This window comes from Fusobacterium perfoetens (genome assembly GCF_021531475.1).
GTDB lineage: Bacteria > Fusobacteriota > Fusobacteriia > Fusobacteriales > Fusobacteriaceae > Fusobacterium_B.
In genome coordinates, this window is the sequence record NZ_JADYTX010000006.1 from 1 (window position 1) to 57,671 (window position 57,671).

The 57,671-nt window shown below is 28.5% G+C and carries 53 protein-coding genes (1 of these 53 running past the window's edge); 22 read left to right on the top strand and 31 right to left on the bottom strand.

Annotated features, from left to right (window positions below; translation table 11 throughout):
* Positions 1-119 precede the first annotated feature (119 nt).
* On the bottom strand, positions 120-890 hold the full coding sequence (locus I6E15_RS02350; RefSeq protein WP_235243927.1) for a YlmH/Sll1252 family protein: 771 nt from the start codon (positions 888-890) through the stop codon (positions 120-122).
* 162 nt (positions 891-1,052) lie between these two features.
* Between I6E15_RS02350 and I6E15_RS02355 the strand changes: the two genes are divergently transcribed.
* The 6 genes from I6E15_RS02355 (at position 1,053) to I6E15_RS02380 (ending at position 5,910) form a co-directional block, all read left to right on the top strand.
* A complete protein-coding gene (locus I6E15_RS02355) occupies positions 1,053-2,306 on the top strand; it encodes a serine/threonine protein kinase (RefSeq protein WP_235243929.1) in 1,254 nt (417 codons plus the stop codon).
* Positions 2,307-2,308: 2 nt separating this feature from the next.
* Positions 2,309-3,079 carry a VacJ family lipoprotein gene (locus I6E15_RS02360; RefSeq protein WP_235243930.1) on the top strand — a complete coding sequence of 257 codons (771 nt, stop codon included), beginning with the start codon at positions 2,309-2,311 and terminating at the stop codon, positions 3,077-3,079.
* Between the two features lie 18 nt (positions 3,080-3,097).
* Positions 3,098-3,880, top strand: a complete 783-nt coding sequence (locus I6E15_RS02365) for an MBL fold metallo-hydrolase (protein ID WP_235243932.1) — start codon at positions 3,098-3,100, stop codon at positions 3,878-3,880.
* A 13-nt stretch (positions 3,881-3,893) separates the two neighbouring features.
* Positions 3,894-4,511 (top strand): uracil-DNA glycosylase, encoded by a 618-nt coding sequence (locus tag I6E15_RS02370; protein ID WP_235243935.1) that lies wholly within the window; start codon positions 3,894-3,896, stop codon positions 4,509-4,511.
* Positions 4,504-5,061: a 5-formyltetrahydrofolate cyclo-ligase gene (locus I6E15_RS02375; protein WP_235243937.1), complete on the top strand. Its 558-nt coding sequence runs from the start codon at positions 4,504-4,506 to the stop codon at positions 5,059-5,061. The genes I6E15_RS02370 and I6E15_RS02375 overlap by 8 nt, the downstream gene beginning before the upstream one ends.
* Before the next feature lie 96 nt (positions 5,062-5,157).
* Positions 5,158-5,910 carry a YebC/PmpR family DNA-binding transcriptional regulator gene (locus I6E15_RS02380; protein WP_235243939.1) on the top strand — a complete coding sequence of 251 codons (753 nt, stop codon included), beginning with the start codon at positions 5,158-5,160 and terminating at the stop codon, positions 5,908-5,910.
* Between the two features lie 126 nt (positions 5,911-6,036).
* Here I6E15_RS02380 and I6E15_RS02385 read toward each other — a convergent pair whose 3' ends face one another.
* The 17 genes from I6E15_RS02385 to dusB form a co-directional block, all read right to left on the bottom strand.
* Positions 6,037-6,762, bottom strand: a complete 726-nt coding sequence (locus tag I6E15_RS02385; protein WP_235243941.1) for a DUF368 domain-containing protein — start codon at positions 6,760-6,762, stop codon at positions 6,037-6,039.
* Between the two features lie 20 nt (positions 6,763-6,782).
* Positions 6,783-7,664: an RluA family pseudouridine synthase gene (locus I6E15_RS02390; protein ID WP_235244044.1), complete on the bottom strand. Its 882-nt coding sequence runs from the start codon at positions 7,662-7,664 to the stop codon at positions 6,783-6,785.
* Entirely contained in the window at positions 7,664-8,101 is a 438-nt protein-coding gene (gene dut, locus I6E15_RS02395; RefSeq protein ID WP_177160048.1) for a dUTP diphosphatase, read from the bottom strand. The genes I6E15_RS02390 and dut overlap by 1 nt, the downstream gene beginning before the upstream one ends.
* A complete protein-coding gene (locus tag I6E15_RS02400) occupies positions 8,101-9,348 on the bottom strand; it encodes a M16 family metallopeptidase (RefSeq protein WP_235243943.1) in 1,248 nt (415 codons plus the stop codon). Before I6E15_RS02400 ends, dut begins: the two co-directional genes overlap by 1 nt.
* An 8-nt stretch (positions 9,349-9,356) precedes the next feature.
* Positions 9,357-10,436 carry an LptF/LptG family permease gene (locus tag I6E15_RS02405; protein WP_235243945.1) on the bottom strand — a complete coding sequence of 360 codons (1,080 nt, stop codon included), beginning with the start codon at positions 10,434-10,436 and terminating at the stop codon, positions 9,357-9,359.
* Positions 10,436-11,512: an LptF/LptG family permease gene (locus tag I6E15_RS02410; protein WP_235243947.1), complete on the bottom strand. Its 1,077-nt coding sequence runs from the start codon at positions 11,510-11,512 to the stop codon at positions 10,436-10,438. Before I6E15_RS02410 ends, I6E15_RS02405 begins: the two co-directional genes overlap by 1 nt.
* On the bottom strand, positions 11,513-12,064 hold the full coding sequence (locus tag I6E15_RS02415; protein WP_177160052.1) for a CvpA family protein: 552 nt from the start codon (positions 12,062-12,064) through the stop codon (positions 11,513-11,515).
* A gap of 12 nt (positions 12,065-12,076) precedes the next feature.
* A complete protein-coding gene (locus tag I6E15_RS02420) occupies positions 12,077-13,252 on the bottom strand; it encodes a class I SAM-dependent rRNA methyltransferase (protein ID WP_235243949.1) in 1,176 nt (391 codons plus the stop codon).
* A 2-nt stretch (positions 13,253-13,254) separates the two neighbouring features.
* A complete protein-coding gene (alr, locus tag I6E15_RS02425) occupies positions 13,255-14,328 on the bottom strand; it encodes an alanine racemase (protein ID WP_235243951.1) in 1,074 nt (357 codons plus the stop codon).
* Between the two features lie 145 nt (positions 14,329-14,473).
* A complete protein-coding gene (gene secF / locus I6E15_RS02430) occupies positions 14,474-15,418 on the bottom strand; it encodes a protein translocase subunit SecF (RefSeq protein WP_419180946.1) in 945 nt (314 codons plus the stop codon).
* Positions 15,415-16,638, bottom strand: coding sequence for a protein translocase subunit SecD (gene secD, locus I6E15_RS02435; RefSeq protein ID WP_177160055.1), 1,224 nt, complete (start codon positions 16,636-16,638; stop codon positions 15,415-15,417). Before secD ends, secF begins: the two co-directional genes overlap by 4 nt.
* Before the next feature lie 15 nt (positions 16,639-16,653).
* Positions 16,654-17,076 (bottom strand): Holliday junction resolvase RuvX, encoded by a 423-nt coding sequence (gene ruvX, locus I6E15_RS02440; RefSeq protein WP_177160056.1) that lies wholly within the window; start codon positions 17,074-17,076, stop codon positions 16,654-16,656.
* Between the two features lie 9 nt (positions 17,077-17,085).
* A complete protein-coding gene (gene alaS / locus I6E15_RS02445) occupies positions 17,086-19,695 on the bottom strand; it encodes an alanine--tRNA ligase (RefSeq protein WP_235243954.1) in 2,610 nt (869 codons plus the stop codon).
* A 32-nt stretch (positions 19,696-19,727) separates the two neighbouring features.
* A complete protein-coding gene (lptB, locus tag I6E15_RS02450) occupies positions 19,728-20,453 on the bottom strand; it encodes an LPS export ABC transporter ATP-binding protein (RefSeq protein WP_177160058.1) in 726 nt (241 codons plus the stop codon).
* 13 nt (positions 20,454-20,466) lie between these two features.
* Positions 20,467-23,169, bottom strand: coding sequence for an LPS export ABC transporter periplasmic protein LptC (lptC, locus tag I6E15_RS02455; protein ID WP_235243955.1), 2,703 nt, complete (start codon positions 23,167-23,169; stop codon positions 20,467-20,469).
* Positions 23,170-23,202: 33 nt separating this feature from the next.
* Positions 23,203-25,821, bottom strand: a complete 2,619-nt coding sequence (gene mutS / locus I6E15_RS02460) for a DNA mismatch repair protein MutS (protein ID WP_235243956.1) — start codon at positions 25,819-25,821, stop codon at positions 23,203-23,205.
* A 5-nt stretch (positions 25,822-25,826) separates the two neighbouring features.
* Positions 25,827-26,765, bottom strand: a complete 939-nt coding sequence (gene dusB / locus I6E15_RS02465; RefSeq protein ID WP_235243957.1) for a tRNA dihydrouridine synthase DusB — start codon at positions 26,763-26,765, stop codon at positions 25,827-25,829.
* A gap of 243 nt (positions 26,766-27,008) precedes the next feature.
* Between dusB and ruvA the strand changes: the two genes are divergently transcribed.
* Both ruvA and I6E15_RS02475 read left to right on the top strand, forming a co-directional pair.
* Complete coding sequence (gene ruvA / locus I6E15_RS02470) at positions 27,009-27,605, top strand: Holliday junction branch migration protein RuvA (RefSeq protein WP_235243958.1); 597 nt, start codon at positions 27,009-27,011, stop codon at positions 27,603-27,605.
* Positions 27,606-27,692: 87 nt separating this feature from the next.
* Positions 27,693-28,997 (top strand): PhoH family protein, encoded by a 1,305-nt coding sequence (locus I6E15_RS02475; RefSeq protein WP_235243959.1) that lies wholly within the window; start codon positions 27,693-27,695, stop codon positions 28,995-28,997.
* 142 nt (positions 28,998-29,139) lie between these two features.
* Here the strand turns inward: I6E15_RS02475 and I6E15_RS02480 are convergent, their stop codons facing one another.
* The 5 genes from I6E15_RS02480 to I6E15_RS02500 form a co-directional block, all read right to left on the bottom strand.
* The gene (locus I6E15_RS02480; protein WP_235243960.1) at positions 29,140-29,829 is read right to left on the bottom strand and encodes a hypothetical protein; all 690 of its coding nucleotides are present in this window, start codon (positions 29,827-29,829) and stop codon (positions 29,140-29,142) included.
* A gap of 85 nt (positions 29,830-29,914) precedes the next feature.
* Positions 29,915-32,134, bottom strand: a complete 2,220-nt coding sequence (locus I6E15_RS02485) for an AAA family ATPase (RefSeq protein WP_235243968.1) — start codon at positions 32,132-32,134, stop codon at positions 29,915-29,917.
* Positions 32,135-32,159: 25 nt separating this feature from the next.
* Positions 32,160-32,552, bottom strand: coding sequence for a hypothetical protein (locus I6E15_RS02490; RefSeq protein WP_235243976.1), 393 nt, complete (start codon positions 32,550-32,552; stop codon positions 32,160-32,162).
* A 16-nt stretch (positions 32,553-32,568) separates the two neighbouring features.
* A complete protein-coding gene (locus I6E15_RS02495) occupies positions 32,569-33,960 on the bottom strand; it encodes a hypothetical protein (protein WP_235243978.1) in 1,392 nt (463 codons plus the stop codon).
* 10 nt (positions 33,961-33,970) lie between these two features.
* Positions 33,971-34,888 carry a helix-turn-helix transcriptional regulator gene (locus I6E15_RS02500; protein WP_235243980.1) on the bottom strand — a complete coding sequence of 306 codons (918 nt, stop codon included), beginning with the start codon at positions 34,886-34,888 and terminating at the stop codon, positions 33,971-33,973.
* A 309-nt stretch (positions 34,889-35,197) separates the two neighbouring features.
* Here I6E15_RS02500 and I6E15_RS02505 point away from each other — a divergent pair, with 309 nt between their 5' ends.
* The 6 genes from I6E15_RS02505 (at position 35,198) to argS (ending at position 43,235) form a co-directional block, all read left to right on the top strand.
* A complete protein-coding gene (locus tag I6E15_RS02505) occupies positions 35,198-36,403 on the top strand; it encodes an ATP-binding protein (RefSeq protein ID WP_235243982.1) in 1,206 nt (401 codons plus the stop codon).
* 166 nt (positions 36,404-36,569) lie between these two features.
* Complete coding sequence (gene secG, locus I6E15_RS02510) at positions 36,570-36,800, top strand: preprotein translocase subunit SecG (protein WP_235243984.1); 231 nt, start codon at positions 36,570-36,572, stop codon at positions 36,798-36,800.
* A gap of 56 nt (positions 36,801-36,856) precedes the next feature.
* Positions 36,857-38,089, top strand: a complete 1,233-nt coding sequence (locus I6E15_RS02515; RefSeq protein ID WP_235243986.1) for a replication-associated recombination protein A — start codon at positions 36,857-36,859, stop codon at positions 38,087-38,089.
* Positions 38,090-38,121: 32 nt separating this feature from the next.
* Entirely contained in the window at positions 38,122-39,360 is a 1,239-nt protein-coding gene (gene hisS / locus I6E15_RS02520) for a histidine--tRNA ligase (protein WP_235243988.1), read from the top strand.
* Between the two features lie 24 nt (positions 39,361-39,384).
* Positions 39,385-41,160 (top strand): aspartate--tRNA ligase, encoded by a 1,776-nt coding sequence (aspS, locus tag I6E15_RS02525; protein ID WP_235243990.1) that lies wholly within the window; start codon positions 39,385-39,387, stop codon positions 41,158-41,160.
* A gap of 362 nt (positions 41,161-41,522) precedes the next feature.
* Entirely contained in the window at positions 41,523-43,235 is a 1,713-nt protein-coding gene (gene argS / locus I6E15_RS02530) for an arginine--tRNA ligase (RefSeq protein ID WP_235243992.1), read from the top strand.
* 63 nt (positions 43,236-43,298) lie between these two features.
* Here the strand turns inward: argS and I6E15_RS02535 are convergent, their stop codons facing one another.
* Entirely contained in the window at positions 43,299-44,642 is a 1,344-nt protein-coding gene (locus I6E15_RS02535) for an MATE family efflux transporter (RefSeq protein ID WP_235243994.1), read from the bottom strand.
* A 332-nt stretch (positions 44,643-44,974) separates the two neighbouring features.
* Between I6E15_RS02535 and pepF the strand changes: the two genes are divergently transcribed.
* The 3 genes from pepF (at position 44,975) to I6E15_RS02550 (ending at position 49,891) form a co-directional block, all read left to right on the top strand.
* A complete protein-coding gene (gene pepF, locus I6E15_RS02540) occupies positions 44,975-46,786 on the top strand; it encodes an oligoendopeptidase F (protein WP_235244045.1) in 1,812 nt (603 codons plus the stop codon).
* 77 nt (positions 46,787-46,863) lie between these two features.
* Positions 46,864-48,249 carry an MATE family efflux transporter gene (locus I6E15_RS02545; protein ID WP_235243996.1) on the top strand — a complete coding sequence of 462 codons (1,386 nt, stop codon included), beginning with the start codon at positions 46,864-46,866 and terminating at the stop codon, positions 48,247-48,249.
* A 130-nt stretch (positions 48,250-48,379) separates the two neighbouring features.
* A complete protein-coding gene (locus I6E15_RS02550) occupies positions 48,380-49,891 on the top strand; it encodes an ArnT family glycosyltransferase (RefSeq protein WP_235243998.1) in 1,512 nt (503 codons plus the stop codon).
* Here I6E15_RS02550 and I6E15_RS02555 read toward each other — a convergent pair.
* The 3 genes from I6E15_RS02555 to nfo form a co-directional block, all read right to left on the bottom strand.
* Complete coding sequence (locus tag I6E15_RS02555) at positions 49,843-50,055, bottom strand: DUF6485 family protein (RefSeq protein ID WP_235244000.1); 213 nt, start codon at positions 50,053-50,055, stop codon at positions 49,843-49,845. The genes I6E15_RS02550 and I6E15_RS02555 overlap by 49 nt on opposite strands.
* 256 nt (positions 50,056-50,311) lie before the next feature.
* Complete coding sequence (locus I6E15_RS02560; RefSeq protein ID WP_177161196.1) at positions 50,312-51,550, bottom strand: dicarboxylate/amino acid:cation symporter; 1,239 nt, start codon at positions 51,548-51,550, stop codon at positions 50,312-50,314.
* Between the two features lie 105 nt (positions 51,551-51,655).
* Positions 51,656-52,510, bottom strand: coding sequence for a deoxyribonuclease IV (gene nfo / locus I6E15_RS02565; protein WP_235244002.1), 855 nt, complete (start codon positions 52,508-52,510; stop codon positions 51,656-51,658).
* A 159-nt stretch (positions 52,511-52,669) separates the two neighbouring features.
* Here nfo and I6E15_RS02570 point away from each other — a divergent pair, with 159 nt between their 5' ends.
* The 5 genes from I6E15_RS02570 to I6E15_RS02590 all read left to right on the top strand — a co-directional run bounded on the left by I6E15_RS02570 (position 52,670) and on the right by I6E15_RS02590 (position 54,175).
* Positions 52,670-52,912 carry a hypothetical protein gene (locus I6E15_RS02570; RefSeq protein WP_235244004.1) on the top strand — a complete coding sequence of 81 codons (243 nt, stop codon included), beginning with the start codon at positions 52,670-52,672 and terminating at the stop codon, positions 52,910-52,912.
* A 36-nt stretch (positions 52,913-52,948) separates the two neighbouring features.
* Complete coding sequence (gene rd, locus I6E15_RS02575) at positions 52,949-53,116, top strand: rubredoxin (RefSeq protein ID WP_235244006.1); 168 nt, start codon at positions 52,949-52,951, stop codon at positions 53,114-53,116.
* Between the two features lie 166 nt (positions 53,117-53,282).
* Positions 53,283-53,522 carry a hypothetical protein gene (locus tag I6E15_RS02580; RefSeq protein WP_177160748.1) on the top strand — a complete coding sequence of 80 codons (240 nt, stop codon included), beginning with the start codon at positions 53,283-53,285 and terminating at the stop codon, positions 53,520-53,522.
* 1 nt (position 53,523) lies between these two features.
* Positions 53,524-53,709: a hypothetical protein gene (locus tag I6E15_RS02585; protein WP_177160749.1), complete on the top strand. Its 186-nt coding sequence runs from the start codon at positions 53,524-53,526 to the stop codon at positions 53,707-53,709.
* Between the two features lie 127 nt (positions 53,710-53,836).
* Positions 53,837-54,175 carry a YchJ family protein gene (locus I6E15_RS02590; protein ID WP_177160750.1) on the top strand — a complete coding sequence of 113 codons (339 nt, stop codon included), beginning with the start codon at positions 53,837-53,839 and terminating at the stop codon, positions 54,173-54,175.
* Between the two features lie 66 nt (positions 54,176-54,241).
* Here I6E15_RS02590 and kduD read toward each other — a convergent pair whose 3' ends face one another.
* The 4 genes from kduD to I6E15_RS02610 form a co-directional block, all read right to left on the bottom strand.
* Positions 54,242-55,015: a 2-dehydro-3-deoxy-D-gluconate 5-dehydrogenase KduD gene (gene kduD, locus I6E15_RS02595; protein WP_235244008.1), complete on the bottom strand. Its 774-nt coding sequence runs from the start codon at positions 55,013-55,015 to the stop codon at positions 54,242-54,244.
* Between the two features lie 29 nt (positions 55,016-55,044).
* Positions 55,045-55,875, bottom strand: a complete 831-nt coding sequence (gene kduI / locus I6E15_RS02600) for a 5-dehydro-4-deoxy-D-glucuronate isomerase (RefSeq protein WP_235244010.1) — start codon at positions 55,873-55,875, stop codon at positions 55,045-55,047.
* A 70-nt stretch (positions 55,876-55,945) separates the two neighbouring features.
* On the bottom strand, positions 55,946-57,253 hold the full coding sequence (locus I6E15_RS02605; RefSeq protein WP_235244012.1) for a TRAP transporter large permease: 1,308 nt from the start codon (positions 57,251-57,253) through the stop codon (positions 55,946-55,948).
* An 11-nt stretch (positions 57,254-57,264) separates the two neighbouring features.
* Positions 57,265-57,671, bottom strand: the 3' portion of a protein-coding gene (locus I6E15_RS02610; RefSeq protein ID WP_235244014.1) for a TRAP transporter small permease. It continues 70 nt past the right edge of the window; 407 of the gene's 477 nt are visible here — the last part of the coding sequence; its start codon lies beyond the right edge, outside the window — the gene reads right to left on this strand; its stop codon occupies positions 57,265-57,267.

Here is a 57,671-nt window from a genome sequence, read left to right on the forward strand (position 1 = left end):
CTCCTATGATATTAATTTTATCATAGAAAGCTATTAAAAGTTAGTATTATTTAATTTACAGAATCTTTTTCACAGGCTCAAATATATGATTAAAAATTGAAATTACAAGAGCCTCTTTTTTATTTAAACATCTTTATCAAAATTTTTATCTTACCTTTTTTATTTTCTCCGACTATATTTTCAAAAATAAATTTCCCAACTTTTCTTATTGTTATTATATCTTTTTCCTTTAATTCTAAAGACTTGGATTTTTGGATATTATAATTTACCATTACAAATCCCTCATCTATAAGAGAAACTGATTTTTGACGTGAATTATTTGTGATTTCTCCAACAACACTATCAAGTCTTATTGAGGGAACTGTTATCAAAAGCTCTTTAAATTCACTTTGAGGCACTTCATCTTTTGAGATTTCAGAGATTTTTACTGGAATATTTGAAACTTTTTCTAAGTTTTCGATAATTTCAAATTTTTCTTTTAATATTACACCGTAGGCGATATTTTCTTTTACAATCAAGTCCCCTAAAATCTCTCTTTTTATTCCAAGGCTCATTATTGTTCCTAAAAAATCTTTATGCTCTAACTCTTTAAAACGATTGGTTCCATCTATCTTAAAAAATGTAAGTTGAAATTCTGGCATCTCTCCTTGAAAATCTTTTGGAAAAATTATTATATTTTTTTTCTCGCTGTTTTCTGTCAATCCACACATTAAAAACTTCATTCCATTAATATTTATTTTTTCCAATATATTCCAGATATTTGGTGGATAAAACATATCAGTTTCAATAAAATAATCTATATTTTGAGCTAACTCAATATCTTCCCATAATTTTACTATAATTTGTTCATCATCATTTTTAAAAAGATTTAAAAAACCTTTTTTATCCATTTTACTCTCCTTTAATTATATTTTTCATTCTCTATTATACCATAATTTTGTTTAAATTTATCTTTTCTAAAACTCTTAATTATGGTATTATATATTATACATTTAAAATAATTTTTGTTATATGATTGGTGTATTTTCAATCAAATATTTCGAGGTGAGAGAATGAAAAAATTATTCTTATTTCTTTTTTTAACTATGGGATTAAATCTACTTGCTTATGATTTTCCTTTAAAAGACCCATATATTGCAACTGTTTTTGGTTCATCTACTCTTATGGCAAAAGGTATTCAAGAAAAAATTCCTCTTAAATATTATACAACAGATTTTGTTGATACAAGAGAAATTCCAGCTAATCTTGAATATCAAGATGATTATAAATTTACTATGGCTCTACAGGATAAAAAAGCACCACTTGTATTTATTCTTTCTGGTACTGGTTCAAGTGCATCTTCTTTAAAAACTCAGTACTTCCAAAGAATATTTTATTCAGCTGGTTATCACGTTGTAGGAATTTCTTCAATAATGAATGCAAACTCTTTAGTTTCTCTTTCATTTGAAAAAATCCCTGGAAATCTTATAAACGACGGAATGGATTTGTATAGAGCTTTAGAAAAAATAAAACCATTTGTAGAAAGCAAAGTGGCTGTTGAAAATTATAATATTATGGGATACAGTCTTGGAGGAACTCACTCAGCTGTAGTTTCTTTCTTAGACAGCAAAGAAAAAGTTTTTGATTTTAAAAATGTATTTATGGTAAATCCTGCTGTTAATCTTTTTGACTCAGCAAGTCTTTTAGATAATATGTTTGATAAATCTGTTAATTACAATGTGGATAATTTCTTTATAAAAATAAATGAGATTTTAACTGCTCTATCATATTCACAAGGAACTTCTGTTGATAATTTTACAAAAAATCCTGCTAAAATTTTAAAGGATCTGAAAATATCTGAAAATGAATTAAAAATGGGAATTGGTCTTGTATTTAGATTAAATGCCATTGATGTAAACTTCTTAACAGATTACTCAAATCAAATGAAAAATTATTCTGACTATAAAATAGATAAATATGAAAATATGGGAAAATATTTTGAACGTGTTAATTTCGCAACTTTTGGTGATTATATTGAGAAAATCGCTCTTCCATATTATCAAGAAAGATACAATAAAAATATGACTGTTAAAGATGTGGCAAAATTCTCTGATTTAAAAATTATAGACAACTACCTAAAAAATGCTAAAAATATAAAAGTTGTTACAAATAAAGATGAAATTATTTTAACAAAAGCTCATCTTAATTATTTAAAGAAAACTTTTGGAGATAGATTATACATCTATCCATATGGTGGACATTGTGGAAATATGTTCTATCAAGAAAATATCGATTATATGCTAAATGCTATGAAGGAGGGAAGATAATTATGAAAAAATTTAAAATGCTTTCTTTGATTTTTATCTCCTCTCTTTTGATTGGTTGTAGCAACACTTCAGAAAAATCTGCTGAAATAGATAAAAATTTTGTAGAAACAACTGTGCAAGAGGATAAAGATATACTTTTTGGAAAATCTGATTATTTTAGTCCAATAAACAGAAGAGTTTATGCTTTTAACTCCTTTGCAGATAGAGTTGTACTAGCTCCAACTTTAAGAACATATGATTATTATACTCCTGATTTTGTTCAAGATAGAATTAAAAATTTCTTTTCAAACTTTGGAGATATAAAAACAGCTGGAAATTTATTACTTCAATTTAGAATCCCAGAAACTTTAGAAACTATTTTTAGATTTGGAATAAACTCATCAATCGGACTTCTTGGAACTTTTGATGTGGCATCTAAAATGGGATTTCCAAAATATAGAGAGTCTTTAGGAAATACTTTTGCTTATTATGGTGTTCCTTCTGGTCCTTATATTGTAGCTCCTCTTTTAGGTCCTAGCAATTTTAGAGATTTAGTTGGACTTGGTGTGGAAAGCTATGGATTATCAGAACTTGATCCATATGACGATATTCATATTGATGTTGGTTCTATCTGGTTTACATCACTTTTTGGACTTCAAACTAAAAAAAATGCAGGAATATATTTTGGAGAGACAGATTTTATATTTGAGTATGAATATATGCAATATTTATCAAAAAAATTAACAGAATATAACTTAAATAAAGCTAAAAATACAAGAAAAAATATTCTATAAAATTTAGAAAGGAAAAAAATGGAAATATCAATACTTGGTAGTGGTAGTGGAGGAAACTCTACTTTTATAAATATCGATGGTATAAAAATTTTAGTTGATGCTGGTTTTAGCGGAAAAAAACTAGAAGAAAAACTTAATAATATTGGAGAATCTTTAGAAAATATAAAAGGGATTCTTATAACTCACGAACATACAGACCATATTCAAGGGGCTGGGATTGTATCTAGAAAATATAATATCCCTCTTTATATTACAAAAGAAAGTTTTTTTGCTGGTCAAAAAAAACTTGGAAAGATCTCTGAAGAAAATTTAAAATTTATTGATACTTTTGAATTTTTTATAAACGATAAAATAAAAGTTCAACCTTTTGATGTTATGCACGACGCTGAAAGAACTGTGGGATTTAGAATTGAGGAGATCTCTTCTAAAAAAGTTTTGGGAATATCAACTGACATAGGATATGTTGACAATAGAGTAAGAGAATTTTTTAGAGGGGTCAACATTATGATAATCGAATCAAACTATGATTATCAAATGCTTATGGAGTGTAACTACCCTTGGGATTTGAAAGACCGTGTAAAAAGTAGAAATGGACATCTTTCTAATAATGATGCTGCAAAATTTGTTTGTGAAAATTATTCGTCTAATCTAAAAAAAGTATACTTGGCACATATTAGCAAAGATAGTAATAATTTTAATATCGTTTCAAATACTATTATCAGTGAAATGAATAGAAGAAATATCTCTATACCTATTGAAATCACAACTCAAGATACTGTTACTAAGTTGTACAAACTATAAATGAGGTGATATTATGGAAAAGAAAGAACTATGGGAAGAACTTTCCTTTGAGATAAATAATATTCCAAAAATAAAAGAGAGCTTTGAAGATGATGATGAAAAGGCTATTCTTGGAAGTGGAAATAAATCTGCAAATCTTTTATTCATTGGAGATGAAAGCGACCTTTACGAAACAGAAGATTTAAAAGTTATGGTAGGTTCTAGTGGAGAATTCCTAATAAAACTTTGTGATATGGCTGGATTTATCCCAGAGGATTATTATATAACTACTCTTACAAAATGCCAATTAAAATATAAAGACCTTTTTGAAGAGGAACAAAATTATTTAAGAGAGCTTTTAGATATGCAAATAGCTATTACAGAACCAAAAATCATCGTTACTTTTGGACAATATTCTGCTGAAGCTTTACTTGGCAGAGAGATTAATTTTGGAAAAGAGAGAGGAAAATTTATCGATTGGAAAGGTGGAATAAAAGTCCTTATTACTTACGATGTTAGATTTGTAAAAGAGGCTCGTGAAAATACAGGAAGAAATTCTACTGTTGCTATTGATTTTTGGAAAGATCTACTTTTAGCTAAAAAAGAACTCGAAAAATTAAACTCTCCTCAAGAGGAAAACGGAAATGAATAACCAAGAGATCAAAAAAAATCTAAGAAAAAAAATTAGAAAAATTCGCGAATCTCTTTCTTTTGAAGAAAAAGAAAATCTAAGTGATATGATTATAAAAAAATTTTTAGAAGATGATGTTTTAAAAAATTCTAAAACTATTATGAGTTATATGTCTTTTAAAAACGAGGTTGAAACCACTAAACTTCACGAATATCTTTTAAGCCTTGGAAAAACTATTCTTTTACCTAAAATGGTAGGAGATAATATAATCCCTATAAAAATTTCTAAAGAGTTTTCCTGTGGAAATTTTGGAGTAGTAGAGCCAATAGGAGATGAGTTTTTAAGAGATATTGATCTGGTTATCGTTCCTGGAGTTGTTTTTAATAAAAAAGGGGATAGGATTGGTTTTGGAAAAGGATTTTATGATAGGTTTTTATCTTGTGAAAAATATAAAAACTCTTATAAAATATCTCTTGCTTATGATTTTCAATTAGATGATAGTTTTTCAGGTGAAGAGTTTGATATAAAAATTGATAAACTTATTACAGAAAAAGAGATTTTAACTTTTTAAATTTTTATAAATAATAAAGTATTCTACGAAATATTGAAAATTTTTAATTAATGTGATAAAATATTTAAGATAATTTTATATACTTAGGAGGATGTAATGTCAGGACATAGTAAATGGAATAACATTCAACACAGAAAAGGAGCTCAAGATAAAAAAAGAGCTAGCTTATTTACAAAATTAGGAAAAGAGTTAACAATCGCAGCTAAAGAAGGTGGAGGAGATCCTAACTTCAACCCAAGACTTAGACTTGCTATTGATAAAGCTAAAGCAGGAAATATGCCTAAAGACATATTAGAAAGAGCTATAAAAAAAGGAACTGGAGAATTAGAAGGTGTAGACTACATCGAAATGAGATATGAAGGATATGGACCAGCTGGAACTGCTTTCATCGTTGAAGTTGTTACTGATAATAAAAACAGATCTGCTTCTGAAGTAAGAACTGCTTTCTCTAGAAAAGGTGGAAACCTTGGAGCTGACGGAGCTGTTTCTTGGATGTTCAACAAAAAAGGAGAAATAATCATCTCTGCTGAAAATGTTGCTGATTCTGAAGAATTTATGATGGTAGCATTAGAAGCTGGAGCTGAAGATATAGTTGAAGAAGATGGAGAATTCCAAGTTTTAACTGACCCTGCTGATTTCCAAACTGTTCTTCAAACTTTAACTGATGCTGGATATAAATACGAAGAAGCTGAAATCACAATGTTACCAGAAAACAAAGTTGCTATCACTGATCTTGATACAGCTAAAAAAGTTATGGTACTTTATGATGCTCTTGATGACTTAGATGATGTTCAAGAAGTTTTCTCTAACTTTGATATTCCAGATGAAATAATGGAACAATTAAACTAATTTAGTTTTTATACACCTATGGGTTTTTTAAGCTCTAGGTGTATTTTTTTATTCTTTTTTTAACCATTTAATTCTTTATTAAAATAAAAAAGACTGTTGCACTTAATCCTACAACAGTCGATTTTTTTATATATTTATTAAAAGCTCAACTAAAGATGCTACTACTATACCAAGTATTACAAATAGTGTCTTACTTCTATAATTTACCAAGAAATAATTTATTATTTTAGTGAATATCAATATTCCAAGTCCTACTCCCACAGTAAAATAAGCAAGAGGTATTATATCAACTCTACCTATATAATTTATAACATTTTCGTGTTCTCCTAGTGCCAAAAGAAGTAACGATCCAGAAATTCCTGGTATTATCATCGCTCCGCCAGCTAAAGCACCACATAGACAAAGTTTTAATCCATAAGCAGTAGTAAAAATCTCTTGTCTTTCAAAAGAGTTTCCAGAAAATTTATGAGTAATCATAAAGAAACCTATTACAAACATCAATCCAAATGCAAAAGCAAGAATATTTTTAACATTTGCAAAACTTTCCCCTTTTATAATAACAGGTATTGAAGGAAGTACTAAGATGATAAAAGCTCCTTTTGTATATATTGGATAATTTTCATATAAGTAACCTATTATATTAGCAAAAAATAAAATTCCAACTCCACAACCTATCACTAGAGGTAATAAAAATTTAATATACTCTATCTTTTTTTCTTTTGGGGCTTGCAAAAAATTTGCTATACACTCAACTAATTTATCATATATTCCAAATAGAACAGCCATTGTTCCACCTGAAACACCAGGAATAACATTGGCAATTCCAATTCCAATTCCCTTTAAAAAATTCATTAAAAACATTTTTTCTCCTTTTAGTCACCAAGTTTTTTTACAAAAAAATCTGGCAGACTATTTTCTATTTTTATATTATATTTTGGTATCTCGCAATAAAAAGAGTTTAGATACAGTGTATTTTCTCCATCTTTTTTCCCATAACGAGTGTCTCCAACTATTGGATTTCCTATATTTGAAAGTTGAACTCTCAGTTGATGTGTTCTTCCTGTTAAAAGTTCCCCTTCTAAAAGAGTATATTTTTCATATCTTTTTATAACTTTAAAATGAGTTATTGCAATTTTTCCCTCTTCATCATTAGCATTAGTTACAATTACTTTATCTTCTATTTTTTTTAGATAATTTTCAATAATAAATATATTTTTTTGAATATTGCCATGAACTAAAATATAATATTTTTTTCTTATATTATTTTCTCTTAACTCTTCAGCTAAAACTCTTGTGGAAATTTTATTCTTAGCACCGATTACTAAACCAGAAGTTTTTTTATCTATTCTATTGATAAAGTTAAAATCATCTGTTTCGTAGTAAGATTTAAACATTTCTGAAATTCCATATTCAAATCCACTACCTTTGTGCATAACAATATCTTTATCTTTATTAAAAATTATCAAATCATCATTTTCAAAAACTATATTTTTAGATAAAAACTCTCTATCCTCTTGAGATAACTTTATAAAATCTTTTTTCTCTTCCATCTCTTCTAGATTTCCAATTCCTATAAAGATTTTATCTCCCTCTACAAGACGATAATTTTCTTTCTTTTTTTTATTATTTACTTTTATTTTTCCGATTCTCAAAGCTTTAAATATCTCTGTAAGTGGTGTATCTTTTAGTTTTTTTCTAAGATATCTATCAAGCCTTACACCCTCATTATCTTTTTCTATTATATATTTCATAATTATCTTCCAGTGTGACCGAATCCACCTTCTCCTCTTTCTGTAGCTGATAACTCTCCCTCTACTAAATCCATTTGATATACTTTTCCAAGTACAAGTTGAGCTATTCTTTCACCAGGGTTTATAACAAAATCTTCTTTGCTTAGATTTATCATTATAACTCCGATTTCTCCTCTATAATCGCTGTCTATTGTTCCAGGAGTATTTGCCATAGAAATTCCGTGTTTTAAAGCTAGTCCACTTCTTGGTCTAACTTGCACTTCATATCCCATTGGTATTTCCATTTTTATTCCTGTTGGAACTAAAACTCTTTCTAAACTTCCTAAAGTGATTGGCTCTTTTATATTTGCTCTTACGTCCATTCCAGCTGACCCTTCTGTCATATACATTGGTTTTTGTACTCCATCAGCTAATGTTATTTTTACTGTTACTTTTTCCATTAGTTTAAATCTCCTTCTTCTATATTTCCAAGAACTGTTAAAGAATAATATTTTTCATCGAATACTTCTTTTGCAACTTCTTTTATATCCTCTACAGTTATTTTTTCAATCTCTTTTAATACATCATCTAAATCTTTAACTTCTTTGTAGAATAGATAAGAATTTGCCATTCTAGTCATTCTACCTTTACTGCTTTCAAGACCAAAAGTTACAGCACTTAAAAATTGATTTTTAGTTTTTTGTAACTCTTTTTCACTTATTCCATTATTTTTTATATCTTGAAACTCTTCTCTTATTAATCTTACAACCTCTTTATAGTCTTTAAGAGTAGTTCCAGCATATATAGTTATTATTCCTCCCTCTTCAAAAGATGAAGTATAACTATATACTGAATAAGCAAGACCTCTGTCCTCTCTTATTTTTTGGAAAAGTCTTGAACTCATATTTCCACCAAGAGTATTGGCTAAGATTGCCACTTCATATCTTTTTGGGTCAGTAGCAGATTTTCCAATAGTATTAAAGCAAAGATGTACTTGATTACTATCTTTTTTAATAATAGTTTTTGGAGTTTTTATCTCCATCTTTCCATTATATTCTCTTTTTCTTTCTATTTTTTCTATAGTTCCAAATCCACTATTTAACTTTTCAAATACATCTTCTTCATCAAAGTTTCCAGCTATAGAGATTACCATATTTTCTGGGCTATATTGTTCTTTTACATAGTTAATTATCTTTTCTCTTGTAAGTTCTCCTACACTTTTTACACTTCCAAGAATAATATTACTTTGTGGTCCAGAGATTACAAGACTTCCATTTTTATCATGAATAATTTCTTCAGGAATATCTTCATACATATTTATCTCTTCAATAACTACACCTTTTTCTCTTTCGATATTTTCTTCCAAGAAATTAGAATTTAGAAACATATCTGTTAAAACATCAATTCCTATTTGAATTCTATTGGATAACATTTGTACATAATATGTAGTTACTTCTTTTCCAGTATAAGCGTTAATTATTCCACCAACATTATCTATCTCTTCTGATATTTCTTTAGCTGTTCTATTTTTAGTCCCCTTAAACATCATATGCTCTATAAAATGAGAAATTCCCTCTTCTCCAGGAAGTTCATTTTTAGCTCCAGTTTTTACAAAAACACCTAAAGAGGCACTACTTATCCCTTGAATTTTATCCATAAGAACAGGTATTCCATTATCAAGAGTTCTTTTTTTTATATTATCTGACATACTTCCTCCTAATACTCAGCCTTTCTTACAAAATATATTCCTATCAATAAAAATATTATATTTGGTATCCAACCACAGACAAAAGGATTTAAATATCCATTTTTTCCATAAGCTTCAAATGAGGCTTGAACTATATAATATCCATATCCTAAAAATACACTTATTATTACATTAATAGCTGAAGAATTTCTTACATATCTACTTCCAAGTGAAAGTCCCAAAAATACTATTATAAAACTTGCAAATGGAAATGAATATCTTCCTGCTATCTCTGATAATCCATCTCTTGTATCAATTCCAGTATTTTTTAAATTTACAAGTTCATGTCTAAGTTCTCTGTTAGTTAATATTCTAGCATCTACAAGACGTGTTACAAATTTTTCTGGTTCTTCATCATACTCATCAGATGTGTAAGTTTTTAAATTCTCCTGAGTTTTAGAATCTATATTACTTATCTTTACATTTTTTAAAACCCATCTATTTGTTTTTCTATCAAATGACGCTTTATCAGCAAATAAAACTCTGTCTATTTTTTCAAAATCATCACTCATCTCAACTACTTGTACACCTTTAGCCTCTCCAGCAGGTACATTTAAGTAATCAAACATATAAAGATTATTATGCTCGTCTCTTATAAATCCATTTCTTTTTTCTGTTGGAAGAAGAGTTGAAATTGCATCTCCTCTTAATTCTCTTTGCATTCTTTCTCCGATTGGATAAAGATATCCGTTTATTACAAAAACAAAAATAGAAATTATAAAAGCAATTATAAGTGGAAAACGGATAATTCTCCTAAAACTAATCCCAGCAGTTTTTAAAGATATTATTTCAAGATTACTTGCCATCTTACTTATAAACATCAAAGCTCCCAAAAGTACAGCAAGAGGAGTAACATTCATTATAACTTTTGGCAACATACAAAGAATATATAAAACTCCCTCATTTGGAGTAAGTCTTCCCTCTCCTACATATCTAAATACTTTGAAAAGTTGGCTTAGTACAAATATATTTACAAAAGCTATAAGAGATATGAAAAAAGATTTTATAAAACTTTTACTTATATAAATATCTAATTTTTTCATTGCCATTATACCAACCTTACCTTTCTTGAATACATTATAAATGTATAGATATAAAGAAGAATATTTGGTGTCCATACTCCAACTACTGGGCTTACAATTCCTCTATAAGATAATACCATTCCAATATTTAAAAGAACTATATATAAAAATATTACTACTATTCCTATACCAAAATTTATTCCTTTTCCAGCTCTTGAATTTCCTATTGAAAGTAAAACTCCTAAAATTGCAAGGGCAATTGTTGACATAGGAACAGCTATTTTTCTATTTATCTCTACTATATATGGAAGTATCTCCAACTTATCTCTTGTCTTAATCTCATTTATAAGTTGAGCTATATTCATTCCCTCTATTTCTTTGACTTTTACTCTTATATCTTTAAAATATGATGTGAATGGAACTCTTTTCTTTTCAAAATTTCCAGTTACAACTAAATCTCCTTTATCATCATATCTATAGAAATCAGCATCTTTCATCAAAAGTGCCGCATCTTCCCAGTTGGCAGTTTTTCCAAGAACTAAAGTTGGATATTTGCTATTTTCTTCCTCTACCATAACAAGAACATTTTCTGCATCCTTAGTTCTTTTATTAACTGAGTCTATATATATTTTATAATTTGATACACCATCTATCAAAACTTTATCCTTTAGTTGAAAAACTGGATTTTCATATACCATTTTATAAGAAAGCTGTTGAAGTTTTATATATGATCTTGGAACTAAACTTTCTTGTAAGAAAAATATAAATAAAGTTGCTAAAACTCCTATACTTATTACAGGTTTTAAAATTTGATTTAGTGAAACTCCCATAGAATTTAGAGCTGTTATCTCACTATTTTTAGCAAAATTTCCAAAAGTTATCATTATCCCCAAAAATATTCCCATTGGAATAGTTTGAGAAAGTATCATCGGCAAGTAAAAAGATATCATTCTAATTACATCTATTATTGAAAGACCTCTTACAAGTATACTTTCCATCATTGATACTATTATCTCTATTAAGAAAATGAAAGTAAACAAAACGATACCAAAAGCTATTGATAATTTTGATTCTTTCAATATATAGTCATTTATTATCTTCATCTATTTACTCCCCCACATTCCATCTAACTTATTCATATATTTTTCCACAGTTTTTTCATTTTTTATCTCTTGAATTTTAGATTTTAAATTTTTAGGAATATAAAAATCTACATTATCTGTTACCTTTAAAAAATATTCATTAAATATACTATCTTTTCCTATTTTTCTAATAGGCTCTATTTTTTCTTGTGCTACATTATAAAAAGTAAACATTATAGCACAGATAAGAAGTCCTTTTGCAAGACTTACAAATCCACCTAATAATCTAAATATCATAGATGTATTTTGACTTTTTAAGAATAGATTTAAAAGATGTAATATTATAGCAATTACCATAAATACTACTAAAAATGTTATAGCATAAATATATGTTTCATCTTGTCTTTTTAATAACTCCTCTGTAAATTTACAGAAAAAAGGAGTTAATTTGTGTGTAATGTATAGATTTATCAAAATTCCAAAAGTCGAAATAAATTCTACAACAAATCCATTACTTATTCCACTTAATACAGAGATTCCCAAAATAATAAGAGTTATTATATCAAGATACATAACTTACCTCCTTTATACTATTTTTACCCATAAAGCCTTTAAATATAGTGTTTCTGGTACGTGTAATATCCAAGGATGATCTGCTGGTTGATAGTTTATCCCAATAACTTGCAACATTTTTCCATTATTTGATGCAGCCATTCTTGTTACTTCCAAAAGATCTTGTAAACTTATATGATAAGCACAAGTGATAACCCCTAAGATTCCCCCTTTATCCATTAATTTGAAACTACTGTTACATAATTCATAAAAGAAATCTCTTCCTCTTTTTATATCTATTTTTTTCTTAATAAGTGATGGTGGATCAAGAGTTATTACATCATATTTTTCTCCTCTTGTAATAAGAGTTTTTAAAAGCATAAATGCGTCACCCTCTAAAGTTTCAAAAGAGTTTGTAAATCCATTAAGCTCATAGTTTTTATGACAAAGTTCTAGTGCATGTGGCTCTTTATCTATTGCTACTACTTTTTCACAATTTTCTTTTAAGGCAGCCATAGAAAATCCACCACTACTTGAAAATACATCTAAAAATCTTGTTTTTTCATTAAGAAATGGTCTTATAAATTTTCTTGAATCTCTTTGGTCTAAGAAAAATCCAGTTTTTTGTCCATTTACTATATCGATTGTATATTTTAAACCATTGTCTTCCATAACGATTTCTGCTGGTATTTCTCCATAGATTACTCCAGTTTTTTCCTCTACACCTTCGTGAACTCTATTTTCAACATCACTTCTTTCATAGATTCCTTTTGGTTTCATATATTTTTTTACAGCATTTATTATTGTTTGTCTAAATGTTTCAACACCTGAATTTCTAAATTGAATAGAGATATATTTTTCAAATTTATCTATTACAAGACCTGGTATTCCGTCAGCCTCTGAGAAAAATACTCTTGCACAGTTAGTTTCATCTTTTAAAAAATCTCTTTTATCATAAGCCTCTTTTATTTTTCTATAAATAAAATCTTTATCTATTGGTTCATCTTGAGTAGTTAATACACGAACAAAAGCTGATGTTCCTTCTGTTACATAACCTCTTCCAACAAACATCATATCTTCTCTTACGACATCTACTACATCTCCATTTTTTATCTCTCCAATTGTATATTTTATCTCATCTTTAAATACATTTGGATAAAAATTTCTTATTTTCTTTTCTTTATCTTTCATTAATACAACTTGTGCCATTCTTACTCCTCTATATATACTCTTTTTACTCTAGGGTTTATCCCTGTTATTATTTCATAAGTAGATGAACCTATAAGTTTTGCCTTTTCAACTAAGTCATCACCATAAAGTATAACTTCATCTCCTATTTTTACACTATCCACCATATCTTCTGGTATTTTTACCATAAGCATATCCATACAAACTTTTCCTACAACTAGACACTGTCTTCCTTGAATATTTACAGTGATTTTATTTAAAGCTCCCCTTTTAAATCCGTCAGCATATCCAGCAGCAATCGTAGCCACCACTTCACCTTTTTTTAAAGTACAAGCTCTACCATAAGATATATCCATATCCTCTATAAGAGTTTTTATAAAAAGTATCTTACTTTTAAATGAGATAACTGGTTTAAATCCCTCTATCCAATTTTCTCCACAGATACCATACATCACAATACCAACTCTTACATAGTTTCCGTTGTCCATACCTGAATAACTTAAAATACCACCACTATTTAATATATGTCTATATTTTATTGTGTCTATTTCGCTAAAATTATTAAATTTTTTAATTTGATTGATTGTATAAACTCTATTTTCTTCACTATCTTCATCTGCCACAGATAAATGAGTATATACTCCAATTATATTTTTTAGATTATTTTTTTTTACATATTTTTTTACTTTTTCAACTTCTTCAAAGTTAAAACCTATTCTACCCATTCCTGTTTCAATAGCTAAATGACATTTTACTTGAATATTATTTATATTTATATATTCTAATTGATCAAAACGAGATAATGCCACTTGTAAATTATATTTTTCTGCATCTTTTAGCTCATCATCAAAAACTCCACCAAGTATCAAGATTTTTTCTTTTATTCCAGCCTCTCTAAGTTCAATTCCTTCTGAAAGAGTGGCCACTGCAAAAAAATCTACTCCACATTTTATCAACTCTTTTGTTATTTCAACTGAACCTAGTCCATAAGAATTGGCTTTTACTATACCAATTATCTTTCTATCCCCTATTTTCTCATAAATTTTTCCTATGTTATACTTAAGATTTTTAGTATTTACTTCCAACCAAGTTCTCATTCTTCACTCCTAATTTATTGATGGAACTGTTATAAAATAATCTTTTTAAAATTAAAAAATTTAATAATTTAGAGATAATAGGAGCTGTTATAAAAATATAACAGCACCTAATTATAATTTTAATTCATAACAGTAAATTTTATTACTATACTAATATTTTTTCTTTATGCTCATCATCGTCGCCATTATCTAAATATTTAGAATTTTCCACTTTTTTATCTCTATCTTTTTCAAGTAGATAAATTAGAGGAGTGGCAATAAAGATTGATGAATATGTTCCAGCCATTATTCCTATTAAAAGAGTTGTTATAAATGTTCTTAAAGACTCTCCACCAAATATTAAAATAGCTACAACTGCTAATAAAGTTGTGATTGAAGTATTTAATGATCTTACCATAACTTGGTTTACACTTTTATTAAGTATTTCACCAAAAGTTAGATCACTTTTCTTTCTAAGTGTTTCTCTTATTCTATCAAAAACTACTATTGTATCATTGATTGAATATCCTAGTATTGTAAGAACAGCCGCTATAAAAGCTGTATCTATTTCATAACCTAATAGAGATATTCCACCTATCGCTATTATGATATCGTGTAAAAGAGCTAAAATTCCAGCTACTGCAAACATAAATTCAAATCTTATAGTAATGTATGCTACAATCATTACTGTACCGATTGCTAAAGAGTACACCGCTGACATTTTTAGTTCTTTACCTACACTAGCTCCAACTTTGTCTTCTTTTACTATTTCATATTTTCCAACTTCTTTTATTTCATCATAAAATTTATTTTTTTCTTTTTCTGTAATTTCTTGAATTCTTATTAAAACTTCATTTCCTTCAGAAATTTGAACTTTTCTACCATTTCCACCAAATTGATGGATATCTTTTCCAATTTTATCTAAGGCTGTATTAATTTCTTTTAGAGTAACAGGTTTTTCAAATTTAAGTTGGAATAAGTTTCCTCCAGAGAAATCAATTCCATAGTTCAATCCTTTTGTTAAAAGAGAACTTAAAGAAATAACTATAAATACAAGGGATAAAGCTACCCATCTTTTGCTGTTTTTTACTATTTCTATGTGCATTCTTATTTCCCCCTTACTCCAAATAATTTAGTATTTTTTACTCCAAATACTTCTACAAAAATATCTAATAATACTCTAGTTATTGTTATTGCTGTAAACATTGATGCTAGAGTACCTATTGTAAGAGTAACTGCAAATCCTTTTACAGGTCCTGTTCCAAATATAAATAATATTGTTGTTATAATAAGAGTTGTTAAGTTAGAGTCAAATATTGCTACAAATCCTTTACTAAATCCTGATTTTATAGCTCCTCTTATTGTATTACCAAATCTTAATTCCTCTTTTATTCTTTCAAAGATAATAACATTGGCGTCTACTGCCATTCCTGTTGAAAGGATAAATCCTGCAATACCAGGTAATGTTAAAGTTGCACCAATAAAGTTAATTACTCCAAAGTTTATAATTCCAAAACATATTAACGCCATATCAGCTATAAGTCCTGGCATTCTATAGAAAAGTAACATAAATAACATTACAAGTCCTACTCCAACTTTTCCGGCTACCATACTTGCTGCTATTGATTCATCTCCAAGAGATGCTCCAACAGTTCTTGTTTCTATTATCTCAGCTTTTATTGGTAATGCTCCAGAATTTAAAAGCATAGCTGTTTTTTGAGCTTCTTCTACTGTATAATTTCCACTGATACTTCCACTACCACCAGCTATTTCTGTTTTAATAACAGGAGCTGTTTGGACTTTTCCATCAAGTACAATAGCAAGTTGTTTTCCTATATTTTCTCTTGTAATTTTAGCAAATTTTATTGCTCCTTCTGGTTTTAATTCAAAGTTAATTTGTGGATCTCCTAATTGTCCTTGACCAACTTGAGCTTTTTTCAAGGCTCCACCAGTTAAAAGAGTTTCTCCTAAGTTTCCTTTTTCATCCATTATTTTAAATTCCAAAAGAGCTGTCTTACCAATCATATTTATAGCTTCCTTAGTATCTTTTACTCCAGGAAGTTCAATGATTACTCTATTGCTTCCAGCTTTTTGTACAACAGATTCTGCAACTCCAATTCCGTTAATTCTTCTATCTAATACTTCTATTAAACTATCCATTGTTTCTGAGTCTATCTCTTCATTAGGATTTTCTGGAGTGGCTTCAAGAACTGCATAAACTCCCCCTTTTAAATCTAGTCCTAATTTCATTGGTTCTTTTTTTATAGACCATAGTGACCCCATAAGAACAATCATTACTAATAAAAATCTTAGTAATATTTTTCCTTTCATACAAACTCCTCCAAATTATTTTCTTCTAGAATCTAAAAATGTCTGAAGAATTATAGCAGCCGCTATTTTATCTACAACTTTTCTTTTTTCTAGAGCACCTTTTTTTCCACCATCTGTAAGCATTCTATCTGCTGATACAGTTGTCATTCTCTCATCTACTTCGTAAATTTCTAGCCCGTCAATATTTTTTTTAAGTTTTTCTATATACTCTCTTACTTTTTCAGCTTGTCTTTTTTCGCTTCCATCAAGACTTTTTGGAATACCAACCACAAGAGATTTAGTGTTATTTTCTTCTAATATCTCAGCTATTCTCTTTACAGATTTTACTTTTTTTCTATTTATAACTTCATAGGGAGTGGCAAGCATTCCCATCATATCTGATCTTGCCACACCTATTCTTACATCTCCTATATCAAGAGAAATATATTTTTTATACATTTTTACCTCTTATAATTTTTCAGAAAGTAAAGTTTTAGCTACTTCAAGAGCTTCGTGAACTTTCGCTCCGTCTTTTCCTCCAGCTTGAGCAAGGTCAGGTCTTCCTCCACCATTTCCTCCAGCTAGTTGTGCAAGTTGTTTAACTAAATCTCCAGCTTTTACTTTAGAAGTTAAATCTTTTGTTACTCCGACTGCAAATATTGCTTTTCCATTGTTAGATCCAAGAACTACTACGCAACTTCCAAGTTTATCTTTAGCTTTATCAACTATTTCTCTTAAAGAGTCACTTTCTTTATTTTCAAATCCTTTAACTAATACTTTTACTCCGTTGATTTCTGATACTTGTTCAAATAAAGAGTTTACTTCAAAACTTGCTATTTTAGATTTTAATTCTTCTATCTCTTTAAGTGATGCTCTTAATTCTTCACTTACTTTTTCTACTTTTTCTTCAAGTTTTGACGCATCAGTTTTTAATACTTTTGAAACTCTGTCTATTAATTTTTCCATAGATTTTACTGTTTCATAAGCGTGGAATCCAGTTTGAGCTTCAATTCTTCTTACTCCTGCAGCAATTCCTGTTTCAGATACTATTTTGAATAATCCGATTTCAGAAGTATTTGCCACGTGGATACCTCCACATAATTCTGTTGAGAAATCTCCAAAAGATACTACTCTAACTATATCTTGATATTTATCTCCAAATAGTGCCATAGCTCCTAATTTTTTAGCTTCGTCCATTGACATCTCTCTTATATTTGATGCAACAGCTTCTGATATTTTAGCATTTACAAGTCTTTCTACTTTTTCTAATTCTTCATCTGTTACAGCTTCGTAATGGTTGAAGTCAAATCTTAATCTATCAGCTGACACTAAAGATCCAGCTTGTTGAACGTGAGTTCCTAAAACTTCTCTCAATGCTTTTTGTAATAAGTGAGTAGCACTGTGGTTTTTAGAAATAGCAGATCTTCTATTTGCGTCTACTGTAAGCTCAACTTCTGTTCCTTCTACTAAGTTATAAATTCCATTTACTATTTTAACTGTATGCATAAAGATATCTTTTTGTTTTTTTACATCTATTACAATTCCACTACTTCCTGTATTAGAAACCATAGAACCACAGTCAGCTTCTTGTCCACCTGATTCAGCATAGAATGGAGTTCTGTCTGTTATAACCATAAATTTATCTTCATCTAATTTTTTTACAAAAAGGATTTTTGCAGTTTCTTTTAAGCTTTCATATCCAGTGAATATAGTTTTTCCGTGTTCATCAAAGAAAGCTTCTATAAATGCATCTTGTCCTTTTTCCATTACTACTTCTCTTGAACTTCTAGCAAGTTCTCTTTGCTCTTCCATTTTTTGGTCAAATTCATTTTTATATACTTTTATTTGATTTTCTCCACAGATTTCTTCTGTTAATTCATATGGGAATCCATAAGTATCATAAAGTTTGAATGTAACATCTCCAGATAAGAAATCTTCTCCTTTTGCTTTTGCCTCTTCTATTGCATTCATAACATGTTGAATTCCAAGATCAAGAGTATTTGAGAATTTTTCTTCTTCTATTTTTACTACTTTTTTAATATGTTTTAAATTTGTAGCTAGGTCTGCGTAAGAACCTTTCATTAATTCTACTATTGTATCAACTAAATTATATAAGAATAATTCTTTTACTCCTAAAAGTCTTCCATGTCTTATAGCTCTTCTTAAAATTCTTCTTAGGATATATCCTCTTCCTTCATTTGATGGGATAACTCCGTCATTGATTAAGAATGTAACTGCTCTTGTATGGTCAGCGATTACTTTTAAAGAGAAGTCCATTTTTGGATTATCTCCATATTTTATTCCTGCAACTTTTGCCATCTCTTCAACAATTGGGAATAATAAATCTGTTTCAAAGTTATTTGCTTTTCCTTGAACAACTGATGCTATTCTTTCAAGTCCAGCACCTGTGTCGATATTTTTCTTAGGTAATGGTTCTAAGTGCCCATCTTCCATTCTATTCCATTCAGTGAATACTAAGTTCCATATTTCTATAAAACGGTTATCAGTATCAGCATCTCCAAGTCTTGAATTTTCATTTCCTCCAAATTCAACACCTAAATCAACATAGATTTCTGAACAAGGTCCACAAGAACCAGTTGGTCCAGCTGCCCACCAGTTGTCATCTTCTCCAAGTCTTACTATTCTTTCTCTTGGGAAGTTACATTCTGATACCCATAACTCTTCAGCTTCGTCGTCAGTTTCAAAAACTGATACCCAAAGTCTATCTTTTTCTATTTTTAATACTTCTGTTATAAATTCATAAGACCATTTTATCGCTTCTTTTTTGAAATAATCTCCAAAAGAGAAGTTTCCAAGCATTTCAAAAAATGTATGGTGTCTTGCTGTTCTTCCAACATTGTCTAAGTCATTTGTTCTTATACATTTTTGGAATGTTGTTACTCTTGGAGTTGGAGCTGGTTTTTGACCTAAGAAATAAGGTTTAAATGGAACCATTCCTGCTACTGTCAAAAGTAAAGTTGGATCATCTGGTATTAATGATGAACTTTCAAAGTGTCTGTGATTTTTACTTTCGAAAAATTCTATAAATTTTTCTCTAATTTCGTTACCTGTTAACATTTTTCCTCCATATTTATTTTAAATTTTATTTTTTAATCAAGTTTAAAGTTTTCTCCTAAATAAACTTTTCTAGCCACTTCATTTTGAGCTATCTCTTCAGGAGTTCCGCTTATTAGAACCTCTCCCTCTGCCATTATATAAGCTCTGTCTGTTATTCTTAAAGTTTCTCTTACGCTGTGGTCTGTTATTAAAATTCCAAGCCCTCTTTCTTTTAGATATCTTATAATATCCTGAATATCTTCAACAGCTATTGGGTCAACTCCTGCAAATGGTTCATCAAGAAGTATGAAGTCTGGATTGTTTGCAATAGTTCTTGCTATCTCAACTCTTCTTCTTTCTCCACCTGACAGAGAATATCCATAAGATTTTGCAATATGTGATAGTTTAAATTCTTTTAAAAGCTCAGTTACTATTTTATCTTGCTCCTCTTTAGAAAGATTTTTCATCTCAAGAACAGCATAAATATTGTCTTCAACTGTTAAATTTCTAAATACTGATGCCTCTTGTGCAAGGTATCCTATCCCTAGGTTTGCTCTTTTGTACATAGGGAATGTTGATATATCGTCGTCATTACAGTAAACTTTTCCACTATCTGGTTTTATTATACCGGTTATCATATAGAAAGTTGTTGTTTTTCCAGCACCATTAGGTCCTAAAAGTCCAACTATCTCTCCCTTTTTTACCTTAAGACTTACATCTTTTACAACTTGTCTTTTCTTATAAGTTTTACACAGATGTTGCCCTTCTATACTTTTCATAGACCTCTCCTTTTTATTTAATCTTGTAATCTATCTTTGTATTTCCAAAAGCTTTTACCTTTTGAGTTTTCTTATTATAAATAATTCTGTCAGCACTAAATATAAATTGATTATTTTCCATTTTTACATTTTCTTTAAGCTCAACAGTTTCTTGTTTATTATCAACAACTCCACTATTTCCAACTAAAGTTGTTTTTTCATTTTTCTCATTATAACTTTCAATAGTTGTTTTAGCTTTCAAATAAAGTTTCTCTTCGTTTAGGTTACCTTCCATTTTTTCACCTAAAATAGTAGTTCTATTTTTATTGTCATTCATATAAATTCTATTATTTTTATTAGCAACTACTGTTCCTTTTAAGAAATTATAAACTATATCATCAGATTTTATATTTTGATCTTCTCTTGTTATTGTAGTTTCTTTCTTTCCAGCAACTCTATGAACTTTATTTTTTCCCTTATCTTGAGTAAACGTTAAAGTGACATCTTCTCCTTTTAATGTAGTTGGAATTTGTCCTTTTTCATCTTTTGTCATAAAACTTCCGTTTACGTTATCTAAGAATCTAAACATCATTTTATCAAGATTTCCTTTAAATTTATTTGAAGAAATTTGTTCATTTTTATCTGTAACCATATGAATTTTTTCTCCAGATACATCTTTAGTAAGATTATTTAGAAGAATATTTTCTCCAGTAAGTTTTGTATTAGATTGATAGTTCATCTTAACATTTCCAACTGCGAAAATTTCATTTTTCTTAGTATCATAGATAACTTCGTTTCCAGAAAGTTTTGAGTCAGTATTTGTTACAATAACATTATTTTTAAGTTTTGCTTTCTTTTCATTTAGAGAATATTCTAATTTATCAGCAACTATATTTTCTCCCTTGTTGCTTACTCCAGAAAGTTTATTTCCAACAAATATTTTTTTAGAATTATAAAGTTTTCCATTTACTAAGTTTCCTTTAAAACTTCCGTCTAAAGCTCTAAACTCTATCTTATTTGGAATATCAACTATATCTTTTGAAAAACTATAGTTTGCTTCTGTTGTTGTCATCTCTTCAGATTTTGTTGTAAGTTTTACATTTTCTTTTATATTTAAGTAATTTTCTTTTTTGAATACTGCCTTATCTCCAGTAATATTATTTCCTGATTTAGAGTCTTTATAGTTTACAGCACTTAATATTTCTCCCTCTTCTGTTGTCAAGTCATATAAAATTCCTTTACCAGAAAGATATGAATCTTTGTTTGTGTAATTAAATTCCTCTTCACTTGTCACTTGATTTTTAGAAATTGTATAAATAGCATTTTTACCATTTATTATACTTCCATCTTTTTTATTTTTCATCACAAAATTATTTGGTATTATTCCCTTATCTTGAGATGTAAAATATTCTACTTTATCAGTTGTAACTATACTATTTTTACTATCTATTCTTACATCACCAATAGCAGTGTAATCTTTTTTAGTAGTGTCAAAATTTATTTCATTAGCTTTTAAGTTTTCTCCAGTAGCTTTTACAAAAACTTTTCCTTCTTGGATATTTCCTATTTTTGAAATATTATCATATTTCATATTTTTACCAATACTTCTATACTCATTATCTTCAAAAACATATCCATCATTTAACAGCATATTTTCTTTATTAAAATCATATACCATTTTTTTAGTTGTTACTTTTCTAGTTTCATAAGTGTAAACTACATCTTTTCCTTTGTTGCTCAAATCAGCTATCTTAGTTTCAAAGTTATATCTTACTAAATCTCCAGTGATTTTTTCCCCTTTTGAGTTAGCAATAACAACATTTCCATTAAGATAAAGGATTTTCTCGTCCATTTTATAAACTCCGTAATCTCCACTAAATCTTATATCTCCATTTGTTCCTGAAACTTTTCCTACAATATCTATCTCATTTTCAGGTCTTAATTTTTTTATTTCACGAGAATTTATTGTATATCCATCTATCTGAATTACAGGATTATTTCTTGATATAAAAGTTTGGTTAGCATTGTTATAGTCTAAACTTTTTCCTTTTATAATTGCATCATCATAGTAACCAGTATAACCATATCTCAGTTCTATCTTATCTTTATCTGTATAATATTTTCCTTGGTTAAACTCCCCAGAAATTTTTTCTGCTCCAAGACTTTCAAATTTTCCATTTCCAGCAAGAACAAATTGTTTCATCTTATCTTTATAGTTTCCTTTATCTCCAGATATTTTTATTCTGTCATTTGACAATATAACATCTTTTGAAATATCTATTACATCAAATTTTTTATTTGTTACAATCTCTTTTCCCTCAAGGGTTAAATTTTCAGCCTCATTTACAGCTTTCATTCCCTTATTAGAAGTTAGTTGATCTTTGTATTGGTTGTAACTCATAGCCTCTGAGTACATTTTCCAACCAGCACCATTATCCCCAACTATATTTTCCTCTAAGAAAAGATTTTTTCCAGCGTCTAAAAATACCTTATTACCAGAAAGGGTCATCTCATCATATTTTGCTGTGGCTTTTTCAAATTTTGTTGTGTCTAAATCCATATCGTCAATCTGTTTTTCTGCCTCAATATGATAACCTGAAGTATCATATACAACATTTGTTGTTTCTATTACGTTTGGTATTACCCCAAAACCATCTTCCTCTTTATAATAATTCAGATAGCCAAGTAAGATTATTCCAACAAATAATATAGAATTTCTTATTCTTTTCTTATTCATTATTTCCTCCCATTTTATATGACATCAACAAAATTAATTTAAAATCTTTTTAAGTTCGTTTATTTTAAGTAGTGCCTCCATTGGAGTAAAGTTATTAATATCAATCTCTTTTAATATATCTATTACTTTTCTTTCTTCACTGGTTGCGGTCTCAATATTTTCTCTATTTTCTATTTCTTCTTTTGTGTCATTTACTTCTGTAGATCCTCCAAAAAGCATCATCTGTTCAACACCGAAGTTTCTTTCAATTATATTTTTTCTCTCTTCCAAAATATTTAATATTTTTTTAGAATTTACAAGTATCTCTTTTGGAAGACCAGCAAGTCTTGCAACCTCAATTCCATAAGATTTGTCTGCTCCACCTTGAACAATTTCTCTTAAGAATTTTATTTTATTATCTTTTTCTTGAACTTCTATTCTAAAGTTTGAGGCTCTTTCTAACCTTTCCCCAAGCTCTGTAAGCTCGTGATAATGTGTTGCAAATATTGTTTTAGCTTTTATTTTGTCGTGAATGTACTCTGTTATAGCTGAGGCGATTGATATTCCATCAAAAGTTGATGTTCCTCTACCAATCTCATCTAAAATTATAAATGATCTGTCAGTTGCACTGTTTAAAATATTTGCAACCTCACTCATTTCTAGCATAAAAGTAGACTGACCTGTAAGCAGATCATCACTTGCCCCTATTCTTGTAAATATTTTATCTGTTAAAGATATTTTCGCATAATCAGCTGGTACATAAGAACCCATATGAGCCATTATTATAATTAAGGCTATCTGTTTCATATAAGTTGATTTTCCAGACATATTAGGACCTGTAAGAATAATAAAATCTTTTTTGCTATTTAGCATAACTCTATTTTTTACAAACTCCCCAGCTGGTATAAGTTTTTCAACTATTGGGTGTCTTCCACCTAAAATTTCTATTGTACCATCATCTACAATCTCTGGTTTTATATAACTATTTTTTATAGCTATGTAAGCCAGGTTTGATATAACATCTAAGTAAGATATTTTATCACTTAAGTCTTGTAACATTTGAGTATAATTTTTTATTTCTCCAACTACTTCTTTGAACAGATAATATTCTAAAGTGGCTATTCTATTTTTAGCATTTAGAATTTTATCTTCGTACTCTTTTAACTCTGGTACAATATATCTTTCAGCATTTACTAAAGTTTGTTTTCTAATGTAATAGTCTGGCACAAGCTCAGCATTTGCCTTTGTAACCTCTATAAAATATCCAAAAACTTTATTATATTTTATCTTAAGAGCTTTTATTCCTGTTTTTTCTCTCTCTTCAGTTTCTATTTTTAAAAGATAGTCTTGTCCGTGTTCAGCTATATTTCTAAGTTCATCAAGTTCTAAGTTATATCCATCTTTTATAAAGCCACCCTCTCTTATTGAAAATGGAGGCTCATCAATTATAACTTTTTCTATTAAATTATAAATCTCTATTATTTTATCTACATCTATTTTTAAAATATCAGAATTATTATCAATAAGCACTTTGTAAATTTCTAAAATATTTCTCATTGACTCTTTTAGAGCCACTAAATCTCTACCATTTACAGTTTCAAGTGTTAATTTTCCAATAATTCTTTCAATATCATATATCTCTTTTAATTTTTCCCTTATCTCTTCTCTTACTAAAACCTCTTTGATAAAATACTCTATATCATTTTGTCTTCTATGAATTTCATCTATATCTAATGTAGGATTTTTTACAATTTTTTTTAAAAATCTACTTCCCATTGAACTTTTACAAAAATCTAAAATCCCAAGTAGTGTCCCTGTATCATTTCCCTTATAATTTTCAACTATATCAAGATTTCTTTGGGTAGTTAGATTAAGTTCCATTATATTATCGGTACTTTCATAAGAAATTTTGCTTATTGGTAGCTCATTTCCTTTTTGAAGATCTACAACATATTTTAAAGTTGTAGCACATATTTGAATAATCTCATCTAAATTTTTTATACCAAAGCTATCAAGAGATTTAATATCAAAATATTCTAAAAGATATTTTTCTGGATTTTTTATATTTTGGACTTTTGTTATGTTTAAATTTTCAAAAATTCTACTAGACTCTAATTCATTTTTTATAATTCCATAACTTTTTTCATCAATAACTATCTCTTTTGGGAAAATTTTATTGATCTCTCCCATAAGTTTATAAATAAGATTTCCTCCAGCTATTTTTGAAGTTTTAAACTCTCCAGTAGTTATATCCACGTAAGATATTCCTATACTTTTATCTTTTATAATTATTCCCATAAGATAGTTATTATTTTTTTCATCAAGATACTCTGTATCAATAACTGTTCCCGGAGTGATAACTCTTATAACCTCTCTTTTAACTATTCCTTTTACTTCTTTTGGATCTTCAACTTGCTCACATATTGCAACTTTATAACCTTTACTTACTAATTTTGCAATATATGATGAAGATGAATGGTAAGGAATTCCAGCTAAAGGTACGTCCATTTTCTTATTTCTTTTTGTAAGAGTTAAACCTAATTCTTTTGATGCTATTTTTGCATCTTCGTAAAACATCTCATAAAAATCCCCAAGTCTAAAAAATAAGATGCTATCTTGATATTGATTTTTTATCTCTCCGTATTGTTTCATCAAAGGTGTTTCATCAACCATAATTTTTATCCCTTCATTTGCTCTTTCAATTCTTCTAATATTTTTATTACTTCCAAATAATCTTCCTGTTTATTAATTCTATTTTTTGCCTCTGAAGACCCACGAATACCTTTTAGGTACCAACAAATATGTTTTCTCATCTCAAAAATAAACTTATCACTTTCATTATCTTCACGAGCCATTAAAATATGTCTTATAGCCATATCAATTTTTTCTTCGTCAGTTACTCTGTGTTTTACCTCTCCAAATTCAAAAATCTCTTTTATATCTCTAATAAGCCAAGGATTTCCACACATTCCACGAGCAAGCATAACTCCGTCTACTCCTGAAAGTTTTACTCTCTCAAGAGCATCTTCTGCTGTAAAAATATCCCCATTTCCAATAACAGGAATTGATACAGCATCTTTTACCTCTTTTATTTTTTCCCAATCAGCTTTTCCAGTGTACATTTGTTCTCTAGTTCTTCCGTGAACAGTTATATGAGTGCAACCAACTTCTTCAGCAATTTTTGCAATCTTTACATATTCTTTTACACCTTTAAAACCAACTCTTATTTTTATTGAAATATTTGTTTCAGGCTTTAGTGCCTCTCTCATTTTTGTTAAAATCTCTTTTATTTTTTCAGGACTTTCTAAAAGACCAGCTCCAGAACCATTTTTTGTAACCTTTGGCATTGGACAACCTGCATTAAGGTCAATTTGTTTTACACCTTTTCCCTCAAGATATAAAGCACTGTTTACAATTTTATCTATATCTGAACCAAAAACTTGAACTGCCTCTCCTGCGTTTAGTCTTAATATTTTATTTATTGTTTTATCATTTAAAACTTCTAAGGCGTTAACACTTACCATTTCAGTAAATATCATATCAGGTTCAAACTCTTTTAAGATTCTTCTAAAAGTGTAATCTGTAACCCCAGCCATCGGAGCTGTATATATTTTCATTAATCCTCCATTTTTGCAATAAAATTTATTGATTTTTATTTCACACTTGACAATTATCCACAATACTAAATTTTAGCATATTTTTTTATTTTTTTCAATTAATCTACTAAATTTATGAAATAATTTTTTCACTTTTATAGTTTCCCTGTGGTATAATTTAATAAATTATTTAGCAAGGAGGTATTAAAAACTATTACTAATTGTAATAAAAAATTAAAGTATTAGTTTTTTGAAAAAATAAAAATGTTTGAATATTTAAAAGGAATTGTGACTTATAAAAAATTAGACTATATCGCCTTAGAAGTTGGAGGGGTTGGATATAGAGTATATATTTCTTTACGTACTTATGACAAAATTGAAACTAACAAGGAACTAAAAATATATATTTTTAATTTTATAAAAGAAGATGAATATAAACTTATTGGTTTCTTAGAAGAGAGAGAAAGAAATCTTTTTGAAATGCTTTTATCTGTTAAAGGAATTGGAGTTTCATTAGCTCTTTCTATAATGTCATCTTTTGATATTGATACTATAAAAGGATTAATTTTAAAAGAAGATTATATAACTTTAAAAAATGTTCCAAAACTTGGGGAGAAAAAAGCTCAACAAATTATCCTAGACCTTAAGACAAAAATAAAAAAATTGGATATTACTTCTTCAGAAACTATTTTAAATATCGGTGTAGATTATGGAATTGAAGAAGAACTTGTAATGGCTCTTGAGGGACTTGGATATTCTAAAAAAGATATTGATAAGATTATTGATAAAGAAAAAATTAAAAATTATAAAAATATTCAAGAGGCTATCAAAGATACTCTTAAAAGTCTTCAAGTAAAATAAAGGAAATTTTTCTTTTATTTAGAATAATATAGTAAATAGAAAAGATGTACTTTTTTTATTATCACGTACTAAAAGGAGAGTTCGACTATGAGAAAAATATTTGTTTTAGACACTAACATTTTAATTCACGATCCTAATTCTATTTACAACTTTAGAGGAAACGATGTTTTTCTTCCTATCGAAGTTATTGAAGAGATTGACAAACTAAAAGGAAAACCTGATACAGGTATTCACGCCAGAATGGCTACAAGAGTTATTGAGGAGATAAGACAAAAAGGAAATATTTCTGAGGGAGTGGAACTTCCAGATGAAATATTCTTCAAAGTTATAGTTGATACTGGTAAAGATTGTATTCCTGAGGGACTTAGAAAAGATTCAACAGATAATAGTGTCCTTGGACTTACTTTAAAAATAAAAAATAAATATCCTGATAGAAAAGTTATTTTGGTTACAAAAGATATAAATCTTAGAATTAAAGCTGACGCAATAGGTCTTGAGGTAGAAGATTATTCAACAGACAGAGTTGTTTATGATGAACTTGATAAAGGTTATGCTGAAATTGAAGTTTCAAAAGATATTTTTGATAAATATGATAAATCTGGAAAAATAGATATTTCTGAACTTGGACTTGACTATGCTCCTACTCCAAACTTTTTCTTTATTATAAAATGTGGACAAGAAAAAACATCTGGTAGAGTTATTGGAGATAAAGTTAAAAAATTTATAAATGGAGATATTAATGCTTGGGGAGCTAGAGCAAGAAATGACGAACAAAGATTTGCAATGGAACTTCTTATGGACGATGATGTAAAAGCTGTTACTTTAGTTGGAAAAGCTGGTACTGGTAAAACTTTACTTGCTATCGCAGCTGGACTTGAACAAGTGGTTGAGAGAAAAAAATATTCTAAACTATATATTGCTAGACCTATAATTCCTATGGGAAAAGATTTAGGATATTTGCCAGGTAGTGAAAAAGAAAAATTAAGACCTTGGATGCAACCGATATTTGATAACATTGAACTTTTAAGTGATTTTAAAGGGGATAAAACTGGTGAAAAAGTTATAACAGGACTTGAAACAATGGGACTTTTAAAGGTTGAGGCTTTGACATATATAAGAGGTAGAAGTATTCCTAATGGATTTATTATAATCGACGAGGCTCAAAACTTAACTCCTCTTGAAATTAAAACTATAATCACAAGAGCTGGAGAAAATACAAAGATAGTATTTACAGGAGATCCGTTCCAAATTGATAGCCCTTATCTTGATGCCAATACAAATGGTTTAACTTATTTGGCTGAAAAATTAAAAGATGAAAAAATAATTGGTCATATTACTTTGGTTAAAGGTGAACGTTCTCCACTAGCTGAAATCTCAGCTAAGTTATTATAAAAAAAACTGCACTCAAAATCTTAATTGATTAGGGTGCAGTTTTTTATTTCCGCCAACTTTCTATTTTAGTTTTGGCGATATTTAATATTAGTTGTTTCAAGATTTTATTTAAACTTTACTGCCAATTTTAATTATTATTTTTTTAACCCATTATTCTTTTTATGAGGTTGTGAACATTACTAACAAATTTTTCTTCATCAGATGTTAATTCTCCTGTTTCTTTCGCATTTTCGCTATGCTTTTCAACAATTTTTTCCAAATTTTTTTTATCACTTAAAAACTCTTTGAATACTTTTTTTTCTTCTGTTCCCATTTGAAGTTCTTCATTTAATGAATCTTGAATATTATTAGATGATAAACTTTTAAAAAATGAACCACTCAAATTGTTAAAAAAATCAACAAACGGCTGAACTAACTTTTCTGTAAATTCGTTTTCTTCTGTTAAGATGCCAATGTCTGATTTTTCTACTAAATATGTTCCTAGACCTTTTTCAGCAATATCAAAAGCTGTATTTGCTATACCAAAAAATTGTCTCATCTCTTCACTCTTAACTAATTCTGTTGTATCTTTATTTTCAGTCATTTTTTCAAAAACATTTTCTAACTCATTATTATCATATTTTTTTTCAATTTCTGCTGTTAGTTTTTCTCTTTTTAAGACTTTTTTTATATCTTCTATTTCTTCTTCTGTTAAATCTCTATTTAATTTTCTTTTTAAAACTTTAATTAAAGCTGTCTCTATTTTTGAAAGAGGAATACTTTTCTTCTTTGACTCTTCCATCAATTCTTCGATTACTTCATTTACAAATTCTTTTACCTCATTTTTTTCCATTTAAAACCTCTCCTTTCATAATGTACAATCTACTTTTCATCAATAAAATAATTTTTTACGCTTTCATTTTATTTAATAATACTTTTTATGCATTTCTTACTATACGAAGTCCTATAATATCATTTTTTTCACTTTCTTGAATGGAAAATCTCATCTTTATTTGACAATCTTTTGTATTCCAAGCTCCTCCTCTCAATATTCTTTTGCTATCAAAAGATACTTCTCCGGCAAAATCATAGCACCATTCCCATAAATTACCGCTACAATCATATATCCCTAATTCATTTGGTCTTTTAGTTCCTATAGTATGTGTTTTAAATTTAGAGTTTTCTTTATACCAAGCAACCTCATCTATATTGTCACTTCCTGCATACTTTGTATCAAAACTATTTTCTTGAATGGCTACTTCTCCACCACGAGCAAACCATTCCCATTCTACTTCTGTTGGAAGTCTGTATCCTTCTGTTTGTTTAAAGTTTGCTATTTTAGGAGTAACCTCTTTTCCATCTTTATAAATTATTTTTACTAAATTATTATCCTCTATTTTATAAACAGGTTTTAATCCATATTTTTCACTTAATTTATTACAAAATTCTAACGATTCTATCCAACTGATGTTTTCTACTGGATTTTTCCTTTCCAAATAATCGCTTGGATTATTTTTCATTATATTTTCCCAATTAAATTGTGATATTAAATATTTTCCAACATATAAATCGCTTACTTTCTTCTCTACATTTGTAAAGCTTGGCTTATATTTTCCACCACGAACTAATATCATATCTTTAAATACATCACTTTTTTTCTTTTCACCTTCTTTTAATGAGGCTGATTTTAGTTTAAATATTTCATAAGCTTTTTGTAATTCTGTTATTTTTTTCTCTATTGTGCTTTTCATAGAATCTGTTTTTTTAATTCCAAAAATAATGTCATTAGTATACATTATTTTATCTGCATTATCACTTAAAAATAAATTTTCTACGGAAATTTTAACAGCCTCTTCTATATCAGCTCCACAAAATCCATCTGTGAGACTTGCTAATTTTCCTAAATCAATTAATTCTTCATTATATTTTCCACGTTTTTCAAGATGGATTCTAAATATCTCTTCTCTTTCATCTTTATTTGGAAAATCCACATAAAATATTTCATCAAATCTTCCTTTCCTTAAAAACTCTGGCGGAAATGAAGAAATATCATTAGCTGTTGCTACTACAAAAACTGTATTTTCTTTTTCTTGTAACCAAGTTAAAAATTGTCCAAACAATCTTTTTGTAATATCACTAGCTCCTCCTGATTGGTCTATTCCAGCAAAAGCTTTTTCTATCTCGTCTATCCATAAAATACAAGGACTTATTGATTCTGACATCTTAAGAGCCATTCTTAAATTATGTTCTGACTCTCCAACATATTTTCCAAGAAGTCTTCCTATATCAAGTCTTAAAAGTGGCACATTAAACATTCTTGAGGCTACTTTTGCAGTTAATGATTTTCCACAACCGGGCATTCCTACAAGCATCAATCCCTTTGGAGTATCTACACCAAATTTTTTTGCTTCATCAAGTCTACGGAAAATTTTTGCTTTATTTTCTAGCCACTCTTTTAGATTTTCAAGTCCACCTATATCTGAAATTTTTTCTTTGAAGTCTATAAGCTCTAATATCCCTGATTTTTTTATAATTTGACCTTTCTCTTTTATGATTTTTTGAATATTAGAAGTTGAAATTATATCCATCATATTAAGAATTTGAGTTATATACCATTTTGATAAACCTTTTAAAGAAATAGCTATCTCTCCCAAATCATCTTGATTTACTTTTATTTTTCTTTCATTGGCTACCTCTTTTATGTATTCTTCAATTTCATCTTTATCTAATATTGGTATTTCTACAATACTTATATAGTTTTCTAACTCTTTTGGAACTTGGATATTTTGTGAAACTATTATTATAGTTAAATTATAATCTAAATTATAAACGTCTATTTCAGCTATTTTTTTAATCATTGCTAAAACTTCTGGATTTTCTAATTCATTATCTATATCTTTTAAAACTAAAAATACTTTCTCAAATAATCCTAAGCTATAATTTTTATTTAAAAATTTAAATAGATTTACTTTTTCTTCTTCTAAAACTTTTTTAGTTTTAAAATCTACCTCTCCAATAGAACGATATTCAAAAATTTTTGAAATATTTACTTCTTTAGCTCCTTCTTCTATCATTTTATCAATCTCTTTATAATCATAATGATTGATATATAAAATTGGTCTTTTAGCTTTTACATAAGTTGATATTTGATTATCCATCTTATTTTCCTCCTACTTTTTATTTTTACCAACCAAAAAATCCTGCAATACCACTAGCAACTGATGTGGTACAACCCCAAACTCCACTAGCTACTGCTTTTACTCCACTCCAAGCACAACTTGTCACAGTTTTTACTGCACTTATTCCAACACTTACCACTTTTTTTGCTCCACTTACAACTCCACCAACAATAGCTTTTGCTCCATTATATAATGGTTTTGCTATGGCTGTTCCAACTGTAGCAACTACTGACCCAACAACAACTGCCGCAACTGTTGTTGCTAACGCTCCTGCTCCCATCATTCCAGCTAGAGTTGCTATAGCTGTATTTGTTTTTGCTAACATCATTCCTTTTGATATTATCATTCCAGCTGTAAAAGTTTCTCCCAAAGAGTTCATTCCCTCTTTAAAACTCATCTCTCCACTACCAACTTTAAATAGCCTCTATACTTGTAAAAGCCACAGCTGATATAAAAGTACTTTTAGCAAAAACTCCTTTTAAAACTCCTTTTTTGGCTGCTGTTGTCATAGCCCCGTGTACTGCTGTTGTAACTCCTGTAGTTGCTCCTGTTTTAATAGCTGTTTCCACAACTTCTTCTCCGCTAATTTCTTCGCCAGTAATTATTTTTTTACCTATATTCATTCCAACAGCAATAGCTCCAGAATATATACTATTTCTAACAGCTTTATATCCTACTCTTTTTAAAACTTCATAAGTATTTACATCTTTTTCAAAACTTAAATTAAGAACATCCATATCCCCACTTTGAGCTTTTTTTTGCATCTCCTTCGCTTCTTGTTTGCTTAGAGGTTTACTTTTTGCTCCACCATATTCTATTTTATCTACTCCATTAGGTATATCATTTACTTGGTCACTACTAACTAATTTTTTTTGAAAATAATATCTATACTCTCCTGATTCTCCTTTAAAATAGCTTTCTGTAGCCTCAGCGTCTTTTCCAAATTTTGCTTGATATTTTCTAACTATTTCTTCACTACCATTTGAAATTTTTTTTATTACAATATCAACTGAATTTTTTCCATATACATCTGGTTTTAAATCCTCTGCTCTTAACTTTAATTCTTTTGTAGTAGCGTCTACATTAAAAGTATTGGCATGATATGATTCAGCTATAAAACCATCAAGATTTGGATTTTGATTAATACAACCATCTTGTCTCAATATCGTGTCTTGCATATTTGCATTAGCATTTTCTATTGCTTTGTCTATATTTCCAATATAATTATTTACATCTGTTTGACCTAAAGTTTTTCCTATTGATGTTACTGTATCTAAACTACTATCCTCTGAAATCTCCATTTCACTCAAAGTATAAATTTTATCAATAGCGTCATTTGTTAACTCTTCATCTAACTTTAAAAGAATTTCTTTTTTATTTTCTATTTTTTTAAATTCTTCATCATTTCCTATTTTTGTTGCAAAATATTCACTTGGATTTATTCCTAACTCTCCAGCTCTTTTTACTTCTTTATATATTTTATAACTTTCATTTGTTCCATTTACTACTTCATTTTTTAACTTTATTATCTCTTTTTCATCTAGCTCTGGAAAATCTTCCCTAAACATCAACATAAGCCATTCTTCTATAGACATCTTATCTTTATATTTAGAATAACTTTTTAAATATTTTTTTATTAATGATGATAGTTCTTCTTTTTGTTTTTTTGTAAGAGTCTCTTCTTTTTTTAACTCATAGACCTCAAAATCTTTTCTCTCTTCCTCTGATACATCATCTACAATCTCGGCTACTAAATAATCTCCATTTTCATATTGATTTATGATTTCTCTTCTAATTGTCTTCATCTATCCCCCCTTATAAGACTTCAATATCTTTCCCTTGACTTAATATCCATTTATCAATACCTTTTCCAAAGACTTCTGCTGAAATTAAGTATCCATTCTCTATCTCCTCAATTACTTGTGCTGTTGGCACTTTATCAAGTACAGCCTCTAAAGAATTTCCAAAATACTTAAATTTTATCTTTCTTAATTTTCCACCAGTCATAAATTGAACTCTTTTTCTAAACTCTCCCTCTTCAAATCTATCTTTATATGGGATTGGAAAATGCTCTTCTAAAACTTCAAAACTTCTTATTCTATCTATTCTATAAATTGTAGGAAATACATCATCTTTATTTTCAAAATATTTTTCCTTATCAATTCCATCTATATGAGCAAGAACATAAAAATAATATTCTGAAAACATAATCCCCACTGGTAAAATAGTTCTCTCAACTAGTGCCTTGTCCATTCTTTCATAAGTTATTTTCATTTTAAAATGATTTTGTACAGCCTCTCCAATCTCCCAAAGATTACCTAAAAACTCTTTTTTATGTTGTAACTCTATATAATGAAACTTTTCATTTTCAACTAACTTTGATACTTTCAGGTAACTATCTTTTGGAACACATTGCTTAATAAGTTTATCTATTATTCCAACCATTTCAGATTTTACAAAAGCTCTACTATCTAAAAGTATTTTACACACAGCTAAAATCTCACTATTCGTTAATTTTTGATTATCCTCATTTTTTAAAATATACCCATTTGTTTTATCATCATAAACTATCTCTGAAAGATTATTAGTTGAAATTAAAAAATTTCTTAAATCACTAATATCTCTATGAATACTTCTTTCGCTTACTTCATATTCTTGAGCTAATTTTTTTCTATTTACCTCTTTATTATTTAATAATCTTAAATAAATATCTAACATTCTTTGGTTTTTCATAAGATTCCTCCCTAAATTTTATTTAAGATTATTTTATAATTTTTTATATGACATTTTTTGTCATTTTATACTAAAATATTTTAATTTTAATCTCATCTTAATTATACCTTAAAAATTAATAAAATCAAAATTTTCAAATTATTTTTTTACAAACACAGTTTTCCAAAATTGTGATTTTAATTTTTTTATTAAATATAACTGATAAAATTTCTAAAAAATATATTTTTATCAGTTATAACTTATAAAAGTTATAATTTTATCTTTTTTATCAGTTATAACTGTGATATAATATTTATAGAGGTGATTAATATGATAAAAAGAGACTTGTATCTAAATAAAATTAAACCGTTTATTGATAAAGAGATTATAAAAGTTTTAACTGGAATTAGAAGAAGTGGAAAATCTGTTATGCTAAAACTTTTGATGAATGAAATTTTAAGTCAAGAAGTATCCAAAGAACAGATTATTTATCTTAATTTTGAAGATTTAAAAAATAGATCTCTTTGCTCTTTTGATGTTCTTCACAATTATATTTTAAAAAACTCAGAAAAAAATAAAAAAACTTATCTTTTTTTAGATGAGATACAGGAAGTTACCTCTTGGGAAAAATGTATAAACTCCTTAAGAGTACAAGAAGATTACCAATTTGATATTTATATCACTGGTTCAAATGCAAGACTTTTATCTGGAGAGTTAGCCACATATCTTGCTGGAAGATATGTAGAGTTTATAATTTATCCATTTTCTTTTAAGGAGTTTTTAGAGGCTATCTCTCAAATAAAACCACTTTCAAAAGCTCAAGCTTTTAATGAATATATAAAATTTGGTGGAATGCCATTTTTACACAACTTAAATTTTCAATTAGAGCCAAGTCTTCAATATTTAAAAGATGTCTATTCTTCAATTATTTTAAAAGATATTACCCAAAGAAATAATATAAGAGATATTGATTTATTAGAAAAAATCATCACTTATGTTATAATGAATATTGGAAATACTTTTTCAGCTACTTCAATATCAAAATTTTTTAAAAGTGAAAATAGAAAGACTTCTCCTGAAACAATTTTAAACTATATTAAAGTTTGTGAAGAAGCTTTCCTTATTTATAAAGTTCAAAGAAATGATTTGATTGGAAAAAAAATATTAAGTGTAAACGAAAAATATTATATAGCAGACCACGGAATAAGAGAGGCTATATTTGAAAATAATCAAAGAGATATAAATCAAATTCTTGAAAATATTATCTATATTGAGATGTTAAGAAGAGGGTATGAGGTAAAAATTGGAAAAATAAATGATTTAGAAGTTGATTTTATTTGCACAAAATATGACGAAAAAATTTATATCCAAGTTACCTATCTTTTGGCATCTCCAGAAACTATTGAAAGAGAATTTTCAGTGCTTGAGTTAATAAAAGATAATTTTCCAAAATATGTTGTTTCTATGGATCAATTTGATATGTCAAGAAATGGAATTAAGCATTATAATATAATTGATTTTTTATTGGGGGAATAATTTTTTTATAAAGATTATGCCAATTCTAAAATTTTTCTTTTAATTTTCCCCTTTTTATATTATAATATCTATTAGAAAATAAAAATTTCTTTTTTTAGATAGAGGTTTTATTAAGGAGATTTTAGTTCCTTGTAAATTTCAAGGGCAGAAAATTTAAGGAGGAAAAATGGAAAGCGTATTAACAGTCTTATTATTCATATTTGCTTTAGCCTTAATAGTCCTAGTCCTAATCCAACCAGATAGGAGTCACGGAATGTCTGGTAGTATGGGAATGGGAAGTGCTAATACAGTATTTGGACTTTCTAAAGATGGTGGACCACTTGCAAAAGCAACAAAAATAGTAGCTACACTTTTTATTGTAATAGCTTTATTTTTATACCTATACTCAGCGAAATAAAATAATATAAGACGTGTTGTTTTGGACGCGTCTTTTTATTATATTAAGGAGGTAAGATGAACTCCCCTACACTTTTTCAAAATAATTATCAAGATGTAAAACCTTTAGCTATGAAACTTAGACCTAAATCTCTAAAAGATTTTATTGGGCAAGAGGAACTACTTGGAGAGGGAAAACTTTTAAATAAAATTATTAAAAGTGGAGATATTAGTAATATGATTTTATTTGGTCCTCCTGGTTGTGGTAAAAGTTCTCTTGGAGAGATTATTTCAAATGAACTTAGTTGCAATATTGAAAATCTAAATGCCACTACAGCTTCTTTAAATGATTTGAGAGAGATTGTTGAAAGAGCTAAAAAATCAATAGAACTTTATAATAAAAAAACAGTTTTATTTTTAGATGAAGTTCATCGTTTTAATAAACTGCAACAAGATGCACTACTTTCTTATACTGAGTCAGGTATACTTATTTTAATTGGAGCCACTACTGAGAATCCTTACCACAATCTAAATAATGCTCTACTTTCAAGATGTCTTGTATTTGAATTTAAACCTCTTGATAGAAAAAATATTGAAGAAATTTTAAAAAGAGGAGAGAGATATTATAATAAAACTCTTCCTGAAAATATCAAAAAAATTATTTTGGATATATCAAAAGGAGATTCAAGAATTGCACTAAACTATCTTGAACTTTATTTTAAAAATTGTGATTCAGGAGATACAAAAGATATAGAGGAGATTTTTTCTCAAAGAAAAGCGTCTTTTCACAAAGAAGAAGATAAATACAATATAATCTCAGCTATGATAAAAAGCATAAGAGGAAGTGATCCTGATTCAGCTATTTATTGGCTTGGAAGGCTTTTGTATGGAGGAGAAGATCCTCGTTATATAGCTAGACGTCTTGTAATTCTTGCCAGTGAAGATATTGGAATGGCAAATCCTGATGCCTTAAATATTGCTACATCAGCATATTTTTGCTCAGAGAGAGTGGGAATGCCTGAGATAAGAATTATTCTTTCTCACGCAGTTGTATATTTAGCTATTTCAAGTAAAAGTAATTCATGCTATAATGGTATTAACCAAGTTTTAGAAGATATAAAAAATGGAGATTTACAAGAAGTCCCTGTTCATATTTCTGATAGGGCATTGGGATATAAATATCCTCACGATTATGAGGGAAACTTTGTAAAACAACCATATAGAAATAATAATAAAAAATACTATATCCCAGGAAATAATAAATTTGAAAATCAAATAAGGGATAAATTGGAAAAACTTTGGAAAAAATAAATTTAAGAATATATTAATATTGGAGGAAGACTATGAAATTAATTAAAGCAGTCAGAGGAACAAAAGATATTTTAGAAGGTACAGCTGCTAAATATTCTTACATCCGTAGAGTTGCCGAAGATTTATTTTCAGCGTATGGATTTTCTTACATAAAAACTCCTATTTTTGAAGAAACAGACCTTTTCAAAAGAGGAATAGGAGAGGCTACTGACGTTGTAGAAAAAGAGATGTATACTTTTCTTGACAGAGGTGAAAGAAGTATCACTCTAAGACCAGAAGGAACAGCTTCAGTTGTTAGAGCATATTTAGAAAATAAAATATACGCAAAAGAAGATGTATCAAAATTCTATTATATGGGGTCTATGTTTAGATATGAAAGACCACAAGCTGGAAGACAAAGAGAATTTAACCAAGTTGGAGTTGAAGTTCTTGGAGAACATTCTCCACTTTTAGATGCTGAGATCATCACTATGAGTTACCACTTATTAGAAAAACTTGGAATCACAGACTTAGAAGTTAATATAAACTCTATTGGTGGAAATGAAACTCGTCAAAAATATAGACAAGCTCTTATAGATTATTTAACACCATTTAAAGATGAACTATGTGAAGATTGTCAAAGAAGAATTGAAACTAATCCTTTAAGAGTTCTTGACTGTAAAGTTGAAACTTGTAAAAAACACACTCAAGATGCTCCAAGCATAATTGATTCTTTATCTGAAGAAGAAAGAAATCACTATGAAGAAGTTAAAAAATATCTAACTATATTTGGAATACCATATGTAGAAAATTCTAGACTTGTAAGAGGTCTTGACTATTACTCAAGTACAGTTTTTGAAATTGTTACTAACAAACTTGGTGCACAAGGAACTGTTCTTGGTGGTGGAAGATATGACAACCTTCTAAAACAATTAGGAGATAAAGAGATTCCTGCATTTGGTTTTGCTGCTGGTGTAGAGAGAATAATGATGCTTATGGAAGATATTCCAGCTAAAGAAACTGATGTTTATATAGCTTGGCTAGGAGAAAATGTTTGTGAATTTGCTATGAAATTAGCTGATACTCTTAGAAAAGAAAATATAAAAGTAGCTGTTGATTTTAATGCCAAAGGTATGAAAAGTCATATGAAAAAAGCTGATAAACTAAATGTTAAATACACTGTTATTGTTGGAGAAGATGAAATGGAAAAAGGAGTTGTAGTTCTTAAAGACTTCGCTTCTAGAACTCAAGAAGAATTAACAGTTGATCAATTAGTAGAGAAATTAAAATAATTAAATTCTTGTAAGGAGAGTAAAATGATATACAGAGATCATAATTTAGGAGAACTTAGAAAAAATAATATTGGAGAAACAGTTATTTTATCTGGTTGGGTTGCTACAAAAAGAGACCTTGGAGGACTTACTTTCGTAGACCTAAGAGACAGAGAAGGAATAACTCAAATAGTTTTTGATATTGATGTGGCTTCAAAAGAAGTTGTTGAAACTGCTCAAAAATTAAAAACTGAATCAGTTATAAGAGTAGAGGGAGTTGTTAAAGAAAGATTTAGCGTTAATAAAAATATCCCTACTGGAGAAATAGAAGTATTTGCAACTGATATAAAAGTATTAAACTCTTGTGAACCACTTCCTTTCCAAATGACAGATGAAGGACTTAGTGAAAATATAAGACTTAAATACAGATACTTAGATTTAAGAAGAGAACAAATGATAAGAAACCTTAAAAAAAGACATAGAATGATAATGTCTATAAGAAACTATATGGACCAAAAAGGATTCTTAGATGTAGATACTCCACTTTTAACAAAATCTACTCCAGAAGGAGCAAGAGATTTCTTAGTTCCAAGCAGAACTAATGCTGGACAATTCTACGCTCTACCTCAATCACCACAACTTTTCAAACAACTTTTAATGATATCTGGTGTTGAGAAATATTTCCAAATCGCTAAATGTTTTAGAGATGAAGATTTAAGAGCTGACAGACAACCAGAATTTACTCAACTTGACATTGAAATGTCTTTCGTTGAATTAAATGATGTTATAACAGAGATAGAAGGACTTGCTAAAAAAGTTTTCTCAGAAGTTACTGGAGAAACTGCTGACTATGAATTTCCAAGAATGGAATGGATAGATGCTATGGATAGATTTGGTTCTGACAAACCTGATACAAGATTTGGAGTAGAATTAAAAGATATCAGTGAAATAGCTAAAAATTGTGGATTTAAAGCTTTCGCTTCTACTGTTGCAGATGGTGGAGTTGTAAGAGCTATCGTTGCACCAAATGTTGCTGATAAATTCTCAAGAAAAATTCTTGACGACTATCAAGAATATGTAAAAAGATATTTTGGAGCAAAAGGACTTGCTTATATAAAACTTACAAAAGATGGAATCAATTCACCAATCGCTAAATTCTTAAGCGAAGATGAAATGAAAGCTATAATAGAAAAAACAGAAGCTAACCAAGGAGATGTAATCTTAATCGTTGCTGATAAATTAAAAGTAGTTCGTGCAGCACTTGGAGCTTTAAGACTTAGAGTTGGTAAAGAATTAAATCTATACAATAAAAATGAATTCAAATTCTTATGGGTAGTTCACTTCCCAATGTTTGAATATGACGAAGAAGAAGGAAGATACAAAGCTGAACACCACCCATTCACTTCAATAATGGAGGAAGATATGCCTAGATTCTTCGATGGTGATATGACAATAAGAACAAATACTTATGACTTAGTTCTTAACGGAAATGAAATTGGTGGAGGAAGTATAAGAATACATAACCCTCAAGTTCAAAAAAAAGTTTTTGAAAAATTAGGACTTTCTCAAGAACAAGCTCGTGAAAAATTTGGATTCTTCGTTGACGCATTTAAATATGGTGCACCACCTCACGGAGGACTTGCTTTCGGAATAGACAGATGGCTTATGGTAATGCTTGGAGAAAACTCAATAAGAGATGTTATCCCATTCCCTAAAACAAATAAAGGTCAATGTCTAATGACAGAAGCACCAAATGTTGTTGAACAAGAACAACTTGATGAATTATTTATAAAATCAACTTATGAAGAAGAGGAAAAATAGTTGTATATTTTCCAATAATTTTTACCTAATTATAGTTGATTAAAGTTATTTTTGGAAAGTTAATATTGCAATAAAAGTTAAAATGTGATATAATCCAATCAAAGAATATAAGTTTCTGGTCTACACGTTATTTCCTGATGTTTTGGGCCTATGGTCGCTACTGGGGTTGTCCCTGTTAGGAGTAAATCAGATAAGTCACGAAAACCTTTGTTTTACGGACCCTGTATGCCGCTAGCAAATAACTACCACTTATTAATTTGGCGACCAAAACAGAGGGGGAGACGGTAGATCGGTATTTATTCTATGTGAGGACCTGGTCCTCTTTTTTATTTATTATAAAAATTTTATTAAGGGAGAATACTATGTTAAGAATAGAAAAGTATATAGAAGAAGTTTTTTATAATGCTATACACAAAGCATTCCCTGAAAAAGAAGTAAAACCACTAGAGATAACAATAGCTACAAATGAAAAATTTGGAGATTTCCAAACAAACTTTGCTATGATGAACTCTAAAATCATTGGTGGAAATCCAAGAAAAATAGCTGAAGAATTAGTTAATAATATTCCAGAAAATGAAGTTATAGAAAAACTTGAAATTGCTGGACCTGGATTTATAAATATATTTTTAAAAGACTCATTTGTTTCTAAATATGTTGGACTTATGACATCAGAAAAATATGAGTTCAAAGAATTAGACACTCACGGAGATATAATCATTGACTACTCATCTCCAAATATCGCTAAAAGAATGCACATTGGGCATCTTCGTTCTACTATAATCGGAGATTCTGTAAAAAGATTATGTAATTTCTTAGGTTACCACACTGTTGCTGATAACCATATCGGTGACTGGGGAACTCAATTTGGAAAACTTATAGTTGGTTACCATAACTGGCTTGATAAAGAAGCTTATGAAAAAAATCCTATCGAAGAACTTGAAAGAGTTTATGTAGAATTTACAAAACAAAGTGAAGAGCACCCAGAACTTGAAGATATAGCTAGAGAAGAACTTAAAAAACTTCAAGACGGTGACGAAGAAAATTATAAACTTTGGCAAGAATTTATCAAAGTTTCTCTTCAAGAATATAATAAACTTTATACAAGAATGGGAATCCATTTTGATACTTACTATGGAGAATCTTTCTATCATCCTATTATGCCTAGCGTAGTAGAAGAACTTGTAGAAAAAGGATTAGCTATAGAAGACCAAGGAGCAAAAGTTGTATTCTTTGATGAAAAAGATAATCTTCATCCTTGTATAGTTCAAAAAAAAGATGGTGCTTTCCTATATTCTACTTCTGATATAGCTACAATTAAATTTAGAAGAGAGAATTATGATGTTAATAAAATAATTTACTTAACAGATGAAAGACAACAAGACCACTTTAAGCAATTCTTTAAAATAACTGAAATGCTTGGTTGGGATATAGAAAAAGTTCACATCTGGTTTGGAATAATGAGATTTGCTGATGGTGTGTTCTCTACAAGAAAAGGAAATGTTATAAGACTTGAACAACTACTTGACGAAGGTAAGAAAAGAGCCTTAGAAATAATCGAAGAAAAAAATCCAAATCTTTCTGCTGAAGAAAAAGATAATATTGCTGAAGTAGTTGGTGTAGGAGCTATCAAATACGCTGACCTTTCTCAAAATAGACAAAGTCCAATAATATTTGAATGGGACAAAATCCTAAGCTTTGAAGGAAATACAGCTCCATATCTACAATATTCTTATGCAAGAATCCAATCTATTCTTAGAAAAGCCGAAGAAATTGGAAAACCATTAAATGAAAAATTTGATATGAAGATAAGTGAAAAAGCTGAAAGAAATCTTGCTACATACTTAACTTTATTCCCTACAATGGCATTAAGAGCAGGAGAGGCTTACAAACCAAATCTTTTAACAGATTATTTATTTGAACTTGCTAAAAAATTCAATACATTCTATAACTCTTGTCCAATATTAAATCAAGAAGACGATGTTTTATTCTCAAGACTTGTACTTATTGATAGAGTTGCAAAAACTTTAAAAACTGGATTAGACTTACTTGGAATTAATACTGTAAACAGAATGTAATTAATATAAAAGCTGTACCGATGATATTTTATCATTTATACAGCTTTTTTTATTTGTTATTTTTTATAGCCATTTAGCTTTCCAAATATAAATTATCATTAAAGCTAATCCTATTCCCCAAGTTACTGGATATAGAATATAAATATTTCCTATTGTGTTATTTAGAGGTAAAATAAATTGAAGCCAAATAATTCTAAAGATACACATTGAGAAAAGTAAAATTATCATTGGTGGCATTGTTTTTCCAGCTCCTCTCACTGCTCCAGCCAAACAATGTAAAATCGCAAGAATTGAGTAGAAAGGACAGAAATATTTCATAGCCTCTGTTCCTGCAAGTATTATTCCCTCATCTTGTGTGAATAGTTGCATCAATGGACGTTTAAACATTAAAAGTAAAATTCCTGTAATAATTGTATAAATTATTCCAATAGCCAATGTAATCCAAATCCCTTTTTTTACTCTATCTTTTTTTCCAGCTCCACAATTTTGACCTGTAAAAGTTGTACTAGCCATACTCAAGCTTAAAACTGGTAAAATATTAAATCCATCTATTTTTAGATAAGCTCCAAATCCTGCCATTATACTAGGACCATAGACATTTACATTAGATTGAATTAAAACATTAGAAAGAGAGATTACCGTGCTTTGAATTCCAGTAGGAAGTCCCATTTTTATAATTTTTATAGCCGTTTCTTTATGAAGTTTTATTTTATTCAAATAAACTTTATAATTATCATTTACTTTCATTAAAAATCCAAGAGCCAATAAACAAGAGATCATTTGACTTAAATTTGTAGCAATAGCCACACCTTTTACTCCCATACCTAAAATTTTTACAAAAAGTAAATCAAGAATAATATTTGTCACAGAAGCAATTCCTAAATATAATAAAGAACGTTTTGAGTTTCCAACAGCGTTTAAAATTCCCGCCTCCATATTATAAACAATATTAAATACCATTCCTATTGAAAATAATCTTAAATAAGTTACAGATTCTGGCATAACTTCAGCTGGAGTTTTCATCCATTCTAAAAGTTGTGGTGTAAATATAAAACCGATAATAGAAAGACAAGTTCCTAATAAAATCGCTATCATTATAGCTGTATGCACTGAAAGACGAATTTTTTTCCTGTCGTTGGCTCCTATTGAATGAGAAACAATTACTCCTGCTCCAACTGCTATCCCTTGACTAAATCCGATCAAAAGGTTTATCAATGCTGTACTTGAACCAACAGCTGCCAGAGCATTACTACCAACATAATTTCCAACGATTATAGAGTCTACTGTGTTATAAGTTTGTTGTAAAAGATTTCCTAAAATCAATGGAACTGAAAATAATAAAAGTATTTTTACAATGCTTCCCTCTGTCATCAACATAGAATTTTTTTTCTCTTTTTTAATCTCCATATGCCCCCCTATATTTACAAACTACCCTAAAATATTTGTATGTTGAAAAAAGTAAAAATATATTACGCCAGCCATTGCTACAAGAAAAAATATTTTCATAAATATTTTTGTAATTTTCCAAAAAATAAATAGACACAATAAAGCCCCTAAACATAAAATAATATTTTCCATCTCACTCCTCAAATAACTTTTCTTCTTTTTTCCTAAAGAATATTATAACATATTTTTTAAAAATTTTTTAAGTAAAAATTGTTTTTCTTGATTTATAGTTTTTAACATTGTATAATATTATGAAAGTCTAACAACAAATTAGGAGGCTAATTATGGAAACAATTTTATCAAGAGAAAATATTGATAATAAATATAAATGGAATTTAAGTGATATTTATGCAAATTGGGAATCTTGGGAAAAAGATTTAGAAAATCTAAAAGAAATTATAAAAGAAATCCCAACTTTTGAAACAAGTATCACAACAGATGAAAAAAAATTTATAGAACTTATAAAATTAGAAGAAAAAATCCAAAGAATGATTGATAAACTTTATCTTTATCCATATATGCTTAGAGATTTAGATTCAAAAGATGTGGTTGCTGCTGAAAAAATGCAAATCATTGAACATATCTACTCTGAATATAGCGTTATATCTTCTTGGATAGTTCCAAAAATTTTAGAAATTCCAAAAGAAACTATGGATAAATGGATTGAGAGAAATCCTGAACTTCGCGAACATAGATTTGGTTTAAATGAACTTTATAGACTGAGAGAACATGTACTTGATAAAGATAAAGAAAAACTTTTATCATATTTCTCTCAATATATGGGAGCTGTAAATGATATTTATGATGAACTTTCTATCTCTGATATTAAATGGAATGAAGTTGAACTTTCAAACGGAGAAAAAGTACAAGTTACAAATGCAATGTACTCAAAAATCTTAGAAGAAAATAAATGTCAAGCTGACAGAAAAAAAGCTTTTGAGGCTCTTTACAACTCATATTTTATAAACAGAAATACTTACGCAGCAATCTACAGAGGACAAATCCAAAGAGATGTGGCTGGAATGAAAGCTAAAAATTATAAATCTACTTTGGAAAGAGCTTTAGAATCTAATAATATTCCTGTTGATGTATACTTAAATCTTATTGGGTCAGCTAAAGAAAACTCTGCTCCTCTAAAAAAATATATAGAACTTAGAAAAAAATATCTTGGAATTTCTGAGTATCATTATTATGACAATCAAATAAAAATAGTTGACTACAAAAAAGAGTTTACTTATGAAAATGCAAAAGATATAGTTTTAGAATCTGTTTTACCACTTGGAAAAGAATATCAAAATAATCTTTCTACTGCTATAAGTGAAGGTTGGCTTGATGTTTTTGAAACTCCAAATAAAAGAAGTGGTGCTTATTCATTAAATATTTATGATGTTCACCCATATATGCTTTTAAATTTTAACGGAACTTTAGATTCTGTCTTCACTTTAGCTCATGAGCTTGGACATACTCTTCACAGTATGTACTCTACAAAACATCAACCTTATGCAACTCACGATTACACAATTTTTGTTGCTGAAGTGGCATCTACTTTTAATGAAAAACTTTTACTTGATCATATGTTAAAAATATCAACTGATAAAAATGAAAGAATTGCTTTAATTGAAGAAGCTATTGGAAATATAGTTGGAACATATTATCTTCAAAGTCTTTTTGCAAATTATGAGTATGAGGCTTATAAATTAGTAGAAAATGGAACTCCTATCACTGCTGACACATTAGATAAAATTATGGATAGATTATTCAAAGAATATTTTGGAGAAGAACTAACTATGGACGAGCTACAAAAAATTATTTGGGCTAGAATCCCTCACTTCTTCAATTCACCATATTATGTATATCAATATGCTACTAGTTTTTCTGCATCATCAAAACTATATGATAAAATCACAAATGAAAAATATTCTGAAGCTGAAAGAAAAGAGTCTTTAGAAAAATATCTAAATCTTTTAAAATCTGGTGGAAATGATTTTCCTATCAATCAATTAAAAGACGCTGGAGTAAATCTTCTTGAAAAAGAAAATTTTGAAGCTGTGGCAATGGAGCTTTCAAGACTTACAGAGCTTTTAGAAAATGAATTAAATAAATAAAAATTTTAAGAAAGAACTATCCTATTTTTATAGGGTAATTCTTTTCTTTATGTTTATATAAGTTTAGGAGGTAATTAATGGATCAAAAACATCAATTTATGGGAGAAGAAAAAATAACAAAACTTTTATTTCATTTTTCTATCCCTGCTATTATAGGAATGCTTGTTAATGCTCTCTATAATGTTGTAGATAGAATTTATATAGGACGTATCAGAGAAGTTGGACATTTAGCTATCTCTGGTGTTGGAATTACATTTCCTATAACTCTATTTGCTTTTGCTTTTGCTCTTTTAATCGGACTTGGGGGAGCCACAAATATCTCTCTTACACTTGGAAGAAAACAACTAAAAAAAGCTGAAAGATATTTAGGAACAGCTTTTAGTTTTGGGATTATAGTTTCTATTCTTTTAAGTGTTTTTACTTTATTTTTTATTGACAGCTTAATTTGGAAAATGGGTGGAAGTCAAGATACTTTTAAGTATGCAAAAGATTATTTATATATTGTAGCTTTTGGATTTCCAGGAATTTTAACAGGATATATTACAAATACAATTATCCGTTCTGACGGAAATCCTAGAATAGCAATGGCTACTCTTCTTATAGGAGCTATCACAAATATTATTTTAGACCCTATTCTAATTTTCTATTTTGATATGGGAGTAAAAGGTGCTGCTTGGGCCACTATCATCTCTCAATATATTTCTGCCATTTGGGCTACTGGATATTTCTGTTCAAAATACAGCGGACTTAAACTTCGTAAAAAATATTTAAAACCAGATTTACATAAAGTAAAACAAATTTCAATTCTTGGTGGTGCTTCTTTTGCACTTCAAATTGGAACAAGTTTAGTTAACTATATCTTCAACTACACATTAAAAAATAATGGTGGAGATATTGCAATTGGAGCTATGGCAATTATTCAAGGGATAGTAATGTTTATAACAATGCCACTTTTTGGAATAAATCAAGGTTTACTTCCAATTCTTGGTTATAACTATGGAGCAAAACTTTTCCCAAGAGTTAAAGAGGCTCTATTTAAAGGAATATTTGCAGCGACATTTGTTTGTGTTTTAAATTTCTTAGCTATCCAATTTTTATCAAAATATTTTATAATTATTTTTAATGATAAACCTGAACTTTTAAACATAGCCTCTCGTGGACTTAGAATTCAAACTTTTATGTTGCCAATAATTGGATTCCAAATAGTTTCTTCTATCTATTTCCAAGCTATTGGAAAGCCAAAAATGAGTATGTTTATGGGGCTTTCAAGACAAATAATTATTCTTATACCTTGTATAATTATTTTGGCAAAATTCTTTGGACTTAATGGAATTTGGTTTGCAGCTCCTACTTCTGACTTTATAGCTACTGTTATAACTTTTATCCTTATTAAAAGAGAGTTAAAACATTTAAAAGAACTTGAAGAAAAAGAAAATACTCTTAAAGCTATGGAGCAAAACTAAAAAATAAAATATTTTAATCAAAAATCACTGGACTTAACAAAAAAGTTTAGTGATTTTTTATTTGAGTTTTTTACCAAATCTTAATTTTTTTATGATATTGTAAAAATATTAAATAAAACTTGGAGGAAAAATGAAACAAGATCTAAAAAATTATTTTAAAATAGCTTTTACTTTTTTTATTATTACTATTCCTTTTGCTCTCTTAAGGTTTCCAGATATTAAGAATGAGATGAAATATTTTATAGTGACAAATAATATGCTCACTGATAAAAATTTCTTTATTCTAAAATATTTCCAAGAACTATATCCAGATAAACCACCTTTTTATTTTTGGATTTTAAGTTTGATAAAAACAATATCTAAAGAACATTTTTATTTCTTTAATATTTTTATAGGCTCTACTCTTTTTGGATTTGGGATTCTAATTTTGACATATAAACTTATTAAAAATTTAAAAGACTCTCAAACAGCTCTTTTTATAACTTTATCTCTAGAAACTATCCCATTTTTTATAGGGGTTTCTGTTCTTCAAAGAATGGATATTATGATGAGCTTTTTTATTTCTCTAGCTCTATACTTTTTCTTTGGATTTTATTATAATTTTTGTAAAATTTCTATAAAAAATCTATCTATTTTTTATTTTTCTATTTTTATGGGAGTATTTACAAAGGGAGTGGCTGGGATTGCAATACCAATTTTAGTAATTTTTACATTTCTTATTCTTGAAAAAAATCTAAAATTTTTAAAGGAAATAAAATTTATTAGAGGATTTTTATTTATTATTTTTCTTTTTAGATTATGGTTTTATGCTATCTCTCTTTCACCAAATGGAAATGAGTATATAAATCTTTTATTAGGGCAAGAAACAGTTGGAAGAATAGTAAAATCTAAAAATCATATAAAACCTTTTTACTATTATATAAAAAATATAGCTTATATTTTTTATCCTTATGGATTGATATTTTTATCACTTGCAGTTGTCTATGTAAAAAAATTCAAATCTTGGAAAAATTGGGAAAGTCTAGAAAAAATAAGTTTTATCTCAAGTATTATTCCGCTTATTATGTTTTCTTTAGCAAGTGGTAAACTTCAAATATATCTTACTCCTATTTTACAATGGGCTATTATATTTGTTATTTTTACTCTTGAAAAAAATTTGGATAAAAAACCAATAAACTTTATTTTTAAACTTTCTGAAATTCTTTCAATTTTTCCTATATTTTTTAGAAAAAAAGAGTTTCAAGCTAGAATTAAAGCAATAAATATATCTATGTTTAGTATATTGATATTTTTAGTTTTTGGTGTTAACTTTTATAATAAAAACTATACTTTAAAACCTTTTGAAAAATTTTTAAAAAGAGAAGATATTAGAATCTCTTCATATAAGTTTCCAAATTCAAATAATTTATCATACCTTTCTGGATATTACATTATAGATTATAATTCAAAAGAGGAAATCCCAAAAGATTGTCAATATATTTTAAAGAAAAATAAAGTTTCTGATAGCCTAGAAGATAACTATTCATTAGTTTTAAAAAATATTCTCTTTATAAAAAAATATAAAAGAGCTGAGAAAAAATCTCAGCTCAAAAATTATTTAGAATATTTTTCTACAAATTTTGCAAAACCTTTAAATGTATAATCTTCATTTTCAGGTCTTTCTTCAGATAATTTTTTAAAAAAGCAAGTTGGAATTTCATTTGCTTTTAAACATTTTAACACACATAGGGTACAACCTTCTTGATGATTTATAGGATTATTTGGACATTTATAATCTCCACAAGTACAAAAATCTTTTGCTTCCATTTTTTCCTCTCTTCATTTTTATAATTTAATTAAGAGGTGTTACATTTTTATTAAAAAGAATATAGATTAAAAATTACGGAAATTATGGAGAAAAATTAGATTTATAAAGCGACATTGAACGCTAAAAATCACAACTGTTTGAACGAAGTGAGTTTTGTGATTTTAGTGAGAGGAGCTTTTAATAAATCAATTTTTCGTAATCTGTAGTAATTTTTAATCTTATATTTCTTAAATTTGCACAACCCTTTTAAAATAATTAATCAAATTTTTTATTTACCCAATCTTTTCCTTCAACAAATCTTGTGATAAGCATTGAAGCAATTGTATCTCCACTAGCATTAATCATTGTTGCTGGTGGGTCAACTAAATATCCTATTGTAGCGATTATTGGGAATGCTTCAGGTGGGAATCCATACATTGAAACTATAAACATCTCTCCAATTAATCCTCCACCGGGAACTCCAGACATTACAACTCCACCTGCAATAGCTAAGAATAAAGCACTAATATAAGTTCCGACACCAGTAAATGGTATTTGGAAAATTCCAAACAAGAAAGTTATTTTTAAAATAGAACTTAAAACAGTTCCGTCCATATGAGCTGTAGCTCCTATTGGAAGAACAATCTCTCTTATATCTTTTGGCACTCCTATTTTTTCACAAGCCTCTAAATTTACAGGAAGTGTTGCTATACTACTTTGAGTAGCCACAGCTGTTATTGCTGGAGAAATTACATATTTTAATCTTCTTATCCCTTCCATTCCACCAGAAATCCAAGCATATAATGGAAATGCTGTAAACATATAAAATATACATAATGGATAATAAATTGCCATAGCTCTTGCATAAGAACCTAATAATTCTTTTCCATATTCTCCTGTAAGAGAAGCAAAATATGCACCTAATCCTATTGGAGCATAATACATTAAAAGACTTATCATTTTTAAAAATACTTCTGATAGAGCCTCTAACCCTTTTGCAATTATTCTTCCCTTTTCTCCAATCAAATTTACACAGATGCCAAAAACTATAGAGAATAAAATTAAAGGTAACATATTTCTTTTAGAGATAAGTTCTGGAAAATCTGTAACTGTGATAGCTTTTACTACTTGCTCTCCTGTTGAAAATGGCTCTATTGCCTCAGCTATTGGCATAGCTAAATTTACTCCTTGAGCTGGTGGAAAAACTTTTACAGTAATAAAAATATAAATTGCTGCTAAAAATCCTGTTGATACAAATGTTAAAAGAAGTGTTTTTAATATTTTCTTAAGTCTATTCATATCACTCATTGAAGATACAGAACCACTTATAGTAACAAATACTAAAGGAACAACTAACATAAACATACCATTTATAAATAGATCTCCAAAAGGTTTAAACATTTTTGCTTTATCTCCCATTTGTAGACCAACTATACTTCCAATAAATATAGCTCCTAATAATATTATGGAGAATTTATAAGCTGCCCATACACTTTGTTTTTTAGTTTCCTTCATAATAAACCCCTCCCGCTTTCTTTTTTATAATAAACTTATACAGATTATACCATATTTTAACAAAAAAATGTTTATAAAATTTTTATTTTTATCTTTTTGTAAAATTTATTTAATAAGGCTATATAGATATTCTATCTCTTCTTTCCAAATTGTATTATCGATAGTTTCAAGAATAATTGGAATATTATCAAAACGAGAATCATTCATAAATCTTATAAAAAATTCCTCTCCTAATTTTCCCTTTCCAATACTTTGATGTCTATCTTTTTTAGAGCCTGTATCAAACATTGAATCATTTAGATGAACTCCTTTTAGATATTTAAAACCTATATATTTTTCAAACTCATCAAAAGTTTTATTATATCCCTCTTCATCTTTCAATTCATAGCCTGAAGCAAGAGTGTGACAAGTATCTATACAAACTCCTATTCTTGATTTATCTTCTATAAGCTCTATTATTTTTCCTATCTCAGAAAATTTACTTCCTATATTGCTTCCTTGCCCAGCTGTATTTTCAAGAACAACAACTACATTTGGAACTTTTTTGTGGGCTTTATTTATCCCATCAGCAATAAATTTTATACACTCATCAACTGATATTTCATTTAAATGACTTCCTGGGTGCATATTTATTTTGTTAAGTCCTAAAAGATTACATCTTTCCATCTCATCGACAAAAGCATTAAAAGATTTTTCTCTTTTTTCTGGATCAGGACTTCCTAAATTATGAAGATAACTATTGTGTGGCAATACATAATCAGGAAAAATTCCACTCTCTTTTAATAATTTTTTAAATTTTAATATTTCTTCCTCTTCTAATGGTTTTGAATCCCATCTTCTTTGATTTTTAGTAAATATTGCAAAAGCTCTAGCATTTATATTTTTAGCATTTTCAATAGCATTAGAAACTCCACCTTGTGCTGATACATGTGCTCCTATAAATTTATTTATTTTACTCATAACTTAATTTTGACCAAAATATTTTAGTCTACTTCCTCCTTATATTTTTCATTTAATTATATCATATTTTGAATGATTTTAAAATTGAAAAAAATACTTTATTTTTTTGAATAAATATGCTATAATAAATTATAAAGTTAAAACTAAAGGAGGCAATATATGAATAAAGAGCTAAATCAAAAATTTAACTATCTATTATTAGGTGATGAGAAATATACTGAATGTCCCCATATTTTAACAATAACTACTGAGGAGAAAGGAATATCTCTTACAGAAGACTGTGGTGATTTAAAAGAATTAAAAATTTCTTATGAAGAAATTTTAGATAATATTTTAAGTGATGAACAAGGTAAAGAAATCGTTGCTGAAATTATAAAAAGATTAGTTTGGGAAAAAAGATAAATTAAATTAGGAAGATTTGAAAAGGAGAGATGAAAAATGGAAAAATACATTTGTAAAATTTGTAAATATGTTTATGATCCTGCAAAAGGAGATGCTAAAGGCGGAATAAAAGAAGGAACTTCTTTTGAAGATTTACCACATGACTGGGTATGTCCTTTATGTAAAAAAGGAAAAGAAGTTTTTGAAAAAGTAGAAGAAAAATAATTTTAAAAATTAAGTGTGGTTTTAAAAGCCACACTTTTTTATTTTTTAATATTTTATAGAAATATTATACTTTTTTAAATAAAAATGTAATTATTACATTTTTATACTTGATATATTTTTATTTTTGTGATATAATCAAAATATAAAGATTTCATAGGAGGTTTTTATGGAAAGATTAACAAATGAAGAAACTTTAAATATAATAAAGACTATGAAAGAAAATGGACAATATGAAAAATTTCAAGAAATGATACTTGATGATTTTGAAGAACATAATATTGTCTATACTTTAGATAATGATGAAATAATTGCTCTAGCTTATAAAAATAATACAATTCCTTTTAAAATGCAAGAGTTTTATAATTGGCATGAAATAAATATTTTAACAGAAGAGGATTTAGATTAAAATGGAAAACTTAGATCTTTATCAATCTGAACTTAAAAAAATATTAAAGGGCTGTGACAGTTGTAGGGCAAAGATGTGTAATGTTTGTCCCAATGGAAAAAGGAAAAAAATATTAAGAGCTAGAATAAAAGAGCTATCCCCTACTAAAGAAACTTGGCTAGAAAGATTAAAAAATTTCTTTAGTTAAATGTATAAATTAAACTTTGTCTAAAAAGAGTTATCACTAGTTGGTAACTTTTTTTATTTATAATTTAATAATATTTTATAAAAATATGTTATAATAAAATTAAAATTAATAATAAGGAGGTTTTATTTTGACAAATCCAAAAACTGCTCTTGAACTTATGAAAGCTAGATATGAAGCATATGTATCTGGAGATATTGATTTTATAAAAAAGACTCACGATCCTAAAACAGCAAGGGGAATTAATTGGAAAGATGCTGAAGAATGGTCTAAAAATTCTAAATGGCTTGGACTCGAAATTATAGAAACTGTTCGTGGAACTCAATTTGATATTGATGGAATAGTTGAGTTTAAAGCAACATATATTGATCTTACAACAAATGAGGAAATAGTTCATCACGAAAGAAGTTACTTTGTAAAAAAAGGTCGTCATTGGTACTATAAAGGTTGGCTTCCAATCTCTGAATAATATTTAAAACAAAAAAGCTGGAGAATTTCCAGCTTTTTTTGTCTTATCATATTTATTTCTAGAGGATTATCTAACTAACCATCCACCATCTACTGCTAATATATGTCCGTTTACATAATCTGCTGCTCTACTTGCTAAAAATACTACTGTTCCCATTAAATCAAATGGTTCTGCCCATCTATCTGCTGGGATTCTTGATAATATTTCTGCATTTCTTTTTTCATCTGCTCTTATTGGTGCTGTGTTTGCTGTTTTTATATATCCTGGTGCTATTGCGTTTACTTGGATATTTTTACAAGCTAATTCATTTGCAAATGCTTTTGTTATTCCTGCTACTCCATGTTTACTTGCTGTGTAAGGTGGTACAAATTTTCCTCCTTGGAATGAAAGCATTGAAGCTATATTGATTATTTTTCCGCTTCCTTGTTCTACCATTACTTTTGCTACGTCTTGACTCATATAGTATACAGCGTTTAAGTTTATGTTCATTACTGCTTCCCAGTCAGAATCTTTGTATTCTAATAATGGAGCTCTTCTTATTGTTCCTGCATTATTTACTAATATATCTATTTTTCCATAAACTCTTTTACATTCTTCTACAGAAGCTGTTACTTGCGCTCTATCTGTTAAGTCAGCTTGGAAAAAGTGAATTTTTCTTCCTTCTGCTTCTACTAATTTTCTTGTTTCTTCCCAATCTCTATCATAAGTTACTACAAATAAATCTGCACCAGCTTTTGCAAAAGCTACTACATATCCTTGTCCTAATCCTGTATTTCCTCCAGTTACTATTGCTACTTTTCCTTTTAATGAGAAAAAGTCCATTGAAAATTCATTTAACATTTTTTCCTCCTAAATTTCCCTATATTTTATTATCTTAAATCTTCCATTGCAACATGATCCATATCTGTGAATGTTTGATTTTCTCCTACCATTCCCCAAATAAATGTATATCCTCCTGTACCTACTCCACTGTGGATTGACCAAGATGGAGATATTACAGCTTCATCATTTTTCATAACTATGTGTCTTGTCTCTGTTGGTTCTCCCATTAAGTGGAATATTCTTGTATCTTCTGCCATATCAAAGTAGAAATATACTTCCATTCTTCTGTCATGAGTATGACAAGGCATACTATTCCATACTGATCCATCTTCTAAAGCTGTCATTCCCATTACTAATTGACAACTATCTAATACATCTGGATGGATATATTGGTTTATTGTTCTTTTGTTTGATGTTTCTATACTTCCTAAGTGAACTTTTCTCGCATCAGCTAATCCTATTTTTTTAGTTGGATAAGCTTTATGCGCTGGAGCTGAGTTCATATAGAATTTAGGTGGATTTTCTGGGTCTACTCCTTTAAATAGAACTTCTTTTACTCCCATTCCTACATAGATAGCGTCTTTAAAATCTAATTCATATTCTACACCATCTAAAGAAATAACTCCTTTTCCTCCTACGTTTATTACTCCTAATTCTCTTCTTTCTAAAAAGAAATTAGAACCTAATTCTTTACTTCCTTCTAATTTTATAGCTTCAGTTGTTGGACAAGCTCCTCCAACAATGATTCTATCATAGTGAGAATAAACTAATTTTATATTATTTGGTGTAAAAAGATCTTGAATTAAATATTCCTCTCTTAATCTTGCAGTATCATAATGTTTTGCATCTTTGTTACTTGAAGCATAACGAATTTCCATTTTTCCTCCTTAAAAATATATATTTTTTAAATAAGTTTGAGACTGATATACACCAGTCTCAAATTTTTAATTATTTTATTAGTCCGAATATTTGTGGTAAGAATAGTGAAAAACTTGGTACAAAAGTTACTAAGAATAATATTAATATTGTAACGGCGTAGAATGGTAGTAACCACTTAAAGACTTCCTCAATGGTTACATTACCAATCTTACATCCAGTAAACAGTATAGGTCCAACAGGTGGTGTAATTGTTCCTATACAAAGGTTAAATACTAACATTATACCGAAATGAACTGGTGTCATTCCAAAACTTTGTACTATTGGTAAAAATATTGGTGTAAATATTAATACTGCAGGTGTTGGGTCCATAAATGTTCCTATTATTAATAATAAGATATTCATTATTATTAATATAACTATTTTACTATCTGTAACACCTAAAAGTAATTCAGCTATTTTTTGAGGTATATGAGCAAATGCCATTACCCAAGACATTATAGATGAAACACCAATCATAAATATAACTATCGCTGTCATTTGAGCTGAGCTTAAGAAAATTTTTGGTAGATCACTTAATTTCATTTCTTTATAGATGAACGAAAGTATTAAAGAGTAAACAACAGCTATTGCAGATCCTTCTGTTGCTGTGAATATTCCTTTTAAAATTCCACCGATTACTATTATAACTAATAATAAACTTGGTACTGCATCTAAAACTATTTTTATCATTTGACTTGTACTCATTGAGTCTTCTGATTTATATTTTAGTTTTTTAGCCATTAAGCTAGCAACTATCATAATTCCTAATCCCCAAAGAATTCCAGGAATATAACCAGCTATAAATAAAGCTGATATTGAAACACTTCCTGCAACTGTTGAGTAAACTATCAATGTGTTACTTGGTGGTATTAACATTCCTGTTGGTGCTGAAGAGATATTTACTGCAGCACTATATTTTTTATCATATCCTTCTTTTTCTTCAATTGGAGATATTGTTCCTCCTACTGCAGCTGCTGCTGCAACTCCAGAACCACTAATCGCTCCAAAAAGCATATTTGCCACAACATTAGCTTGTGCTAAAGGTCCATAAAATTTTCTTCCAAAAAGTTTTGCACAATTTATAAGTCTTATAGCTATTCCACCTGTGTTCATTATATTTCCTGCTAATATAAAGAACGGTATTGCTAAAAGTGAAAATGAGTTAGTTCCTATAAAAACTCTTTGTGCTGATGTTATCATTGCCCCATCAAAAGGTAAAATAAGTAACATTGCCATTGTAGAAGAAAGTCCTATACTGATACTGATTGGTACCCCTAATGCTAAGAATATAGCTAATGTTATAAATATTATCATTCCTACTTGTATTGCCAAATCCATAACTTTCTCCTTTATTTACCTTTTTTACCACAGGCAATCACTTTTATATTGTGAATTGCATAGAATATTACAAACACTCCACTTATTGGAATTGCTGAATATATAACTCCCATTGGTATTTGTAAAGCTGCATCCACTTGCCCCATTTGTCTTAACGCTGAAAAATATCCCCCATAAATCATAACTATTAGAACAAATATAGTAATTATTATTTCTTGAAAAATATCTATTACTTTTCTTAGAGTTCCTGATGTCAAATCTCTAACGAAAGAAATTTGCATATGTTCTCTTTTTCCAAATACATAGGCTGAACCATACATAACTAACCATACAAATAAATATTGTGATGTTTGCTCTGTAAAAATACTAGGATTATTGAAAACATATCTTGTAATAACTTGCCAAGTTACTAAAACTG

Excerpts from the sequence above, each read along its gene's own strand:
- I6E15_RS02350 (WP_235243927.1), bottom strand. The coding sequence starts at position 890 with ATGGATAAAAAAGGTTTTTTAAATCTTTTTAAAAATGATGATGAACAA.
- I6E15_RS02355 (WP_235243929.1), top strand. The coding sequence starts at position 1,053 with ATGAAAAAATTATTCTTATTTCTTTTTTTAACTATGGGATTAAATCTA.
- I6E15_RS02360 (WP_235243930.1), top strand. The coding sequence starts at position 2,309 with ATGAAAAAATTTAAAATGCTTTCTTTGATTTTTATCTCCTCTCTTTTG.
- I6E15_RS02365 (WP_235243932.1), top strand. The coding sequence starts at position 3,098 with ATGGAAATATCAATACTTGGTAGTGGTAGTGGAGGAAACTCTACTTTT.
- I6E15_RS02370 (WP_235243935.1), top strand. The coding sequence starts at position 3,894 with ATGGAAAAGAAAGAACTATGGGAAGAACTTTCCTTTGAGATAAATAAT.
- I6E15_RS02375 (WP_235243937.1), top strand. The coding sequence starts at position 4,504 with ATGAATAACCAAGAGATCAAAAAAAATCTAAGAAAAAAAATTAGAAAA.
- I6E15_RS02380 (WP_235243939.1), top strand. The coding sequence starts at position 5,158 with ATGTCAGGACATAGTAAATGGAATAACATTCAACACAGAAAAGGAGCT.
- I6E15_RS02385 (WP_235243941.1), bottom strand. The coding sequence starts at position 6,762 with ATGAATTTTTTAAAGGGAATTGGAATTGGAATTGCCAATGTTATTCCT.
- dut (WP_177160048.1), bottom strand. The coding sequence starts at position 8,101 with ATGGAAAAAGTAACAGTAAAAATAACATTAGCTGATGGAGTACAAAAA.
- I6E15_RS02400 (WP_235243943.1), bottom strand. The coding sequence starts at position 9,348 with ATGTCAGATAATATAAAAAAAAGAACTCTTGATAATGGAATACCTGTT.
- I6E15_RS02405 (WP_235243945.1), bottom strand. The coding sequence starts at position 10,436 with ATGGCAATGAAAAAATTAGATATTTATATAAGTAAAAGTTTTATAAAA.
- I6E15_RS02410 (WP_235243947.1), bottom strand. The coding sequence starts at position 11,512 with ATGAAGATAATAAATGACTATATATTGAAAGAATCAAAATTATCAATA.
- I6E15_RS02415 (WP_177160052.1), bottom strand. The coding sequence starts at position 12,064 with ATGTATCTTGATATAATAACTCTTATTATTTTGGGAATCTCTGTATTA.
- I6E15_RS02420 (WP_235243949.1), bottom strand. The coding sequence starts at position 13,252 with ATGGCACAAGTTGTATTAATGAAAGATAAAGAAAAGAAAATAAGAAAT.
- alr (WP_235243951.1), bottom strand. The coding sequence starts at position 14,328 with ATGAGAACTTGGTTGGAAGTAAATACTAAAAATCTTAAGTATAACATA.
- secD (WP_177160055.1), bottom strand. The coding sequence starts at position 16,638 with ATGAAAGGAAAAATATTACTAAGATTTTTATTAGTAATGATTGTTCTT.
- ruvX (WP_177160056.1), bottom strand. The coding sequence starts at position 17,076 with ATGTATAAAAAATATATTTCTCTTGATATAGGAGATGTAAGAATAGGT.
- alaS (WP_235243954.1), bottom strand. The coding sequence starts at position 19,695 with ATGTTAACAGGTAACGAAATTAGAGAAAAATTTATAGAATTTTTCGAA.
- lptB (WP_177160058.1), bottom strand. The coding sequence starts at position 20,453 with ATGAAAAGTATAGAAGGGCAACATCTGTGTAAAACTTATAAGAAAAGA.
- lptC (WP_235243955.1), bottom strand. The coding sequence starts at position 23,169 with ATGAATAAGAAAAGAATAAGAAATTCTATATTATTTGTTGGAATAATC.
- mutS (WP_235243956.1), bottom strand. The coding sequence starts at position 25,821 with ATGGTTGATGAAACACCTTTGATGAAACAATACGGAGAGATAAAAAAT.
- dusB (WP_235243957.1), bottom strand. The coding sequence starts at position 26,765 with ATGAAAATATATACAGCTCCGATGGCTGGGGTTACAGATTACACTTTT.
- ruvA (WP_235243958.1), top strand. The coding sequence starts at position 27,009 with ATGTTTGAATATTTAAAAGGAATTGTGACTTATAAAAAATTAGACTAT.
- I6E15_RS02475 (WP_235243959.1), top strand. The coding sequence starts at position 27,693 with ATGAGAAAAATATTTGTTTTAGACACTAACATTTTAATTCACGATCCT.
- I6E15_RS02480 (WP_235243960.1), bottom strand. The coding sequence starts at position 29,829 with ATGGAAAAAAATGAGGTAAAAGAATTTGTAAATGAAGTAATCGAAGAA.
- I6E15_RS02485 (WP_235243968.1), bottom strand. The coding sequence starts at position 32,134 with ATGGATAATCAAATATCAACTTATGTAAAAGCTAAAAGACCAATTTTA.
- I6E15_RS02490 (WP_235243976.1), bottom strand. The coding sequence starts at position 32,552 with ATGAGTTTTAAAGAGGGAATGAACTCTTTGGGAGAAACTTTTACAGCT.
- I6E15_RS02495 (WP_235243978.1), bottom strand. The coding sequence starts at position 33,960 with ATGAAGACAATTAGAAGAGAAATCATAAATCAATATGAAAATGGAGAT.
- I6E15_RS02500 (WP_235243980.1), bottom strand. The coding sequence starts at position 34,888 with ATGAAAAACCAAAGAATGTTAGATATTTATTTAAGATTATTAAATAAT.
- I6E15_RS02505 (WP_235243982.1), top strand. The coding sequence starts at position 35,198 with ATGATAAAAAGAGACTTGTATCTAAATAAAATTAAACCGTTTATTGAT.
- secG (WP_235243984.1), top strand. The coding sequence starts at position 36,570 with ATGGAAAGCGTATTAACAGTCTTATTATTCATATTTGCTTTAGCCTTA.
- I6E15_RS02515 (WP_235243986.1), top strand. The coding sequence starts at position 36,857 with ATGAACTCCCCTACACTTTTTCAAAATAATTATCAAGATGTAAAACCT.
- hisS (WP_235243988.1), top strand. The coding sequence starts at position 38,122 with ATGAAATTAATTAAAGCAGTCAGAGGAACAAAAGATATTTTAGAAGGT.
- aspS (WP_235243990.1), top strand. The coding sequence starts at position 39,385 with ATGATATACAGAGATCATAATTTAGGAGAACTTAGAAAAAATAATATT.
- argS (WP_235243992.1), top strand. The coding sequence starts at position 41,523 with ATGTTAAGAATAGAAAAGTATATAGAAGAAGTTTTTTATAATGCTATA.
- I6E15_RS02535 (WP_235243994.1), bottom strand. The coding sequence starts at position 44,642 with ATGGAGATTAAAAAAGAGAAAAAAAATTCTATGTTGATGACAGAGGGA.
- I6E15_RS02545 (WP_235243996.1), top strand. The coding sequence starts at position 46,864 with ATGGATCAAAAACATCAATTTATGGGAGAAGAAAAAATAACAAAACTT.
- I6E15_RS02550 (WP_235243998.1), top strand. The coding sequence starts at position 48,380 with ATGAAACAAGATCTAAAAAATTATTTTAAAATAGCTTTTACTTTTTTT.
- I6E15_RS02555 (WP_235244000.1), bottom strand. The coding sequence starts at position 50,055 with ATGGAAGCAAAAGATTTTTGTACTTGTGGAGATTATAAATGTCCAAAT.
- I6E15_RS02560 (WP_177161196.1), bottom strand. The coding sequence starts at position 51,550 with ATGAAGGAAACTAAAAAACAAAGTGTATGGGCAGCTTATAAATTCTCC.
- nfo (WP_235244002.1), bottom strand. The coding sequence starts at position 52,510 with ATGAGTAAAATAAATAAATTTATAGGAGCACATGTATCAGCACAAGGT.
- I6E15_RS02570 (WP_235244004.1), top strand. The coding sequence starts at position 52,670 with ATGAATAAAGAGCTAAATCAAAAATTTAACTATCTATTATTAGGTGAT.
- rd (WP_235244006.1), top strand. The coding sequence starts at position 52,949 with ATGGAAAAATACATTTGTAAAATTTGTAAATATGTTTATGATCCTGCA.
- I6E15_RS02580 (WP_177160748.1), top strand. The coding sequence starts at position 53,283 with ATGGAAAGATTAACAAATGAAGAAACTTTAAATATAATAAAGACTATG.
- I6E15_RS02585 (WP_177160749.1), top strand. The coding sequence starts at position 53,524 with ATGGAAAACTTAGATCTTTATCAATCTGAACTTAAAAAAATATTAAAG.
- kduD (WP_235244008.1), bottom strand. The coding sequence starts at position 55,015 with ATGTTAAATGAATTTTCAATGGACTTTTTCTCATTAAAAGGAAAAGTA.
- kduI (WP_235244010.1), bottom strand. The coding sequence starts at position 55,875 with ATGGAAATTCGTTATGCTTCAAGTAACAAAGATGCAAAACATTATGAT.
- I6E15_RS02605 (WP_235244012.1), bottom strand. The coding sequence starts at position 57,253 with ATGGATTTGGCAATACAAGTAGGAATGATAATATTTATAACATTAGCT.